This is a genomic window from Nocardia tenerifensis NBRC 101015 (assembly GCF_000308715.1).
Classification (GTDB): Bacteria; Actinomycetota; Actinomycetes; order Mycobacteriales; family Mycobacteriaceae; genus Nocardia; species Nocardia tenerifensis.
Genome location: NZ_BAGH01000192.1, coordinates 1 through 57,671, shown reverse-complemented (window position 1 = coordinate 57,671; position 57,671 = coordinate 1). Strand labels below are relative to the sequence as shown.

53 protein-coding genes (1 of these 53 running past the window's edge) are annotated in these 57,671 nt (G+C 67.9%); 27 read left to right on the top strand and 26 right to left on the bottom strand.

All coding sequences use genetic code 11. The features are described from left to right. A protein-coding gene (locus tag ON39_RS16270; protein WP_051186699.1) for a citrate/2-methylcitrate synthase crosses the window boundary here: on the bottom strand, positions 1–754 show its 5' portion. Its footprint begins 422 nt before the window's first position; only the first 754 of its 1,176 coding nucleotides appear in the window; its start codon is at positions 752–754; the stop codon falls past the left edge of the window. 66 nt (positions 755–820) lie between these two features. Between ON39_RS16270 and ON39_RS16265 the strand changes: the two genes are divergently transcribed. The 3 genes from ON39_RS16265 to ON39_RS16255 all read left to right on the top strand — a co-directional run bounded on the left by ON39_RS16265 (position 821) and on the right by ON39_RS16255 (position 4,738). Next, positions 821–2,017: a citrate synthase gene (locus ON39_RS16265; protein WP_246002625.1), complete on the top strand. Its 1,197-nt coding sequence runs from the start codon at positions 821–823 to the stop codon at positions 2,015–2,017. A gap of 143 nt (positions 2,018–2,160) precedes the next feature. Beyond that, the gene (locus ON39_RS16260; protein ID WP_040734975.1) at positions 2,161–3,216 is read left to right on the top strand and encodes an alpha/beta hydrolase; all 1,056 of its coding nucleotides are present in this window, start codon (positions 2,161–2,163) and stop codon (positions 3,214–3,216) included. A gap of 316 nt (positions 3,217–3,532) precedes the next feature. Then, a complete protein-coding gene (locus tag ON39_RS16255; RefSeq protein WP_246002623.1) occupies positions 3,533–4,738 on the top strand; it encodes a site-specific integrase in 1,206 nt (401 codons plus the stop codon). A 6-nt stretch (positions 4,739–4,744) separates the two neighbouring features. On the opposite strand, the gene ON39_RS16250 is transcribed toward ON39_RS16255, so the two are convergent. Next, entirely contained in the window at positions 4,745–6,109 is a 1,365-nt protein-coding gene (locus tag ON39_RS16250; RefSeq protein WP_040734973.1) for a hypothetical protein, read from the bottom strand. 155 nt (positions 6,110–6,264) lie between these two features. Here ON39_RS16250 and ON39_RS16245 point away from each other — a divergent pair, with 155 nt between their 5' ends. The 5 genes from ON39_RS16245 (at position 6,265) to ON39_RS16225 (ending at position 10,707) form a co-directional block, all read left to right on the top strand. Then, positions 6,265–6,570, top strand: coding sequence for a hypothetical protein (locus ON39_RS16245; RefSeq protein WP_040734971.1), 306 nt, complete (start codon positions 6,265–6,267; stop codon positions 6,568–6,570). A 118-nt stretch (positions 6,571–6,688) separates the two neighbouring features. Then, on the top strand, positions 6,689–7,930 hold the full coding sequence (locus tag ON39_RS16240) for an MFS transporter (RefSeq protein WP_211336220.1): 1,242 nt from the start codon (positions 6,689–6,691) through the stop codon (positions 7,928–7,930). 63 nt (positions 7,931–7,993) lie between these two features. After that, positions 7,994–8,941: a non-homologous end-joining DNA ligase gene (gene ligD / locus ON39_RS16235; protein WP_040734970.1), complete on the top strand. Its 948-nt coding sequence runs from the start codon at positions 7,994–7,996 to the stop codon at positions 8,939–8,941. A 397-nt stretch (positions 8,942–9,338) separates the two neighbouring features. Then, a complete protein-coding gene (locus ON39_RS16230; protein WP_040734968.1) occupies positions 9,339–10,331 on the top strand; it encodes an aldo/keto reductase in 993 nt (330 codons plus the stop codon). 118 nt (positions 10,332–10,449) lie between these two features. Beyond that, positions 10,450–10,707: a hypothetical protein gene (locus ON39_RS16225; RefSeq protein ID WP_040734966.1), complete on the top strand. Its 258-nt coding sequence runs from the start codon at positions 10,450–10,452 to the stop codon at positions 10,705–10,707. A 40-nt stretch (positions 10,708–10,747) separates the two neighbouring features. On the opposite strand, the gene ON39_RS16220 is transcribed toward ON39_RS16225, so the two are convergent. The 3 genes from ON39_RS16220 to ON39_RS16210 form a co-directional block, all read right to left on the bottom strand. Beyond that, the gene (locus ON39_RS16220) at positions 10,748–11,440 is read right to left on the bottom strand and encodes a cation efflux transmembrane domain-containing protein (protein ID WP_040734997.1); all 693 of its coding nucleotides are present in this window, start codon (positions 11,438–11,440) and stop codon (positions 10,748–10,750) included. Beyond that, the gene (locus ON39_RS16215; RefSeq protein ID WP_040734964.1) at positions 11,437–11,766 is read right to left on the bottom strand and encodes an ArsR/SmtB family transcription factor; all 330 of its coding nucleotides are present in this window, start codon (positions 11,764–11,766) and stop codon (positions 11,437–11,439) included. The genes ON39_RS16220 and ON39_RS16215 overlap by 4 nt, the downstream gene beginning before the upstream one ends. 109 nt (positions 11,767–11,875) lie before the next feature. After that, positions 11,876–12,442 carry a TetR/AcrR family transcriptional regulator gene (locus ON39_RS16210; RefSeq protein WP_040734963.1) on the bottom strand — a complete coding sequence of 189 codons (567 nt, stop codon included), beginning with the start codon at positions 12,440–12,442 and terminating at the stop codon, positions 11,876–11,878. 372 nt (positions 12,443–12,814) lie between these two features. Between ON39_RS16210 and ON39_RS16205 the strand changes: the two genes are divergently transcribed. Next, the gene (locus tag ON39_RS16205) at positions 12,815–13,222 is read left to right on the top strand and encodes a nitroreductase family deazaflavin-dependent oxidoreductase (protein WP_246002621.1); all 408 of its coding nucleotides are present in this window, start codon (positions 12,815–12,817) and stop codon (positions 13,220–13,222) included. 132 nt (positions 13,223–13,354) lie between these two features. On the opposite strand, the gene ON39_RS16200 is transcribed toward ON39_RS16205, so the two are convergent. Beyond that, positions 13,355–14,329, bottom strand: coding sequence for a helix-turn-helix transcriptional regulator (locus tag ON39_RS16200; protein ID WP_040734961.1), 975 nt, complete (start codon positions 14,327–14,329; stop codon positions 13,355–13,357). Positions 14,330–14,391: 62 nt separating this feature from the next. Between ON39_RS16200 and ON39_RS16195 the strand changes: the two genes are divergently transcribed. Beyond that, a complete protein-coding gene (locus ON39_RS16195; RefSeq protein WP_211336218.1) occupies positions 14,392–14,745 on the top strand; it encodes a YybH family protein in 354 nt (117 codons plus the stop codon). 175 nt (positions 14,746–14,920) lie between these two features. On the opposite strand, the gene ON39_RS16190 is transcribed toward ON39_RS16195, so the two are convergent. Beyond that, a complete protein-coding gene (locus ON39_RS16190) occupies positions 14,921–16,435 on the bottom strand; it encodes a DHA2 family efflux MFS transporter permease subunit (RefSeq protein WP_063713355.1) in 1,515 nt (504 codons plus the stop codon). Here ON39_RS16190 and ON39_RS16185 point away from each other — a divergent pair. Next, complete coding sequence (locus tag ON39_RS16185; RefSeq protein WP_083894487.1) at positions 16,414–17,250, top strand: TetR/AcrR family transcriptional regulator; 837 nt, start codon at positions 16,414–16,416, stop codon at positions 17,248–17,250. The two genes, ON39_RS16190 and ON39_RS16185, sit on opposite strands and share 22 nt — an antisense overlap. A 489-nt stretch (positions 17,251–17,739) precedes the next feature. On the opposite strand, the gene ON39_RS16180 is transcribed toward ON39_RS16185, so the two are convergent. Further along, positions 17,740–18,762, bottom strand: a complete 1,023-nt coding sequence (locus ON39_RS16180; protein WP_040734957.1) for a fused (3R)-hydroxyacyl-ACP dehydratase subunits HadA/HadB — start codon at positions 18,760–18,762, stop codon at positions 17,740–17,742. A gap of 396 nt (positions 18,763–19,158) precedes the next feature. Here ON39_RS16180 and ON39_RS16175 point away from each other — a divergent pair, with 396 nt between their 5' ends. Then, positions 19,159–20,013 (top strand): helix-turn-helix domain-containing protein, encoded by an 855-nt coding sequence (locus tag ON39_RS16175; protein ID WP_246002619.1) that lies wholly within the window; start codon positions 19,159–19,161, stop codon positions 20,011–20,013. Here the strand turns inward: ON39_RS16175 and ON39_RS16170 are convergent. Beyond that, positions 19,984–20,817 (bottom strand): acyl-CoA thioesterase, encoded by an 834-nt coding sequence (locus tag ON39_RS16170; protein WP_040734955.1) that lies wholly within the window; start codon positions 20,815–20,817, stop codon positions 19,984–19,986. The genes ON39_RS16175 and ON39_RS16170 overlap by 30 nt on opposite strands. Before the next feature lie 304 nt (positions 20,818–21,121). Between ON39_RS16170 and ON39_RS16165 the strand changes: the two genes are divergently transcribed. Beyond that, positions 21,122–21,514, top strand: a complete 393-nt coding sequence (locus ON39_RS16165; protein ID WP_157195480.1) for a phage tail protein — start codon at positions 21,122–21,124, stop codon at positions 21,512–21,514. Between the two features lie 38 nt (positions 21,515–21,552). Here ON39_RS16165 and ON39_RS16160 read toward each other — a convergent pair whose 3' ends face one another. Next, positions 21,553–21,996 carry a MerR family transcriptional regulator gene (locus ON39_RS16160; protein ID WP_051186696.1) on the bottom strand — a complete coding sequence of 148 codons (444 nt, stop codon included), beginning with the start codon at positions 21,994–21,996 and terminating at the stop codon, positions 21,553–21,555. Between the two features lie 56 nt (positions 21,997–22,052). Here ON39_RS16160 and ON39_RS16155 point away from each other — a divergent pair, with 56 nt between their 5' ends. Further along, on the top strand, positions 22,053–22,754 hold the full coding sequence (locus ON39_RS16155; protein ID WP_040734952.1) for an SDR family oxidoreductase: 702 nt from the start codon (positions 22,053–22,055) through the stop codon (positions 22,752–22,754). A 13-nt stretch (positions 22,755–22,767) separates the two neighbouring features. Here the strand turns inward: ON39_RS16155 and ligA are convergent, their stop codons facing one another. Next, a complete protein-coding gene (gene ligA, locus ON39_RS16150) occupies positions 22,768–24,759 on the bottom strand; it encodes an NAD-dependent DNA ligase LigA (RefSeq protein WP_040734950.1) in 1,992 nt (663 codons plus the stop codon). Between the two features lie 159 nt (positions 24,760–24,918). Beyond that, the gene (locus ON39_RS16145) at positions 24,919–26,793 is read right to left on the bottom strand and encodes a S9 family peptidase (protein WP_040734949.1); all 1,875 of its coding nucleotides are present in this window, start codon (positions 26,791–26,793) and stop codon (positions 24,919–24,921) included. Between the two features lie 494 nt (positions 26,794–27,287). Here ON39_RS16145 and helR point away from each other — a divergent pair, with 494 nt between their 5' ends. After that, positions 27,288–29,483, top strand: coding sequence for an RNA polymerase recycling motor ATPase HelR (gene helR / locus ON39_RS16140; protein WP_051186695.1), 2,196 nt, complete (start codon positions 27,288–27,290; stop codon positions 29,481–29,483). A gap of 277 nt (positions 29,484–29,760) precedes the next feature. Here helR and ON39_RS16135 read toward each other — a convergent pair whose 3' ends face one another. After that, entirely contained in the window at positions 29,761–30,192 is a 432-nt protein-coding gene (locus tag ON39_RS16135; RefSeq protein ID WP_040734948.1) for a MarR family winged helix-turn-helix transcriptional regulator, read from the bottom strand. Between the two features lie 92 nt (positions 30,193–30,284). Between ON39_RS16135 and ON39_RS16130 the strand changes: the two genes are divergently transcribed. Continuing rightward, positions 30,285–31,835 (top strand): MFS transporter, encoded by a 1,551-nt coding sequence (locus ON39_RS16130; RefSeq protein ID WP_051186703.1) that lies wholly within the window; start codon positions 30,285–30,287, stop codon positions 31,833–31,835. 365 nt (positions 31,836–32,200) lie between these two features. On the opposite strand, the gene ON39_RS16125 is transcribed toward ON39_RS16130, so the two are convergent. From ON39_RS16125 to ON39_RS16115, 3 genes are read right to left on the bottom strand one after another with little or no spacing between them, the layout of a single operon-like run. After that, positions 32,201–33,052: an NAD-dependent protein deacetylase gene (locus tag ON39_RS16125; RefSeq protein WP_040734947.1), complete on the bottom strand. Its 852-nt coding sequence runs from the start codon at positions 33,050–33,052 to the stop codon at positions 32,201–32,203. 34 nt (positions 33,053–33,086) lie between these two features. Then, on the bottom strand, positions 33,087–33,764 hold the full coding sequence (gene lexA, locus ON39_RS16120) for a transcriptional repressor LexA (protein WP_083894483.1): 678 nt from the start codon (positions 33,762–33,764) through the stop codon (positions 33,087–33,089). A gap of 19 nt (positions 33,765–33,783) precedes the next feature. Next, entirely contained in the window at positions 33,784–34,164 is a 381-nt protein-coding gene (locus ON39_RS16115; protein ID WP_040734944.1) for a VOC family protein, read from the bottom strand. A gap of 178 nt (positions 34,165–34,342) precedes the next feature. Here ON39_RS16115 and ON39_RS16110 point away from each other — a divergent pair, with 178 nt between their 5' ends. Further along, a complete protein-coding gene (locus tag ON39_RS16110; RefSeq protein WP_063713354.1) occupies positions 34,343–34,978 on the top strand; it encodes an ABC transporter ATP-binding protein in 636 nt (211 codons plus the stop codon). Positions 34,979–34,992: 14 nt separating this feature from the next. Then, entirely contained in the window at positions 34,993–35,751 is a 759-nt protein-coding gene (locus ON39_RS16105) for an ABC transporter permease (protein ID WP_255219270.1), read from the top strand. 414 nt (positions 35,752–36,165) lie between these two features. Here the strand turns inward: ON39_RS16105 and ON39_RS16100 are convergent, their stop codons facing one another. From ON39_RS16100 to ON39_RS16080, 5 genes are all read right to left on the bottom strand, one after another. After that, the gene (locus ON39_RS16100; protein ID WP_040734941.1) at positions 36,166–37,110 is read right to left on the bottom strand and encodes an NADP-dependent oxidoreductase; all 945 of its coding nucleotides are present in this window, start codon (positions 37,108–37,110) and stop codon (positions 36,166–36,168) included. Positions 37,111–37,171: 61 nt separating this feature from the next. Further along, positions 37,172–37,993: a hypothetical protein gene (locus tag ON39_RS45945; protein WP_211336217.1), complete on the bottom strand. Its 822-nt coding sequence runs from the start codon at positions 37,991–37,993 to the stop codon at positions 37,172–37,174. A 340-nt stretch (positions 37,994–38,333) separates the two neighbouring features. After that, the gene (locus tag ON39_RS16090; RefSeq protein ID WP_051186693.1) at positions 38,334–38,825 is read right to left on the bottom strand and encodes a GNAT family N-acetyltransferase; all 492 of its coding nucleotides are present in this window, start codon (positions 38,823–38,825) and stop codon (positions 38,334–38,336) included. Further along, complete coding sequence (locus ON39_RS16085; RefSeq protein WP_040734937.1) at positions 38,822–41,122, bottom strand: molybdopterin-dependent oxidoreductase; 2,301 nt, start codon at positions 41,120–41,122, stop codon at positions 38,822–38,824. Before ON39_RS16085 ends, ON39_RS16090 begins: the two co-directional genes overlap by 4 nt. Before the next feature lie 78 nt (positions 41,123–41,200). Next, positions 41,201–41,677: a nitroreductase family deazaflavin-dependent oxidoreductase gene (locus ON39_RS16080; protein ID WP_040734935.1), complete on the bottom strand. Its 477-nt coding sequence runs from the start codon at positions 41,675–41,677 to the stop codon at positions 41,201–41,203. 155 nt (positions 41,678–41,832) lie between these two features. On the opposite strand from ON39_RS16080, the gene ON39_RS16075 reads away from it, so the two are divergent. Beyond that, positions 41,833–42,411, top strand: coding sequence for a nitroreductase family deazaflavin-dependent oxidoreductase (locus tag ON39_RS16075; protein ID WP_083894491.1), 579 nt, complete (start codon positions 41,833–41,835; stop codon positions 42,409–42,411). Between the two features lie 43 nt (positions 42,412–42,454). Here ON39_RS16075 and ON39_RS16070 read toward each other — a convergent pair whose 3' ends face one another. Together ON39_RS16070 and ON39_RS16065 are read right to left on the bottom strand one after the other, a co-directional pair. Continuing rightward, on the bottom strand, positions 42,455–42,931 hold the full coding sequence (locus tag ON39_RS16070) for a hypothetical protein (RefSeq protein WP_040734933.1): 477 nt from the start codon (positions 42,929–42,931) through the stop codon (positions 42,455–42,457). 65 nt (positions 42,932–42,996) lie between these two features. Continuing rightward, on the bottom strand, positions 42,997–43,338 hold the full coding sequence (locus tag ON39_RS16065) for a rhodanese-like domain-containing protein (protein ID WP_040734931.1): 342 nt from the start codon (positions 43,336–43,338) through the stop codon (positions 42,997–42,999). Between the two features lie 86 nt (positions 43,339–43,424). On the opposite strand from ON39_RS16065, the gene ON39_RS16060 reads away from it, so the two are divergent. The 5 genes from ON39_RS16060 to ON39_RS16040 all read left to right on the top strand — a co-directional run bounded on the left by ON39_RS16060 (position 43,425) and on the right by ON39_RS16040 (position 49,228). Continuing rightward, complete coding sequence (locus ON39_RS16060; protein ID WP_040734929.1) at positions 43,425–43,877, top strand: MarR family winged helix-turn-helix transcriptional regulator; 453 nt, start codon at positions 43,425–43,427, stop codon at positions 43,875–43,877. Positions 43,878–44,030: 153 nt separating this feature from the next. After that, positions 44,031–46,274 (top strand): MMPL family transporter, encoded by a 2,244-nt coding sequence (locus ON39_RS16055; protein ID WP_040734928.1) that lies wholly within the window; start codon positions 44,031–44,033, stop codon positions 46,272–46,274. Between the two features lie 79 nt (positions 46,275–46,353). Beyond that, positions 46,354–47,292: a TIGR03621 family F420-dependent LLM class oxidoreductase gene (locus ON39_RS16050; RefSeq protein WP_040734926.1), complete on the top strand. Its 939-nt coding sequence runs from the start codon at positions 46,354–46,356 to the stop codon at positions 47,290–47,292. 410 nt (positions 47,293–47,702) lie between these two features. After that, positions 47,703–49,028: a family 1 glycosylhydrolase gene (locus ON39_RS16045; RefSeq protein WP_040734924.1), complete on the top strand. Its 1,326-nt coding sequence runs from the start codon at positions 47,703–47,705 to the stop codon at positions 49,026–49,028. After that, positions 49,025–49,228, top strand: coding sequence for a hypothetical protein (locus ON39_RS16040; RefSeq protein ID WP_040734923.1), 204 nt, complete (start codon positions 49,025–49,027; stop codon positions 49,226–49,228). The genes ON39_RS16045 and ON39_RS16040 overlap by 4 nt, the downstream gene beginning before the upstream one ends. A 29-nt stretch (positions 49,229–49,257) precedes the next feature. Here the strand turns inward: ON39_RS16040 and ON39_RS16035 are convergent, their stop codons facing one another. Next, positions 49,258–49,953 carry a TetR/AcrR family transcriptional regulator gene (locus ON39_RS16035; RefSeq protein ID WP_040734921.1) on the bottom strand — a complete coding sequence of 232 codons (696 nt, stop codon included), beginning with the start codon at positions 49,951–49,953 and terminating at the stop codon, positions 49,258–49,260. A gap of 196 nt (positions 49,954–50,149) precedes the next feature. Between ON39_RS16035 and ON39_RS16030 the strand changes: the two genes are divergently transcribed. Continuing rightward, positions 50,150–51,871: an FAD-dependent oxidoreductase gene (locus tag ON39_RS16030; RefSeq protein ID WP_040734920.1), complete on the top strand. Its 1,722-nt coding sequence runs from the start codon at positions 50,150–50,152 to the stop codon at positions 51,869–51,871. Between the two features lie 73 nt (positions 51,872–51,944). On the opposite strand, the gene ON39_RS16025 is transcribed toward ON39_RS16030, so the two are convergent. Next, positions 51,945–52,844, bottom strand: coding sequence for a helix-turn-helix transcriptional regulator (locus ON39_RS16025; RefSeq protein ID WP_040734918.1), 900 nt, complete (start codon positions 52,842–52,844; stop codon positions 51,945–51,947). Positions 52,845–53,059: 215 nt separating this feature from the next. On the opposite strand from ON39_RS16025, the gene ON39_RS16020 reads away from it, so the two are divergent. Beyond that, a complete protein-coding gene (locus ON39_RS16020; protein ID WP_083894490.1) occupies positions 53,060–54,226 on the top strand; it encodes a glycosyltransferase 87 family protein in 1,167 nt (388 codons plus the stop codon). Next, complete coding sequence (locus tag ON39_RS16015; RefSeq protein ID WP_040734916.1) at positions 54,223–54,966, top strand: nucleotidyltransferase domain-containing protein; 744 nt, start codon at positions 54,223–54,225, stop codon at positions 54,964–54,966. The genes ON39_RS16020 and ON39_RS16015 overlap by 4 nt, the downstream gene beginning before the upstream one ends. A gap of 5 nt (positions 54,967–54,971) precedes the next feature. Here the strand turns inward: ON39_RS16015 and car are convergent. Continuing rightward, a partial coding sequence (car, locus tag ON39_RS16010; RefSeq protein ID WP_051186691.1) for a carboxylic acid reductase occupies positions 54,972–57,671 on the bottom strand: 2,700 nt, incomplete at its 5' end.

Here is a 57,671-nt window from a genome sequence, read left to right as displayed (position 1 = left end):
TCCGGTCCGGACTGCCGATCTCGTCCAAGCCGTCCAGCGCACGGTCGGGGGCGCCACCGTGCAGCGGTCCGGAGAACGCGCCGATCGCCGCGACGACCGCCGAGGCGACGTCGGCGCCCGTGGAGGCCACGACCCGTGCGGCGAAGGTGGAGGCGTTGAACCCGTGATCGATCGTGGCGATCAGGTACTGCTCGATGGCCCGAATGGCATTGGGGCGCGGCGGTTCTCCGGTCAGCATGTACAGCCAGTTGCCGGCCGTCGAGAGATCCGCGCGCGGGGTGACCGGGTCCAGTCCGCGGTGCAGTCGGTGCAGCGCGGCGAGGATGGTCGGCGTCACCGCGCAGATCAGGAGCGCGTCGGACCGGCGCCTTGCGGGGGTGCTGTCCCACATCGGGGTCAGGTCGCGCAGCGCGGCGAGCATCGACAGCGCTGTCCGCACACCGGCCATCGGTCGGCCGGTCGCCGCGATCGCCGGCAGCACGGGCAGCAACTCCGGTGGTAAGGGCTGTGCTCGTGCAATCTCGTCTGTGAACGCGCCGAGTTCCGCGTGGTCGGGTAAGTGCCCCTCGTGGAGCAGAAACCAGACCTCTTCGAACGTGCGCGTGGACGCGAGGTCGATCGCCGAGTACTGGCGATAGTGGTAGAAGCCTTCGTGCCCGCGCACGTCACCCAGCCGGGTCTCGGCCGCCACCACATTGCGCAGGCCGGCGGGTACGTCGATCAGCTCATCGAGTTCGACACCGTTGATAGTCATCGTTCAGACCTCCTTGACTGAACTGTGCGATCGCTATCAACTAGAGTCAATATTGATCAAGTCAATATGAGCGCAGAAGGGCAGGTCATGAAGGGCGAAGGTGACGCACGCCACCTCACCACCGCCGAGGTGGCGAGGCGACTCGATATCAAGCCCGAGACCGTTTACGCCTACGTCAGCCGCGGGTTGCTGACCAAGCTGCCGGCATCCGGGCGTCGCGGCAGCCTGTTCCGCGAGGACGAAGTGGCCAAGTTGGCGCGGGGTCGACGGCATCGTGAGCGCAGCACGATGGACGACATCGCCACCACGATCTCCGCGATCGAGGACGATCAGCTCTACTATCGCGGCCGGAATGTGGCGGATCTGCTCGCGACGCATCCGGTCGAATCCGTGGCGGGGCTGCTGTGGACCGGCGAATTGGACTCGGCGCCAGCGGAATTCAACGCTCCCGCCGCTATCCTGCGGACCACCCGCGCCGCCGTGGGCGCGCTCGGCGAGAGTGCCCGGCTGACCGATCGGATGCGCGTCGCGGTGACCGTCGCTAGCGCGAGCGACCAGCTCCGGTTCGACCTGTCCCCGCAGGGTGTGCTGCGGACGGCCCGCATCATCCTCGCCGTCGAGGCCGACTGCCTCGGCCCGCACCACGACTCCGGAACCCTCGCCGAACGACTGGGCCCCGCGCTCACCGAGCACGTCTTACCCGCCGGACTCCTCGACTCGACCTTGACGCTGCTGGCCGACCACGGGCTGGCGATCTCCACCATGGCCGCGCGGGTCGCGGCCAGCGCGCGCGTCCATCCCTACGGTGTCGTGTCCGCCGGCCTCGGCGCGATGGACAGCCAGTATCACGGCGCGGCAAGCACTGTCGCATACCGTTTCCTCGCCGACGCCATGGCCGATCCGCTCGGCGCGGCATCCGAACGACTCCGCCTCGGCGGCGGCCTCCCCGGTTTCGGACACCTGATCTACCAGACCACCGACCCCCGGGCCGAACTGCTACTGACCATCCTGCGGTCCCTCCCCGACGCCGCCCCCGCCCTCGAGGCCATCGACACCATCACCGACCATCTCGGCGCACCCCACACCGCCGTCCCGAACATCGACCTCGCACTCGCCGTCCTCATGCACACCTATCGCATGCGACCCGACGCGGGCGAGGCGATTTTCGCTCTCGCCCGCACCATCGGGTGGATCGCGCACACGCTCGAGGAGTATGCGGAACGCCCCATGCGGTTCCGACCGAATCACGCGCCGGTGCCGTGAGCGCGGGCGGGTTGGCGGCGTGCGCGCAGAGCCGGAACAATCACTGCACGAAGCTATTCGAACCGTCCGTGGACAGCATGTCAGGGATCTGTCCAGGGATTTCCCCGATGCCAACGAGGCGCGCGGGTTCGTAGCGTCGGTATATGAGTGATTCGCGTCGCCGGTCCGGTCGAACCCATCCGATCCGCATCGCCGTGGTTCTCGTGCTCGTCTTGATTGCCGCGTGCGGACGGACAGACAGCGACACCCCGGGCCCAGCGCCTGCTCGGACACCGCCGGCGATCGTGGTCACCGAGGAACGCTCGGGGGAACGAATCGTCGATCTCACGGTGCGCTCGACCGCCCTCGGCGGCACAGCCCCGGTCCGGTTGGTCACGCCGACGGGATGGGACGCGCGCACGCCGGGCCGAACTTGGCCGGTGCTGTACCTGCTGCCCGGCGGCGACGGCGACCACGCGAGCTGGACCGCCGACAGCGATGTCGAGGAATTGCCGCAATTGCGCGACGTGCTGGTGGTGATCCCGAGTATGCCGATGTTCGGTTTCTACACGAATTGGCACAATGCCGGGCGAGAGGATCCTCGGCAGGTGGAGACCTTCCATCTCGACGAGGTGATCCCGCTACTCGAGCGAGATTACGGAGCGGGGCAGCGCCGCGTCGTCGCGGGCTTGTCGCAGGGCGGGTATGGCGCATTGAAGTACACGGCCCAGCACCCTGGCATGTTTCGGGCCGCCGCGAGCTACAGCGGCTGGCTGCATCCGCTGCGCCGCGCCGACGTGGTCTTGGCGGCAGCGAGGGTCGTCGGCGCCGACGGTGCGGCCTTGTGGGGTGATCCGCTGCGCGACCGCGCCGTGTGGGAAGCCAACGATGTTTATCATCTGTCGGACAAGCTGATCGGCGTCCCGATCTACTTGTCCGCCGGGACCGGGGCACCAGGGGAATTCGATCTGCCCGACCTGCCGCGCGAGGAACTGTTTCCCGAGCTCGACCGGCTCGCCGACGAGTTCCCCGGCGATGTGGTCGATGTGGTCGAGGCGGTGATGGATGAAAGCACCCGCGCAGTGGCCGAGCGGCTACGGCGGCTCGGGGGCGAGCCGATCACCAATTTCACTGCTGGAACACACAACCCGCCGTACTGGGAGCGCGAATTCCACCGTTCCTTGCCGATGCTGCTCGACGCGCTCGGCACGACTCGGTGATAAACGATCGGGACCGATCGCGGCAGAACCCGCCCGTCCTCGTCAAGCCTCGACCAGGCTCACCGCACGGCGTTCGGACAGGATGCCGGTTTCAGCGGATCGGGCGCTGAAGCGTAGAGCTACAACTGCCGCGGCTTTCTCGGGCCTGTCGTCGGCGGTGGGCTCCTTCGGCCGTCGGCTCGGCGGCTGCGCGCTGGTTTGGCGGGGTGAGTGGGTGTCGAGGCAAGTGCTGCCGACGCGCGCGGGGTGGCCGATGCGACGAAATCTTCTGCGGCAGCGGCACAATGGGGGCGGTCTAGGAGTAGGGAGCTGATCGGTGGAGGAGCGCGGGGCTGTCGTTGCGATGCCGGAGTCGGTGCGGACCGAGTTGCGGCGCGGGGTGCGCAGTGTGCTGGTGGACGCGGCGGCGCTGCGGTTGGTGCGAGAGCGGTTCGACGATGATCAGGCGGGGTCGCTGCGCCGGTATCTGGAAGCCTCGCAGTCGGCGAATACATTGCGCGCCTATCGAACCGACTGGATCGCGTGGTCGGCGTGGTGCCACGCCGAGGCGCGGCAGGCGATGCCCGCCGACCCGCTCGACGTGGCGGTCTACCTGGCCGCAGCGGCCGACGCGCGGCGCGAGACCGGTGAGTGGGCGTTCAGCGCGGCTACGCTGGAACGTAAATCCGCCGCGATCGCCGCGGTGCATGCCGCAAACGGATTGCCCTCGCCCACCCGTTCCGACGTCGTTCGGCTCACCTTGCGCGGCATCCGGCGCACCCGCCGCACCCAGCCGAAACGCAAACGCCCCGTCCTGCTGCACACCCTCGACCAGCTGCTGGCCGGGCTGCCCGAACCCGGCTGGCCTACCGAACCCGCCCGGCGCCGCGACGCTCTTGTCTTGCTGATCGGTTTCGCCGGTGCGCTGCGCCGCAGTGAGCTGGCGGGTCTGCGCATCGCCGATGTGGAGGTGCGACTCGATCACGCCACCGGCGAGCCGGTCCTGCTGGTGCGGCTGCCGTCGACCAAGACCGACCCGACCGGCGTCGCCGAACAGCGGGTCGCGCTGCCGCGCGGCCAACGCCCGCGCACCTGCCCCGTCTGCGCCTTCGCCGACTGGGTTCGACTACTCGAAATACAGACTGCCGCAGGCTCTTCCGGTCTGCGCGCCCACCTCGCCGAGACGACCCTCGATCCGGACATCCACCGCTGCCACGGCTTCACCGGAACGGCCCTCGCCGCGCAGCCCGACCTGCCGCTGTGCCCCACCATAAATCGTCACGGTACGGTCAGCGCGAAGCCCATGTCCGGTCGTGCCGTCGCCGAACTCGTCAAACGCTATGCCGCGCGTGCAGGACTGGACCCCGACCTTTTCTCCGGCCACTCGCTCCGCGCAGGCTTCGCCACCCAGGCCGCGCTCGGCGGCGCCAGCGACCGCGAGATCATGCGCCAGGGCCGCTGGTCCAACCCGCGTACCGTGCACGGCTACATCCGCACCGCAAACCCTTTGGAAGACAACGCGGTAACCAAACTCGGACTGTAAGCCGCGTCATCCGCGGCACCAATCCCATGGCATGCCTTGGTATCCGGGCTCCACGAGGCAGACCCTGGCGTTGCCGGTGGGAACGAGTGTGCAGGAGTTGCCGGAAGTGGTTGTGCCGCAACCGGTCCATGAGAGCGGGCCCTGGTAGGTGACGAATTCGCCGCGCTGGGCGGTGAGGGTTACGCGGGTGCCTTGGCGGTATCGGAGGTTGCAGTTCGTCGTCGCCACCGGACTGCATGTCACGCCGGGCGGGGTGGCGACGACCGTGTAGCCGGCGGGCACGAAGATCGACAGCGAGGTCGACGAGGTGGGCCAGTGCAGTTTGTGGAAGACGTCGGGGAAGAGTTTGGGTCCGATGGTGGCGACGAGAATGAGCACAAAAATGCCCTTGAGGCCGTCGAAGATCCAATCAACGACCGCACCGCCCTTACCGGGTTTCTGTGCGGCCGCGGCGCTGACCAACGCGACTCCGGCTGCGGCGGCGGTACCGTCGCGCTTGTCGGTACGGTCGCGCTCCTCTTCTTCGTCCAGCGTCCGGCGAATGATTTCCGGTAGCGATTCGTTCAACTCCGGCGCGAGGAGGATCGGGATCAGCACCGTGGAGTAGGGCAGCCTGAGCCGAGCTTGCCGCTCGTCGCAGGTGCCGCAGTTGTCGCATCTGCGGCACGTGCCGATGTGGTGGAGGATGCGCTGGCGCAGAATGCGGGTGAACTGCTGGTCGTTCTTGCCGGTCCAGCCGGCCCGGTCGAGGATGTGGGCGAGTTGCGCGCAGTAGGGACGGCCGTGTTTGGCGAGGAGCAGCGCGCCGAAGCCCGCTTCGACGCGAAGCTTGTTCTCGTAGGCGAGGTCATAGGCCTTCTTCGCGCTGGTGGACAGCGCCGTCGCCAACGCCTTCCCGTGCAATTCGCTCCGGATACTCAGTTGATAGATATCGCGTTGGTGGCGGGTGAATGTCGCGGCGACCAGGTCGAACATGGGGCGGAGCGCGTCCTCGCGGCGTAGCCGATCCTGTTCGTAGTCGTCGGCGGCCAGTGTTTCCACCGGCAGCGGATCCTCCTTGACGCGGCTGCGATGATCTTCGAGGCAGCGGTTGTAGACGATTCCGCACAGCCACGCGCGCAGCTTGTCGGGTTCGCGCGGGTTGTCTCCGCGGACCAGTTCTCGCGTGGCGACGGCGACAGAGGTCTGTACGACGTCTTTGACCCGGTCCTGATCATTGAGGTGGTACGCGCCGACGGTGGACATGATCTTTTGATAGCGCCGGACGATCTCGTCGAGCGCCGCCTCCCTCTCGGCCCGGTCGATCGGGTGCCGGACGCGCTCCACCAGCCCGGCATCCGGCAACCGGGTCCAGCGTTCCTTGTCGATCACGACGGAGCCCCCTTGGCTTTCCTGAGAATTGTCTAAGAAAAAGGCCGACCTTGGGGGAGATTTCGGGTTCCGCCATCCCGAGTCTCCACGACCGATAGCCCGAGGAGGCAGACCATGATCGACCAAACCCATCGAGAGCCGGGGCGGTGAGAGACGTGGGGAACTTGCGAATCTGCGGCAGTGTGCCGTTCGCCGGTTTGGCGGCGGCGGGAGGGCACACTGCCGGACTCGTCATCGGCGCGAGCGTTATTGTTCTCACCGCGTTGGTTCCCGTTGTCACGCAAGTGATCACGGAGCTTTTCTGGCTGAGAGCCCTGAACAAGCCCGAGAGAGAACTTCATTGGGCGCTCGATCACGCCGCCTCGGTCGGTGAAGCCGAGCGCTTGATGCGAATCCTGCGCTGCGGACACCGTGATGTATTGCGCGCTCGAATTGAGGCCAGCAAAGATTCGCACCGGTGAGCTACGAGCATCGGCCAGTTCTTGTCCCGGCGTGGGTCGCGCACCGGCGCATGAACCGTACGCGGCATCCGACTTACGGATGACGTTGGGACGCAGGACCATTGGTTACGGTGAGCTGGTGGGGGAAGCGGACAGGATCGATGACCGGCACCCGCTGCTGAGCACCCCGAGCTTCGTGCGGTTTTGGCTGGCCGACAGCGTATCGATATTCGGCACGTACATCACCGCGCAGGCGTTGCAGCTGCTGGCGGTGGCGACATTGAGCGCTTCACCGTTCGAGGTGGGGGTGCTGCGGGCCGCGCAGTGGACACCGTATCTGGCGTTCGGGTTGTTCGTGGGGGTGTGGATCGATAGGTATCGACGTAAGCCGGTGTTGGTGGCGGCCGACCTGATTCGGGCGGGAGTACTCGCGTCGATTCCGTTGGCCGCCGCTTTTCACGTACTGACCATGCCGATGCTGATCATGCTCGTACTGATTTTCGGGGCGGTGTCGTTGGCGTATGACGCCGCGCACCAGTCGTTCTTGCCCGGCCTGGTGCCCGCACGGGTGCTCACGCGGGCCAATGTGCGGCTGGAACAGTCGGCCGCGGTGGCGCAGGTGGCGGGACAGGGTATCGCCGGATGGTTGATCAAGATAGTCGGGCCGCCGTTGGCGATTCTGGTCGATGCGGTGTCGTATGTGATTTCCGGTTTCATCGTTGCCGGACTGCGAGTAGCGGAACGACCCCGCACGCCCGCCCGGAATTACCGCAATGAGTTCCGCGACGGCTTGCGCTGGGTATATGGCCACGCCGGACTCGCACCGCTCGTGATCTCAACGCATGTGTGGTTCTTCTTCACCTCGATGGTCGCCGCGCTCTACGCCTACTTCGTCGTCGTCGAGGTGGGTTTCGACGCGACGGCTCACGGGCTTACGCTCGCTGTGGGTGGCGGCGGGGCTGTTGCCGGGTCTTCGATCGCGGGGTGGGTGGAGCGGCGCGGTGGTATCGGTCCGGCGATCATCGGGTGCCGCTGGCTATCGGGCTTGGGTTATCTGCTTATTCCGTTGGCGCACAACGGAAAGAGCGGCTTCGCGATGCTGTGCGTGGCCCAGTTCCTGTTCTGGCTGTCGATCGGTGTGAGCAGTCCGCTCGAGATGAGCTATCGCCAATCGGTGACACCGGACCGCCTGCTGGGCCGGGTGAACGCGACCGCGCGATCGATGAATCGCGGCGCGGTGGTGCTCGGCGCGCCGATCGGTGGCGCGCTCGCGCAGTGGCTCGGCCTTCGCCCGACGTTGTGGATCGCGGTGGGCGGGGTCTTCTGCTCGGCGGCGATGGTGGGTGGATCGAGATTTCGCCACGCCCGGATGCATCGGTGACTCGGTACCGGACAATCCGTTAGCTGACGATATGCTGATCTTGTGCAATCCGTGCCGGCACCGATGCTGGCCGTCCCCGGGCGGCCACCGGTCGACACGAGTCTGTGGGCGATCGAGATGAAATGGGACGGCATCCGCGCGATCGCGCGCCAGTTCAACGGGCAGTGCCGGTTCTACAGTAGGAACAATCGCGACCTGAGCGGGTCGTTTCCCGAGCTGATCACCGCTTTCGCCGGACTGCTCGATGGTCGGGACGTGCTGATCGACGGGGAGATCGTCGCGCCGGAGCCGGGGACCGGCGTGCCGTCCTTCAGTCGGCTACAACGCCGGATGCACGTGGTGCGTCCGACCGCGGAACTATTGCGGGCGGTGCCGGTGCAGTACCTCGTCTTCGATTTGCTCGACGACAGCGGAAAGTCCCTGATGTCGCTCCCCTATGCCGAGCGACGCGCCCGGCTCGACAAATTGGAAATCGACCTGCCGCTTGCCCGTACGCCGCCCTATTACGTCAACGTGGACGCCAACACCATGCTCGGCGTGGCCCGCGACCACGGTTTGGAAGGCATCGTCTCCAAACGTTTGGACTCCACCTATCAACCCGGCCGCCGCTCCCCCGCCTGGATCAAGACTCCGCTGCGCCGAACCACCGAGGTCGTCGTCGCGGGCTGGCTGCCGGGCAACGGGCGCTACTCCGGGATCTTCGGCTCCATCGTGATGGGCGCCTACGACAACGCGGGCCGCCTCGTCCACATCGGCAATGTCGGAACCGGATGGACCATGCGCGACCGCAAGGCCTTACAGTTGCGTTTGAACGAAATCGCCCGCCACGACAGTCCTTTCGACATCCCACCGCCGCGTCCGGTCGCCACGATGGCCCGCTGGGTCGAGCCCGAACTCGTCGCGGACGTCGAGTTCCGCGAGGCCAGCGCGGAAGGGCTTCGGCACCCGAGTTGGCGTGGGCTGCGGCCCGACAGGTCGCCGCACGAGGCAAAATTGCCGCTATCGGATTAGGTCGCGGTGGGGCGCTGAGAACGACCATGCCGATCCGTTGTGTGCTTCGAGTTCGGTCATCGGGGTTGGTGGGTGGCTGTACATGACGCCAGGAGTCGGCGTGGGCGCGCTGGATTGGCGCGCGGGGTGCAACAGGTGGTCGCGCTCGCTGCGCCGAGCCCCGACTCGGACGTCGACCGCTGATAGAGCCTCGCGCCGAGCTTACGTGGGCGTCCCACCTAAACGATGGCGCGCTCTAACCGTTCTCAACAGTGGCGTGGCTATTAAAGGGGGTTCTCTCAGTACCTGTATCACAAGGGTCTCCCCGCCGGCAGCAACGCCTGCCTAACCTGTGGTCGGCTTCCTGCCGAACGCATGGAAAGCAATGGCCAGAATCTTTTCTGAAGGAGCTTCTTTAGTGCAAAAACGCAAACTCGGACAGCAACTCGAAGTTTCAGCTTTGGGACTCGGTTGCATGGGCATGAGCTTTTTCTACGGTGCGCCACCGGACCCCTCCGAGATGACGAAGCTGCTGCGGGCGGCGGTTGACCGGGGGGTGACTTTCTTCGACACCGCCGAGGTCTATGGACCTTTCACCAATGAAGTGCTGGTCGGTCGGGCGTTGGCGCCGGTGCGCGACCAGGTGGTGATTGCCACCAAGTTCGGTATCAGGCACGGCGAACACGGGCCGACCCCGATGTCGGGGGTCGATAGCCGACCCGAGCAGATCCGCCGGGCAACGGAGGCCTCCCTCACCCGTCTTGGAACAGACTGCATCGACCTGCTTTATCAACACCGGGTCGATCCTGACGTGCCCATCGAGGACGTGGCGGGCACAGTGCAGGAGCTGATTTCCGAAGGTAAAGTCAAACATTTCGGTTTGTCGGAGGCCGGCGCGACGACAATCATCCGCGCCCACGCTGTGCAACCCGTGGCCGCGGTGCAAAGTGAATACTCGCTCTGGATGCGAGAGCACGAGGCCGATGTTATTCCAACCTTGGAAAAGCTCGGCATTGGTCTGGTGCCTTATAGTCCGCTCGGGAAGGGTTATCTGACCGGCAAAATCGATGCCGGCACGTCGCTGGCCGACGATGATTTGCGCCGCGTCCTGCCGCGCTTCACCACCGAAGCGCGACAGGCGAATCAGGCACTGGTCGAATTGCTCCGGCAGATCGCCGACGGCAAGGGGGCGACGCCGGCTCAGATCGCCCTCGCGTGGGTGCTGGCGCAGAAACCGTGGTTCGTGCTGATTCCCGGCACCACCAAACTGCACCGTCTGGAAGAGAACCTGGGCGCCCTCGACGTCGAGCTGACGCCCGGTGACCTGCGGCTCATCGAGGAGACCGCGGCGCGAATTCCTATCCAGGGCGGGCGAGTTCCCGAGCAGTTGGAGGCACATTTCGGCCGCTGACCCACTCGAAGTCCACACCGGCCTCGGGATCAGGGGCGAACTGACATCGTCGCCGACCTCGGCAGTCACCGCCCGGCCCGGTGTGTTTCGTACCGGTCTGCGCGGGCAACCGGCCGTCATGGCTACCGACGAACAAGCACACGCGCCGCGCACCGCCGTTACCGTCGACATACTGCGTGATCTGCTCGGCTCGGACGTTGCCGAGGCGAACCTGGTGCTCGAAGGCGGCCGGGTCGGGATCTCGTCGGGTTCCGAGGGGCTGGTTCTGGTCAGCCGGGAAGAACTGCTGGAACGTATCGGCGCCGAACCTGACCCGACCGAACTGGCCGAACAAGCGGATCTGCTGAATACCGAGATTCGGCTTCAGGGCGCCTGAGCATCGTCTTCCACGCGTGAGTTCGCGCCGGCCGAGCCGATCAGTCGTGACAGCAAGAGCAGTCGGCGCCTGCCGCGCTCAAAGGGACCGGCGACGGACAGCAGGTGTCACCTTTCCACGCATTGAGCCCTTCCTTGACCGCGATCGCGGCAATGACCAGCGCGGCGATCGGGTCGGCCCACGACAAGCCGAACAGACTGTTGAGCAGCAACCCGACCAGCAGTACCGCCGAGAGATAGGTACACAGCAAGGTCTGCTTGGAATCGGCCACCGCGGAGGCGGATCCGAGTTCACGCCCGGCGCGGCGCTGGGCCCACGACAGCACCGGCATGACGGCCGAACTCGCTGCGGCCAGCGTGATTCCGATCGGGGAATGCCGGGCTTCCCCGACGCCGAGCAGGCCCCGGATCGAGTCGACGGTGACGTAGAGCGCCAGGGCGAAGAACGAGAACGCGATGATCAGCAGCGCGGTCTTCTCCCGCTTCTCCGGGTCCCGGCCGCTGAACTGCCAGGCGACCGCGGCCGCCGAGGACACCTCGATAACCGAGTCCAGGCCGAATCCGATCAGTGCGGTGGAGGAGGCGCGGGCGCCCTCGCTCAGGGCGATGATGGCCTCGATGACGTTGTAGGTGATCGTGGCGCCGACGAACCAGCAAATATGCTTGGCCAGCACAGCTTTTCGCGCTATGTCGGGTCCGCGTGCGATCAGCGGCATTCCCAGGTCCGACATCAGCAGCACCCGTCTCGGTCCGAAGCCGGGCAGCACGCCGGGTCCACCGCCAGGATCACGCCGAGCAAGTCGTCGAGAGCGCGCCCGATGCGCGGATCGGCCAGCTCGTAGCGACTGCGACGACCCTCGGGGACGGCGACCACCAAGCCGCAACCACGAAGGCAGGCAAGGTGATTCGACAGGATCTGACGCGAGACCCCGATCTTGTCGGCCAGCTCCGAGGGGTAGCCCGGCGCCGCGCGCAGACTCAGCAGAATCCGCGTGCGGGTCGAATCCGAGAGGGCGTAGCCGAAGCGGGCGAGCGCGTTGGTGTGCACCACCGTGTCCATACGGGGACAGTACATCAGATTCTGTATTCAGGAAATTATGGATTGTGTTGGAGCAGTTGCTCGGTGCGGGTGCAGGTTTTTGCGGCTGGGGCCGATGGCAACCGCCCGCTCACAGCAGCGGTCGGACGAGGGCGCGGACAAGGGCCTCGGCAGTGGCGAGCGGCGACTCGTCTCCTTGGGCGTAATAGCGGAGGAAAGCCTCGTGGAAACAGGCTCCGACCAGCAATAAGGCGACCGCGTCGGGATCGGCGGCGGCAGCGACCCGTCCAAGGGCTTGTTCGGCGCTCAGGTAGGCCGAGAACCTGATGACCACCTTGTCCGGGCCTGCGCCGTGGCGGTTCATCGCCACTCGGTGTGCCGCCATCCGCTGAGGATCGGCCAAGAGCGCGCCCAGCATCGGTATCGACTGCCGATAGAACGTGAGCGCCGCATCGGCGAGTTCGGTGAGGTTGCCCTCGACACTTCCAGCTCCGGGGCTGACATCGACCCGAGAAAGGCCGGGCACGCGTTCTTGCAGGACGGCCAGCAGTAACCGTTCCTTGTCGCCGAAATACTTGTAGAGGGTCGGCTCCGAAACGCCTGTGGCTTGCGCGATTTCCTTGGTGGTGGCATGCACGACCCCGCGACTCCGGAGCAGGTCCGCTGCCGCATCGAGTATGCGCTCCCGTGTACTCACGCCGGCCCTCCTCGACTCTTGACAGGTTAGTGAACACTAGCGCATTGTGTGGTTAGTGTTTACTAACGGCATTTCACCTGGAGGTTTTCATGAAGGTCGCCGTGTTCAGGGCTACCGGAGGGCAGCCGATGCGGCCAACTCGCCATGCCGCCACGACCCGCTGCACGAACGTCTGACCGGCCTGCTCGAGCAGTCCGCAGTGATCGCGCTGGAGCGGTTGTCACCGACCTCGCCCGGCGATGGCTGGAAACCACACCACTCTGACCGAAAGACGAACCGCCGCACGGCATCACGCTGTGCGGGCAACTCAGCAACAACTACCTTTGGAGGTGGCTCATGTCCAGCCAACGCAAGCGACGCTTGGTCAATGCCGTGAACGTCGCGATCATCGCCCTGCAGCGAGCCGGCATCGTGTTCGGACCCATGCAACTGCTGACCGTTCCCGGAAGGCGGACGGGGAAACCGCGCACGTTCGCGATTGCGGTCGTGCCCGTCGCAGACGAGCGCTACATCGTGCAGGCCTTTCCGAAAGCGGCCTGGGTCCTCAATGCCCGTGCGGCCGACCAGGTCACCCTGACCCGCGGCCGCCGTTCGACACGGGCGCGGCTGACAGAGCTGCCGGTCGAGGCCCGCCGCCCCGTACTGCGCCGACTGGTCGAGGAGAGCCCGCCCAGCGTCGGCAAACGCTACGCCGACAACGGGTTGTCGCCCAGCCCGACGCCCGACGATGTGGCCGCCAGCGCCGAACACATCGCGGTGTTCAGGGTCGACGCGATATGAGACCACATCGGGGGAAGGAGCGGCTCAACGGCCGCGCGCAGGAGCTGCCGATCGCGGTGGCGATGCTGCGCGAACTCAACGCGCCGGAAGGTCTTCGCACCGGGTTCGTGCCCACTGCTGGAACCCCAGGACTCAGGGCGACGCTCCGTAGCGGGTGGCGATTTGGGTGGCGCGGTCGCGTAGGGAGTCGCGTAACCATTGCGGCGCAAGGGCTTCGGCGTTGGTGGCGAGTTGCCACAGTGCCCATTCTGCATGTCTGGCATCTTGGAACGTCGCCTCGAGGCGCAGCCAGCCGTCCGCGTCGGTGTTGTCGGCGCGGACGGTCAGGGCCGTGGTCGCCAGTTCCTCGCGCTGCGCGGGGTTGATGCGCATCAGCACGGTGACCTGGTCGCCGCCGGTCCGAAATCGCGCGCTGCGTTCCTGCCAGGTTCGGTGCAGATCGACGCGGTCCGGGCGCTGGGCGGGTTCGGGGAGTTCCTCGGCGGCCAGGATCCGCGACAGCCGGTAGGTGCGGTCGGCGCCGGACCTCGTGGCCAGCAGGTAGACGTGGTCGCGCACGGTGACCAGTCCGATCGGGTCGACGGTTCGCCACTTCGGGTCCTGATGCACGGCGGCGTAGTGGATGCGCAGTTTATGTCCGGCGAACACCGCGCGCCGGACCGCGGTCACCATGTCGTCGGGGGCCGTCTCGGCGAGCAGTCTGCGTTCGAGAAGGTCGGTTTCGGGGTCGATGAGCAGTCGTTGAGCCGCGCCCGCGGCGGTGGTCCGGTGGTTCTCCGGTAGCGCGTCGACCACCTTGCGCATGCCCGAGGCGAGCGCCGAGCCGAGTCCGAAAGCCTGTGCGCCGCGCCGGGATCCGGCGACGAGCAGGGCGAGTGCCTCGTCGTGATTCAGGCCGGTGAGTTCGGTGTGGAAACCGGGCAGCAAGGCGAAACCGCCGTGCCTGCCGCGCTCGGCGTAGACGGGGATGCCCGCCGCGGACAGGGCCTCGATATCGCGCAGCACGGTGCGGGTGGAGACCTCGAGCTCGCGGGCCAGTGCGGTCGCGGACAGCCGGCCGTGTCGGCGCAGCAGCAGCACCAGGGAGACCAGGCGGTCGGCGCGCATGGGAAAACTATAAAAGCAATACACGACACAGGATGTCGTGATTCGCTGCGAGGCTGATCACCATGACAAATGAGAAAGTGGCCACCGAGCCCAACGATCTGGGCAAGTTCTTCATCGAGCACGCCAACGCGGGCGACGTCGACGGGCTGGTGGCGTTGTACGAGCCGAACGCCGTGCTCGAGTTCCCACCGGGCCACGTAGCGACCGGACACGCGGAGATCCGCAAGGTGTATGAGCAGTTCGTCGCGGCCGCACCGGTGCTCTCGCCGGGGCGGCAGCATCCGGCGCTGGTGAGCGGTGACCTGGCACTGACGGCGTCGACGCTGACCAGTGGTGAGGTGACCGTGGAGATCGCCCGGCGTCAGGGCGATGGTTCGTGGTTGTGGGTGGTGGACCAGCCGTCGGTGGTGTCGTAGGAGGGTTGTGGTGGGCCCGGTATGCGCCGGGCCCACTGCTTTTCGCGTTTCGCAGGGCAATCCGTGTTGGGTTGGTTGGTGCTTGGCTTGGCTGCCGTTGAGGTTGGTCGGTGTGCCGAAGGTCTGGTTCGCACCGATCAGAACAAGGCGCTGCTGGACTACTTCTCGGGCACGACTACGGAGCTGACCGTACACCGCTCGTCGACGGCGTCTTTTCGGTAGCTGTCGAGGTCGACGCTTGTGCAGACTTTCGCGGCAGCATCAGCGCGGGCAGAACCGCGACAGCACCGATAGCGAGTGCCCACCAATAGGTTTGGGTGAAGGCATGCGTCAACGAGTGCGTGATGTCCTCGGCCCGATCCGCTCGCGTGAACGCCTCCGAACCGGGGGTCCGGTATTCGGTATTGCGCTGGACCAACACCAGCAGGACTGCGACACCGAACGAACTGGCCGCGCGGAGGCTGACGTTGGTAGCGGTGGTGGCCGAAGCGATTTCGGAGTGCCGCAACGTTTGATAGCTGGCGCTCATGGCTGCGGGCATGATCATGCCGTGCCCGAGACCGATCACGAACAACGTTGCCACCACCAGCGCGTTGCTGGTGTCGGGGCCGATCTGGGTGAGGCCGCAGATGCCGAGCAACACCACCGGCAGTCCGGTGAGGAGCAGCAGTTTCGGGGAGTGCTTGTCGGTGAGTTTGCCGGTGATCAGCGTCGTCATCATCGCGCCCAGTCGTAGGGGCGCGACCATCGCTCCCGAGCGCAGCGGGCTGTCGGCGTTGACGGTCTGGAAATACAGCGGCAGCAGCGCGGTCAGCCCGGACAAGGTACCGATGTAGAAGAACACCAGTACATTGACCGCGGCGAAGTTCCGGCCCCGCAACAGCCGGACATCGACCAGGGCCGCATCGCCCTTACGGCGGGCGTGCAGGACGTAGCAGGCAATCAGCGCGACTCCGGTCAGCACGCTGGCGACGACACGGATATCGGTCGGGCTGGTCCCGCTGCCCGCCTGCGCGGTGCCGTATACCAGCGCACCCAAACCCGGTGACAGCAGCACCAATCCGAGGATGTCGAGCGTGACGTCGCGATCGCGATCGCGGTCTTGGTCGGACGGCAGCAATCGAATCGCGGCGATGACCGCGATCGCGCACAGGGGAACGTTGATGTAGAACATCCACCGCCACGTCAGGTGGCCCAAGATCAGACCACCGACGGTCGGGCCGAGGACCGGGGCGAGCATCGCCGGCACCGCGACCGCGCTCATGACACGCCCCATCCGGGCGGGCCCGGCGGCCCGGGCGAGCATGGTCTGCCCGATCGGCAGGATCATGCCGGCGCCGAAACCTTGCACCACTCGAAATGCGATGAGGCTGCTGATATTCCACGCCACACCGCACAGCACCGACCCAGCGATGAACAGCAGCAGCGAGCCGACCCACATCGTCTTCGGCCCGAACCGGACGATCGCCCATCCCGACAGCGGGATGCTCGCCGACAGTGCCAGGGTGTATCCGGTCAGCACCCATTGGATCGCCGACAGTGACGTATGGAACTGGGTGCCGAGGGTGCTCACGGCGACGCTGGTGATCGTGGTGTCCAGGATCGTCATGATCGCGCCGAGGACCACCACGATCACAAGTTTTCGCAGGGCCGGGTCGAAGTCGCTGGATGTCGGACGCGGTTGTGTCATTGCGGGGTCCCCCCAATCGTTATCAATACAGCGTATGGATAACGATACAGTGTTTTATCAAACGATACGGCGTCTCGGGTAGACTGCGGGGCGTGGAGCTGCATGATTCCGGCGAAGACACCGCTTCTTCCGGCACCCCGATCTGGGTGCGCGAGACTCCGCGGCGGCGACCCGCGGTGACCCGAGACGACATCGTCGCCGCCGCAATGGAACTCGCGAATTCCGAGGGCCTCGACGCGGTATCCATGCGCCGGGTCGCGTCACGGCTAGGGGTCGGCCCGATGGCGCTCTACACACACATCGACAGCAAAGACGACCTGTTCGACCTGCTCGCCGACGCCCTGGCAGGTGAGATCATCCTCGACGAGAACGACCTCACCGCCGACTGGCGCGCGTCGATCACCCGAGTGGCCCGCAGCGAGCGCGCGATGATCAAACGACATCCCTGGGCCACCGACCTCGTCGGCAAACGCACCACGATCGGACCGAACGCGCTGCTGCACATCGAGCAATCGCTCAAAGCGTTGGATGGACTCGGTATTTCACCGGCACGCGCGACACAGATCGTGCAAGCGGTCGACCAGTACACGACCGGTTTCGTCCTGCGCGAGACCCTGGCATCGTCACCCGAGTCGTTCGGGCTCGAATCGCCTACCGGCACCTACCTTCGCGACACGGCAACCCAGGCCGGCCACCAGCGGCTGATGAAACTCCTCGCGCACGATCCGGCTGCGCTTCCCGACCCGGACGAGAGCTTCGAGCAAGGACTGCGCTGGCTGCTGGAGGGCATCGCACGCGACATCGTCGGCTCGTGACCCTGGGAAGCGTCCCGGAAACGATCGTTGACGAGACGCCCTCGGCCGCAGCAGATTTCCGCAGGCCGGATTGCCGTGTACGCGCCAACGTCAACCTGTCGGGGGTCGCAATACACTCCGCGCCGCGCGAATCGGCTACGGGCGGGTGTCCACCCGCGACCAGCACCCCGAAGCCCCAGCACGACGCACTCACCGTGGCCGGATGCGAACAGATCTTCATCGACAAAGCCTCCGGCAAACTGGCCTTCCTCCCGCGGCTGACCAAGGCGGTGCTGGTGGCCAACCGGCCCGAAGACCAACTTGTGACCACCGAGCTCGACCGGCTCGGAATCGGAGACGCCGCCTCGCGGCAGGGAAGGGCGTGCCGACGCCGGCATGCGAAGCGTCGAGCGTGTGCGTCGATGAGCGCGCTCGGAGCTGATTCCGAGCGCGCTCCCCTGTCCCCCCTTGTCTACGCGAGGGAGAATGCCGGTGGTGGACGGGGCTTGTCTATGCGAGGCGGACGTCTGTGGTAGACAGGCCGAATATCTTGCGTCCGGCGGACTTCGCGACCAAAACGATGGTGGCGGTTCGGGATTCGGGGTCTATGGATTTGATTCGGCCGGTGAACTCTACGTCCCCGGCCGAGGCGGCTTCTACGACGGTGTAATTGGACAGCCGGGCTGCGTATCGGAGGATGGCGCCGGGGTCGCCGAGCCAGTCGGTGACGAAACCCGCGGCGAGGCCCATGGTGAGCATGCCGTGGGCGATCACGTCGGGCAGGCCGGCCACCGACGCGACCTCCTCGTGCCAGTGGATCGGGTTCACGTCACCGGCGACGCCGGCGTAGTTGACCAGGTCGCCGCGCGTCAGCCGGACGGTGCGGGAGGGGAGTTCGTCGCCGACGGCGATGTCCTCGAATCGGATTGCCGTGTGCGGCAAGCGCGTTCGCGACACCTGCGAGTGACGGGCGGCGGCCGGGGTTGGCTGGTCGGTGATGGTCTGTCCGGCGTGCGGCGCGGAGGCCGTGCCCGCGCCGCTCATGATCACGCCGTCGACGGCGGCACCGATGTCGGCCTCGACGTCGTCGCCGGTGATGCCGACGACCGTGGTGTGCATGGTTTGCACGATCCGGTCGGACCGGTCGGTGAAGGTATTGGTGATGGTGAGCAGGTCCTTGCCCGCGACGCGGCGCACCGAGGACAGTTCGACGTCGCTGAACAGCCGGTCACCGGCCAGGACGGGCTGGTGCATCTCGAAGACCTGGTCGGTGTGCACGAACATGTCGTAGCCGGTCAGGACGTTCTCGAGCAGGGTGCGATTGGCGCGCATGGCGACGATCGAGGCGAAGGTGGTCGGCGCGACCAGCCCGGCGTACCCGAGTTCCTCGGCGGCCGACTCGCTCCAGTGCGCGGGGTGGGAGTCCTGCACGGCGCGCGCGTATTCGCGGATCTTTTCCCGGCCGACCTCGTAGTAGTCATCGACGCGATAGCGATACCCCACCAACCCGGCTACGTCGAACGCTGTTTCCATCAAGACCCTTTCATCGTCGACCGATCTCAGATCCGGATCCGCGAGCCGAATTCGTGAGCGGGCACCACTCTGTCACAGGTCGCCGGGATCGGTCTTGACTATGCCGTTGCGGCACGGCCGAGACTTGATCTCGGCAGCGGGTGATCACCTCGGTGGTGACCACCGGGCTGGGGCGGCGGTCGGTGCGCAATCGGCAGACGATGGAGCAGACTCTGTCCGCGCTGGCGCGGTACGTGGAACGCTGATCTGGATTGGCGAGCGATGAGCGGCAAGGGAGTCGAGAGTGCTGGGGCGCGTGGCGGATTCGTCGTGGACTCCACTGTGCCGGGTGCGGGTGCGCGCGGGTTCGCTGTGTTTCGGCGGGGGTGGCAGACGCAGGTCGGCGATGAATTCCCGTTGCCTACCTTCAGTTCGGCGACCACCGGGGATTTCCGGGTGCGGAGCCGGGTGGCGAAGGTGCGTGACGCGGCGCTGACCGATCTGGCCAGTGCGTCCGTCGTTCGCACGGCGGGGACGCCGCACGGTTACGACGATCAGGTGCGGATGTATGTGGTGCGGCGCGGGGAGTGGTGGTTGCGGCGGTCGTCCGATCGCGTCGAATACACGGTGCCGGCCGGGGAGTTTCTGCTGCGGCACGGGCCGCCACTGCATTTCGGCGCGGCCGCGGACACGACGGTGCGGATCCTGACGCTGCCGTCGGCGACGCTCGCGCCGCGCCTGCGCAACCGCAGCATGACCGGGTCGGCGGACTCGGCGGAGATGCGCCTGCTCATGGCGCACACGAACATGGTCCATGCCACCGTGACGGACCTGGGTGCGAGCGGTGTGCACGCGGCCCATACGGCGCTGATCGAGCTGGCGAAGGCGGTCGTCGCGGGCCGATTCGATGACGCGGAGCCGAGTTTGGGCATTGCGCTCGCCCAGGCGGCCAGAGAGCTGGCGGATCGCCGGCTCGCCGATCCCGGCCTGTCCCCCGCGATGCTGGCGCGCGAACTCAATGTCTCTGTGCGCACCCTGCAGCGCGCTTTCACTGCGGCGGGAGAATCGGTGACCGCCTACATTCGTCACCGTCGCTTGGCACAGGCCAGGCTGGCTCTCGCCGACCCGGCCCGCCGACCGACCGTTTCCGAGATCGCGGCGCGCTGGCAGTTCGCCGACAGTAGCCATTTCATCCGCGAGTTCAAGAAGCGCTACGGACAGACGCCCGCCGATTACGCGCGCTCAACGCGGGCTCAAAACTTCGGCGGGTAGCTGACCGCGTGCTCCGAGGGCCTCGGCGATGCCCAGGCATGTGCCGCCCCGAAATATCCCGAGTTCGTAGTTCACGGTGTCGGCGTCGAAAGTGCGGACGTGGAGGGCGATTTCGTAGTCTCCGGGGTAGGTGACTTCGCCGAGGTAATCGACTCGATACGCCGAGGGTGGCTGGTCCGGCACTGCCTCGCTCGCATTGAGCGCTGCCGTGGTGAACGCGGCGACGGCCTCGTCGTACCAGCCGATCTGGGCGATGTAGTTGACGTGCTGATTGGCGTCGACGTCGCCTATCCGGGCTCGCAGCGGCGCGAAATACGAGTAGTAGTCCCGTGATCGGCGACTGGCTTCCGGACGGCTCGCGACCGTCCTGTTCGCCTCGGGCAGCGCCCACTCGGTGAGATCCGCGATCAACTCGTCGGGTAGTGCGAGCGGTCCTTGCGCACCGAGCAGCAGAACCGTCGCCGTGCCGGTGCCTACGCGTTCGGCGCCGGCGAATACCGCCTGTTCGTAGGTGAACGAGGACCGCCCGATCCGACGAATTCCGGTGTGCACCTGAATATGGTTGCCCGCCCGGCGAATACGTGCCAGCCGCTGCGCGCTCTGGCTGACGAATATTGTCTGGAACGGGCCGAACTCACCGGCTCGGACGAGTCTGTCGAACCGCGACATCCGCAACCGTATGCGAGCATCCTCCAGGCAGCGGAACAATCCGATCGTGCTGACGGAGTCGCTTCTGCCGAGATCGCCCTGCCTGATACGGATATCGGCTTGTACCGGAAATGCCGGGGCGTTGATGGAACTCATGAACGAGGACGGTAAAGCGAAACCACCGCCACGATCACCGGCAGCGCGCACCTGTGGCGTGGATGTTCCATCACTTGACGCGGTTGTTCCACGAGCACTGCGCATCGAAGCGAATTCCGACCGGTACGTCCAACTCGCGCCGCCTTGTCGATGGCGAGCGCCCCCGCGCCGATGAACCGGTGCCGCACGTTCCCGCGTCAAGGAAGCCAGGCAATTGCTGGTGCCCCGACCGGGCGGCGGATAGAGTTGATTGCGTTCGCATAGCGCGAGGTCTGCGGGGGTGCCGGTCGTGATCGTCGATGCGTTGAGCGGGAACCATTTCGGAGTCGAGCTGGGCCCCTTCCAAGTCGCGAGATTTCAGCACGCCTCCGGGCTCGAATTCAGCGTGGACGTGGCAGAGGTCGACCGTGCCGAGCGGCTGGTCCTCCGCGGGTCCGGAGAGGTCACGCTCTCACACCCACTCGACGTGGGCCCGGCATTCCTGAAGTGGGTCACGACGACCGCGGAACGACGTGACCTGAAAATCCCCGATGTCGGCGTCGCCGTCACTACTTTGGACAAACACTGGGGTGTCGTCCGACGGTTCGAACTCGCCAACCCTTGGGCCAGCCAATGGCATGGCCCGGCCCAGCCCGGCGCCGGCGAGGCTGCCATCGAGAGCGTGACCATCGTCTACCACACGATCTTCGTCGAGTAATCCCTCTCAAAACCGCGACGACACAACGAATTCCGCTTTCAGGACGGTGGAGAAGCTGGAGTCGTTCCAGGCCGAGACTCACTCGGCAGGAGCGGATCGTCGCCGCCGACGGCCAGTTGTTCCTCGTACAGGGCCACTTTGCGGGCGATCAATGCCGAGCAGGAGGAGAGCTCCTCGATCTGGCTGACTATCCGCTGCTGGTGGGTGTGCAGGAGGGCGAGCCGCGCGGGCAGCGTCGTCGGCCCCTCCTTGACGAGTGCCGCGTACTCACGGATCGCGGTGAGGGGCATGCCGGACGCGCGGAGCCTCGTGCACAGGTGCAGCCAGTCGAGGTCTTTCTCTCCGTAGACGCGGTTGCCGCGGATGCGGCGAACTTCCGTGGCGAAGAGTCCCTCTTTTTCGTAGAAGCGCAGGGTGTGCACGCTGAGACCGGTGCGCTGTGCCACCTGACCGATCGTGAAAGACGCGGAGGGTCGAGCCATGGCTCGAGCGTATTCGCTTGTGCTAGAGCGCCCTCTAGGATCTAGCGTCCGACTCTATGACCAGTTCCCCTGTCGCATTGATAACCGGCGGTTCCAGCGGACTCGGCGCGGCGACCGCGCGTTTGCTGCTGGAACAGGGCCACCGAGTAACCGTCACCGGACGCGATCGCGCGCGCCTGGACCGGTTCGCCGAAGATTGTGGAAGTCCCGATGGGTTGCTGAGTCTGGTCGCGGACGCCGCCGACCCCGAGGCGACGCAGTGTGCCGTGGACGCCACCCTGCAGCGGTACGGGCGGCTGGACGCGGTGGTCGCCAACGCGGGATTCGCGGTGTCGGACAGCATTGTCGACGGTGATCCCTTCCGGTGGCGGGAGATGGTGCTGACCAATGTCCTGGGACCGGCCGTGCTCGCGTGGGCCTCGATGGACGCGTTGAAGGAAAGCCATGGCCGAATCATCTTGGTAGGCAGCGTGGCCGGCTTAGTCCACGCACCCGGCAGCCTCTATGGCGCCACGAAGTGGGCGGTGACCGGCTTGGCGGAGAACATTCGACGCGCGGTCACGGGTCTCGGGGTGGGGGTCACCCTGGTGGCACCGGGGCGCATGCGAACGAACTTCTGGGACGGCTTGGGTGGAGCGCCCGAGGTGTCGATGTTGACCGGCGCGCAGGTTGCCGAGTCGATCGTCTGGGCGGTCCGCCAGCCGGCCGGAGTCGATGTGAACACGCTGGTGGTTCGTCCGATCGGCCAACCGGTCTGAGGCGCGAGTGCGGCTAAACGACGTTCGCGGCGATCAGGAGGTTCCAGATCTCGCCTTGGTCGACGACCTCGACGCCGAGTTTCTCCGCCTTGGCCAGTTTGCTGTCGCCGACGCCGGCTCCGGTGATGAGGAGGTCGGTGTTGGCGGAGACCGAGGAGGCGGTGGTGGCTCCGGCGCGTTCGCAGAGGCGTTGGAAGGTGGGGCGGGCGACTTTCTCGCCGGAGCGGGGGTCGCTGATGGCTCCGGTGATGACGACCGTTTTGCCTTCCAGGGGTGCGCCGGCCGCGACGACGGGTGGGAGGTCTTCGTCGCGGACGTCGAGGGAGACGCCGGCGTCGCGCAGGCGCTGTAGTTCGGGGCGCAGGCGGGTGAGGTGGGTGACGAGGGAGGCGGCGACCTTCGGGCCGATGTCCTCCACGGCGACCAGGCGTTCCTCGCCGGCGTCGGCGACTTCCTCGAGCGAGCCGAACCCGGACCGGGCCAGGCGGGCGGCGGTGCCGTCGGAGGCCATGGGAATGGCGAGGCCGATCAGGGCGCGGCGCAGGCCGACCTGGCGGCTGGTGTCGATCGACTCGATCATGCGCGCGGCCGAGACCTCGCCGATGCGCTCGAACTCGAGCAGGCGTTGCTTGGTGAGGGTGTAGAAGTCGGAGGGGTTCTCCAGGAGGCCGGCCTCGGCGAGGCGCTCGATCCACACCGGCCCGATGGCGTCGATGTCGGCCGCGGCGCGCGAGGCCCAGTGGATGAGCCTGCGGACGGTCTGGGCGGGGCAGGAAACGTTGGTGCAGAACAACTCTCGACTGTTGCCCTGTTCGGTCACCGGCTGTCCACAGGAGGGGCAGGCGGTGGGCGGCACGATCTCGCGCTCCTCGCCGGTGCGTGCGGCGGCGTCGAGCACGCCCGCGACGAACGGGATCACGTCGCCCGCGCGGCGCACGAGCACGGTGTCGCCGACTTTGATGTCGCGGGCCTTGATCACCTCTTGGTTGGCCAGCGTCGCCTTGGTGACGGTCGTGCCGCCCACGAACACCGGCTCGAGCCAGGCGACAGGAACGATCTTGCCGGTCTTACCGACGTCCCAGACCACCTCGACCAGCAGCGTCGTCTTCTCCTCTGCGGCGAACTTGAACGCGAGCGCGCCGCGCGGGGAGTTCGATCGGGTGCCTGCCGCGGCGTAGGCGTCGCGGTCGGCCAGGCGCAGCACCGCGCCGTCGAGGTCGTAGTCGAGGTCGTTGCGGCCCTGCTCGATGGCGGTGATCACCGCCTGGGCCTGCGCGGCGTCGGCGCAGTGCCGCATCTGCGCGCCCGCGATGCCCAACGCCCGCAACCCTTCCTCCAGGTCGGTCGCGGCGTCGGCTTCGTCGGTGTCCAGATCGAAGCCGAAGAATTGCAGTCGCCGCTCGGCGACGGTGGCCGGATCTTTGGCGCGCAGCGTGCCCGCGGCGGCGTTGCGCGGGTTGATCAGCGGCTTGTCGGGGTGGGCGGTGTTGTAGGCGAGGAATGTCGAACGCAGCATCACCGCCTCGCCGCGCACCTCCACCCGCCCTGGGACGTCGATGCGCTCGGGTACGCCGTCGACGAGCGCGCGGACCAGCGGGGTCACGTCGTCACCGGTGGTGCCGTCGCCTCGGGTGACGGCCCGCGCCAGCCGCCGGTCCTCGTAGACCAGGGCCAGGGACAGGCCGTCGAGCTTGGGCATCACGACCACCGACTGGCCGGGGAAGCGGTTGAAGAACGCCTCAACCTGCTCGGGTTTGGTGGCCTTCTCGAGGGAGAGCATCGGGCGCGAGTGCCGGGTGGGGGCGTGCAGCACCGCGGGCGCGCCGACCTGGTCCAGGGGGTTCGGGTCGGGCGCGAGGTCGGGGTGCTCGGCGATGAGGGCGCGCAGTTCGTCCTCGATCGCGTCGTAGTCGGCGTCCGCGACCAACGGCTCACCCTGGTAGTAGGCCTCGCGCAGCGCCACGATGCGGTCGGCGAGCTCTCGGATGCGTTCCCCTGTTTCCACGGACCAGACGCTACCGCTCCCCACCGACAATCTCCGCCGACACCCCGCCGCGTATCCGACCGGTCCGTACGCGTCCGGCCTCGGGTGCCGGTGCGCACGAGATCGGTCGCGACACCACCGATCTCGTACCGGCACAGTCGCGGAACACACTGTGCCCCTTCAGGATTCGCGACCTCCGAGATGCTTGGCCAGGAAGCGTTCGATCGTGTGGAACAACTCGATCTGGTTCTCCGGGTTCACGAAGCCGTGCCCTTCGTCGTCCTTGATCAGGTACTCCACCTCGACGCCGCGCCGGCGCAGGGCGGCGACGAGGTTGTCGGATTCGGCGCGGACCACCCGGACGTCATTGGCGCCCTGGACCACCAGCAGCGGGGCGCGCACGCGGTCGACGTGGGTGATGGGCGAGCGCGCGAGCATGTCGGCCTCTTGGCGCGGGTCGTCGGGGTCGCCGACGAACAGGTGCCAGTTGTTGGCGGTGTGCGGCTTGGCGAACTCGGGGATGGTGCGCAGGAAGTTCGCGAGGTCGGAGATGCCGACGACGTCGATGGCGGCCGCGAAGACCTTGGGGGTGAAGGTGAGGCCGACGAGCGCGGCGTAGCCGCCGTAGGAACCGCCGAAGATGGCGACGCGGTCGGGGTCGGCATAGCCCTGCCGCACGGCCCACTCGACGGCGTCGACGAGGTCGTCGTGCATCTTGCCGGCGAACTCGCCGATCGCGGCCTTGACGAACGATTTGCCGTACCCGGTCGAGCCGCGGTAGTTGACCTGCAGCACCGCGTAGCCGCGGTTCGCGAGCAGTTGCACGGTCGGGTCGAAGTCCCAGCTGTCGCGGAACCACGGACCGCCGTGGACCATCAGCACCATCGGCAGGCCGACCGGCTCGACGCCGACGGGCAGCGTCAAATACGAAGGGAGACAGAGGCCGTCGCGCGCGGGGATCGAGACGGGCCGCATCGGCGACAGCGACGCGGGATCCAGATGCGGATACGGGCGCAGCAGCAGCCTGCTCTCGCCGGTGGCGTGGTCGTAGAGGTAGGCCAGGCCGGGCTCGCGGTCGTGGGTGAAGGTGACGACCCAGCGTTGCCCGGCGTCGTCGGAGGTTATCGAGGCCGGGTCGCCGTCGGAGAGTTCGCTCAGCTTCGCCAGCACGTCGGCGAAGCGCGGGTCCAGGGCGTGGATGACCTGGCGTTCGCCGAGGTAGCGGGCGCCGAGCAGCTCGCCGGTGCGGCGCTCGAGGATCAGCGGTGACGGCAGGACGGGGGTGACCGCGCCGCGGGTGTCGAGGTCGAGGTCGGGGTGGCTGTCGACCTCGGTCTCCTCGCCGGTGGTCAAGTCCAGCCGGACCAGCCTGGTTCGGTCGGTGCCGCGGTTGGAGCCGAGCCACACGCCGGCGCCGTCGGGGGTCGGCTGGACCGGCAGCACGCCCATGGGATAGTCGGCGCCGTCGTAGACCGCGACCACCGTATCCGTGCTCCAGCGGCGGAATTCGATGTCGCCGGCGGCGGTCGGGGCGACGGCGAACACCTCGTCGCCGGGGCCACGCAGCCATCGGCCGACGTGGCCGGGGTTCTCGGCCAGGACGGTGATCTCGCCGGTGGCGATGTCGAGTTCACAGAAGTCGAAGGCGGCGGAGTTTCGGTTGTTGATGTGCAGCAGCGCTGTGCCGGGGCGTTGCGGAGGGAGGTCGAAGCGCACGACCGTCGCGCCGGGAAACGGGGTGAGGTCGACGGCGGGGGTCTGCGGATCGTCCAGGTCGACGCGGTACAGATGCCACTGCTCGTTGCCGTCGTCATCCCGGGTGTAGAGCAGCCAGCGGGGGTCGTCGGTCCAGCGGAAGTCATAGACGCCGCGGTTCTCGGCGGCGGTGACGCAGCGGGGTTGCTCGGTGGAGTCGAAGGTGTCGATCCATACGTTGAGCCGGTCGTTGCGCGGGGCCAGGTAGGCGATTCTGGTGCCGTCCGGGGATATCGACGGGGATTCGCCTGCGGGGGGTTGGAAAAAGTCTGCTACGGAAATCAATTCCGGGAGTGCCATGTCGATCCTTCCGGGTGTTGGGTCGAGGCCCAGGTAACCGTTGGCCGTCGGGGCACAGTCAATTTCGATGATTCGGGTCACATCGGCGCGGTCGCGCTCGGGACGCGCGTCGGTTCCGGGTGCTCGTGCCGGTGGGTCAGCGGCTATGACAGCTCGAAATGCGCTGGCGCACCGTATCTTTCGATGGCGCGCGGAGTCGGCGATCATGCGCGGTACGGTCTGCGGGAGGTTCGTCCGTCTGCTGCGGACAAGAAAAAGGAAAGGAAGTGCTGCTTCCTTTCCGTATCCAATATATATCGCACCCGGGGCCTTGCGGCAAGGCCCCGGTCGTACCGCATACTCGCTGGCCGAGGTTTTCAACGGGCGGAAAATGGGAGTCGCGAGGTGTGTGTGGAGTGGTCGACGTCGGGGTGGCGCGGGAACGACCGCGCGAAGGCATGAGTGTTCTCGAGAACCACGTGACATCGTCGGTCCAGCGGAAAGGTAACGGGCACATGCCAACTCAGGGATACGAAGAAGAACTGCGGTCCGAGCGCGACTATGTGGCCGGGCTCTACACGCGCCTCGACGCCGAGCGCGCGCGAGCGAAAGACCAGTACAGCGCGGCATTGCGCGGGCGTGACGGCACGGCGATGGAGCGTGAGGACCAGGTGCGCGCGCTGGGCAAGGCGGTCCAGCGCCTGGAGGTGGCCGACAACGGATTGTGCTTCGGCCGGCTCGACACCCTGTCCGGCGAGCGTTCCTATATCGGCCGGATCGGGCTCTACGACGAGCAGAACGAGTTCGAACCGCTGCTGCTGGACTGGCGGGCACCGGCGGCGCGCCCGTTCTACGTCGCCACCGCCGCGAACCCGGAGAACATGCGCAGGCGTCGCCAGTTCCATACGCGGGGGCGTCAGGTGCTCGACTTCACCGACGAGGTGCTCGGCCGGCCCGACGACGGCGAGCGCGGCGACGCGGCGCTGCTCGCGGCGGTCAACGCGCCGCGCGGCGAGGGCATGCGCGACATCGTGGCCACCATCCAGGCCGAACAGGACGAGATCATCCGGCTCGAGCACCCCGGCGTGCTGGTGATCGAGGGCGGTCCGGGCACCGGTAAGACGGTGGTGGCGCTGCACCGGGTGGCGTATCTGCTCTACACCCAGCGCGAACGGATGGAGCGTCAGGGTGTGCTCGTGGTCGGGCCGAATCCGGCGTTCCTGAACCACATCGCGCACGTGCTGCCGTCGCTGGGCGAGACGAATGTGGTGTTCACGACCGCGGGCGAGCTCGTGCCCGGACTGCGCGTCACCGCCGAGGACACCCCGCGGGCCGCGCGGCTCAAGGGTTCGCTGAAGATCCTCGAGGTGCTCGCGGCGGCGGTCGCCGATCTCCAGCGGCTGCCCGAGGAGCCGGTGCTGATCGAGCTGGCCGACGTCACGGTGCGCATCGACGCCGCGACCGCCGAGTGGGCCAGGGAGGAGGCGCGCGGCAGCGGACGGCCGCACAACGAGGCGCGCGAGGTGTTCCGCGAGATCATCACCTATGTGCTCACCGAGCGGGCCATCGCGCGGATCGGCAAGGACTGGCTGACCCGCGACGACCGCGAGGCGTGGGAGCAGTTGCGCGAGGATTTGGTCGACGAGCTCGCCGAGCACGCCGGGTTCGCCGCCGCGCTGGACGAACTGTGGCCGATCATGACGCCGGAAGAGTTTCTGGCGCAACTGTATTCGTCGCCGGAGCGGTTGCGGGCGGCGGGCGCGGACGAGGCGCTGGGGCGGGCCGACGGCGACGCGTGGACGGTGTCGGATGTGCCGCTGCTCGACGAGCTGATCGATCTGCTCGGGCGCGACAAGCCGGTCGACCAGAGCGCGGAGCGCGAACGCCGGGCCGAGGCCGAGTACGCGGCGGGCGTGCTGGATGTGATGGTCAGCCGCGAGGACATGATGGACGACGAGGACCATCTGTTCGCCCAAGACCTGCTCTACGCCGAGGATCTGGCGGAGCGTTTCCTCGAGCGCGACACCCGCGATCTCGCCGAACGCGCTGCGGCCGACCGGGATTGGACCTATCGGCACGTCGTGGTCGATGAGGCGCAGGAGCTTTCGGAGATGGACTGGCGGGTGCTGATGCGCCGCTGCCCCGGCAAGTCGTTCACGGTGGTCGGCGATCTGGCGCAACGCCGTTCGGTCGCGGGCGCGACCTCGTGGGAGACGATGATGGCGCCGTACGTGCCCGGACGGTGGGTGTACCGCTCGCTCACGGTGAACTACCGCACGCCCGCCGAGATCATGAGCGTCGCCGCCGGTGTGCTCGCCGAGTTCGCCCCCGACGTGGCGCCGCCGGAGTCGGTGCGCGCCTGCGGTGTCCAGCCCTGGTCTCGCCGGGTCACGGCCGGCGAATTGCCAGCGGCCATCGAGGAATTCGTTCGTGACGAGGCGGGGCGGGAAGGTACCAGCATCGTCATCGGGCCGCCCGGGGTGCCCGGTACCGTGCCCGCCTCGGCGACCAAGGGGTTGGAGTTCGACGCCGTGCTGGTCGTGGAGCCGCAGCAGATCCTCGCCGATGGTCCGCGGGGTGCGGCTGAGTTGTACGTGGCTCTTACTCGGGCCACCCAGCGTCTCGGGGTGCTGCATCAGGGGCCACTACCCCACTCCCTGACCGGCCTCACCGAGATCGGTGCACCTGTGTCAGCCGGTAATTCGTTGTAGGAGATGCTGTTTCGCTCGTCGTAATTGTGCGACACCGCGAACTTCCCGAGGCCTCCCCCGCCTGTCAGATCGCCTGGCGGGCAGGGAGGCCTGAAACCACCTACCGCGAGATTTCGGCGATCACGGTGAGGGCGGCGACGGCTACGCGATTCGCCCTGCAACGCACGGACATTGGACGGGGTGACGCCCGTCTGCGCGGCGGCGCTGCCTGGAGCCGTCGACAGCGTGTCGTCGATCTGTGCCGACAGCTCGCCGCGCGGGACAGGCAGGGGCGGCACTAATGGCAGGCGTTGGGGATCTGGTCGAGCCAGTCGCGGATGGCGGCTCGTTGGGCGGGGGTGAAGTCGGCCTCGAGTTCGGCTTCGCGGCGGCCGACGGCGATGCGGGCCTCGGCGAGGCGGGCGCGGCCGGCTTCGGTGACGGTGATCTGGTGGGTGCGGCGGTCGGTGGGGTGCGGGCGGCGTTCGATGAGGCCCTCTTGTTCGAGGCCGCCGAGCATTTCGTTGGCGGCCTGGCGGGAGCTGGCGACCTCACGGGCGATGTCGGCGACGGACATGCCGGGGTGCGCGGCGGTCATCATCAGGGTGGCGTACTGGGAGGTGGACAGCCCGAAGGCTTTCAGCTCCTCCCCGATGGCCGCGCGCATGTTCAGCCAGACCTTGCGGACCATGAAGGTCAGCGAGCCGACCTCGTCCCGGTAGGAACCCAACGAAAAGACCTCCTCGGTATTGACAGGTTCCTGACGATTATGCAGAGTTAGTCGTCAGGTTCTTGCCAATCCTAGCGAAGGTTTCCATGCTCATGTCTCCGACGCTGCCGAAATCCAGGCAGCGGTTGATCCTCGCCGTCCTCGTGTTGTCGTCGTTCCTGATCTGGATGGACAACACCATCCTCAGCCTGACCTTCCAGACCCTCGCCGACCCCGTCCGTGGTCTCGGCGCCACCCCGGCCCAATTGCAATGGGCCACAGGCTCTTACACGCTCGTCTTCGCCGCGCTGATGTTCACCGCGGGCGCGCTGGGCGACCGGTTCGGGCACCGGAGCGTGCTCGCGACGGGCATGGCGGTGTTCGGGGCGGCGTCGGTGTGGGCGGCGTATGCCGGTGACGCGGGCCAGTTGATCGCCGCGCGCGCCGCGATGGGTGTGGGCAGCGCGCTGATCATGCCCGCGACCATGGCCATCCTGACCTGGACGTTCACCGGGCCCGCGCGGGCGACGGCGATCGGCGTGTCCTCGGCCTCGGCGGGCGTCGGATTGGCGGCGGGGCCGCTGCTGGCGGGTGTGCTGCTCGACCATTTCTGGTGGGGCTCGGTGTTTCTCGTCAATGTCGCGCCCGTGCTGGTCGGGCTCGCCGGAATCTTTATGCTGGTCCCGGATTTCCGCAGTCCCACGCCGCGGCCGCTCGATCTGACCGGGTTGCTGCTGTCGATCACGGGTCTGGCCGCGTTGGCCTACGGGCTGATTCGGGCGGGGCAGGTGGCGTCGTGGAGCCCGGTGGATGTGTGGGCGCCCATCGTCGTGGGCGTTGTCCTGCTGGGCGGGTTCGTCGTCATCGAATTGCGCAGCGGCCAGCCCAGTTTCGATCCGCGACTGCTCGCGCAGCGGATCTTCGGTGGCGGCAACGCGGCGATCGGACTGCTGTTGTTCGCCATGACGGCCGCCGGTTTCTACGGCGCGTTCTATCTGCAAGGCGCGCGCGGGTTCTCGCCGCTGGAGGCGGGGATCGCCACGTCTCCGGCCGCGGTGGGCGCGATGGTCGGTGGACCGCTGGGCATTCGGCTGGTGCGTCGCTGGTCACTGCGCCCGGTGACCGGAACCGCGCTGACCGTGGCGGCGCTGGGGATGGGCAGCTTCGCCTTCTTCGGGCTGGACACGCCGATCGTGTGGAACGAGCTCGTATTGCTGACGCAGGGTTTGTCGATCGGCATCGTGATGGGCAGCGTGACCGCGGCGTTGATGAACACACTGCCGCTGGCGCAGGCCGGTGCGGGCTCGGCGGTGACCAACACCGTGCGGCAGACCGGCACGCTGCTCGGCATAGCAGTGGGCGGCACGATCATGTCGATCGCCTACCGGCGCGGTATCGACGCCTCGGTGTCCGATCTGCCCGGCGAGGTGCAGGACCGCGCGCGAGTCTCCGCGGAGCAGGCCAGGTATGTCGCGGCGGTGATCGAGCGTCCCGAGCTGGCGCACGCCGCTGATGATGCGTTCATTCATGCCATGCACGTCGGCGCAGTGTGGACGATGCTCATCGCTCTGGCCGGGGCGGGTGTGTTGGTAGTTGCGTTGCGGCCGAAGGGGGTCGAGGACGCCTCGGAGCAGGATGCTGTCGCGGAGCCGGCGGCTCTGTAGTGCGGTGTGCGCCCGGACTGGCGGCGGGCGCGGTCTAACTCCGCACTGGCACTAGGGATCCGCACCGCCTATAGGGCCCTACTGCGGGTGCGGGGCCTGAGAGAGGGTGCGGGGTCTGAGAGAGGGTGCGGCTCCGCTTGGTGGGTGGCCGGCAACGCCGGCGCGGTCCGGTGGGCAGGTTGAGCGCGGCTACGTCAGTGCGTAGCTTGACTGCTCGCTGCGGGGGCGCTTCCGGCTGACGTCAGTACGAAGAGTTCCGCCATCATCGGGCAACGTGGGCTGGGAAAGTCCGCCGCGAATCTTGCTATCGGCAGCGAATGCAGGAACGCGATCGATGCAATGGGGCTGCGTCGCAACGGAAACGACTACACCGAGACCTTTAAGTTCTCGAGCGCGTCGGCCAGTGCGACAAGGACGCTCGAACATCCGGCGTCGATCGTGAGCGAGGCCAGTTCGTCGCCGCGAGTTCGTCCGCGATTGACGATCACCACCGGCCGACCCTGTTTCGCCGCGTGCCGCACGAACCGCAGGCCCGACATGACGGTCAACGAGGATCCGGCCACGAGCAGCGCGTCGGCGTCGTCGACGAGGTGGAAGGCGGCGGCGACGCGCTCTTTCGGCACGTTCTCACCGAAGTACACGATGTCGGGTTTGAGCATGCCGCCGCAGTCCGCGCAGTCGACCATGCGGAAGCTGTCGGTGTCGGCGACAACAGCGTCGGCGTCGGGGGCGACCTCCACGCCGTTGGTGGTCGCCCCTTCGGCGAAGCCGGGGTTGGCCGATTCCAGTCGTTCGGCCAGCGTCATCCGGGAGATCAACGCGTCGCATCGCAGGCACCGGACTCGGGCGTAGGTGCCGTGCAGGTCGATCACGCGCCGATGTCCGGCCTTGGTGTGCAGCAGATCGACGTTCTGGGTGATCAGGCCGCTGACCACGCCCATTCGTTCCAGCCGGGCCAGTGCGCGGTGCCCGGGGTTGGGCCGGGAGGCGTCCATGCGCCGCCAGCCGATGTGATTGCGCGCCCAGTAGCGCTGCCGGAACACCGGGTCGCCGACGAACTGCTGATAGGTCATCGGATTACGCGGCGGCGAGGACGGGCCGCGATAGTCGGGGATGCCGCTGTCGGTCGACACGCCGGCGCCGGTGAGCGCCAGGACCCGGCGGCCCGCCAGCAATTCGACGAGCCGCGCGAGATCGGGCTCCGGGGCGTGCGACATCAGTTCAGGGTACGACGCCTGTGCGACACGCCGGTCAGACGCGGCGCATCACCGACACCACCTTGCCGAGCACCGTGGCCTCGTCGCCGTCGATGACCTCGTAGGCCGGGTTGCGCGGCTCGAGATACACGTGACCGTTGCGCCGCCGATACACCTTGACCGTCGCCTCCCCGTCGATCATCGCGGCGACGATCTCGCCCGAGTGCGCCTCGTTCTGCTGGCGCACCACCACGATGTCGCCGTCGCAGATCGCGGCGTCGATCATCGAGTCCCCGCGCACCCGCAGGCCGAACACGGTGCCGCGGCCGACGAGCTGACGCGACATGGTGAGCAGGTCGTCGGTCTGCTCCTCGGCGAGGATCGGGGTGCCGGCCGCGATGTCGCCGACCACCGGCACTGTCACCGAGTCCCCCTCGGACTCCCGCGGCGCGGCGCTCTGGAGAAACATGCGCACGTCGATCGGGCGCGACATCGTGTCGCTGCGCCGCAGAAAACCCTTCTCCTCCAGGCTGTTCAGATGCTTGGACACCGACGAGGAGGACCGCAGCCCCACCGCGTCCCCGAGCTGGCGGGAGCTCGGCGCGTACCCGTGGCGCAGCACCCAGTCGCGGATCGTGGCGAGGATGCGCTGCTGGCGCTCGGGCAGGCGGGAGGTGTCGAGATGCTCGAGGTCGTCGTAGGTCACCGAGGCATCGTAGAGGTCGGCGCCGATTCCGCGGCCGCACAGGTTGTCACGGAGTGTCGTGTCCGCGCTCGGATTCGCTTCGCTCGACGCAGAATTCGTTGCCCTCGGGGTCGCGCAGCGTGACCCAGCCGCGGCCCTCGGCGGTGCGATGGTCCTCGTACAGCGTCGCGCCGAGCGCGATCAAGTGCTCGACCTCCTGGTCGCGGGTGCGGTCGGTGGGCATCCAGTCGAAGTGGATCCGGTTCTTCACCGCTTTGCCCTCGGGGACCTTGATGAACAACAGACCGGGCACGGGTGGCGGGGCGATCAGCAGCGCGTAGTCGTCGTCCGGGTCCTCGTCCGACAGCGGCCAGCCGGTGACGGTGTGCCAGAACGACGCGAGCTGGTGCGGGTCAGCGCAGTCGATGGTCACGTGACGAATGATCATGTCGGCGAGCGTATCGGCGGCTCGCGCAGATCCTGGGCACGTGAGGCGGCCCGCGCGTCGTCTCGCTGGTGGCGCACGGTGGACGGACCACCGGTCGATGACGGCGCAGAGCATGCGGGCCGCGCGGCAAACCGTGTGCCGGTGCGCCGGATGCGTCCGCGCGTAGCAGGATTGGCTCGTGCACACCTTCGTTCTCGAGCGCGTCGGGGTGGTCGCCGGGTCGACGCAGTTGCTCGTCGATAGCGACGCCATCCTGCCTGGCGGGCGGTGCACCGCGGTGGTCGGGCCGAGCGGGACGGGCAAGACCACGCTGCTGCGACTGTTCAACCGGCTGGGCGAACCGAGCAGCGGGCGAATCCTGCTCGACGGCGACCCGATCACCGCACTGGACGTGCTCGCGTTGCGGCGCAGGGTCGGGCTGGTGCCGCAGCGTCCGATACTGCTCAGCGATATCGTCGGCGACGAGGTGCGGGTCGGCCGCGAGGACCTGCCCACTGAGCGAGTGCCCGCGTTGTTGAGCAGGGTCGGCTTGCCGGAGTCGTTCGCCGGGCGGCGCTGCGCGGAACTGTCCGGCGGTGAGGCGCAACGGGTCTGCCTGGCTCGTGCGCTCGCCGTCGAACCCGACGTGCTGCTGCTCGATGAACCTACCTCCGCGCTGGACCCCGAGGCGGCGGCCGTCATCGCCGAACTCGTCCGCGGGCATGTCGAGGCGGGCGGCTCGGCGATACTCGTCAGCCACGATGCCGGGTTCGTACAGACGGTGGCCGATGACGTCCTGCTACTCGACGGCAAACGCCTGCGGAAGTCGTTCTGATGCAGGGTCTTTCGGTGCCGGACTGGACGGGTGTCTCGGCCTCGCTGCTGCTGGTCGGTCTCGCGGCGTTCATCGCCTACCGGCAGCGACTGGAACTGACCCGTGAACTGGTGATCGCGGCGGTGCGGGCCGGGATTCAGCTGGTCGCGGTGGGTGCGATTCTGCTGGTCGTGTTCCGGCACACCGCGCTTCCCGGCGCGTTCGCGTGGGTGATCGTGATGGTGATCATCGCCGGGCAGGTGGCGGGGCGGCGGGGCGCGGAACTGCCGCGGGCGCGGCGCACCGCGACGATCGGCGTGGCCGTGGGCGCCACCGTCACCCTCGGTGCGCTGGTGCTGCTCGGGGTGATCTCGACCGAGCCGCGCGTCGTCGTTCCGGTCGGGGGGATGATCGTGTCCGGCGCGATGCAGGCGACCGGTATCGCGCTGCGGCGGATCGGCGAGGACGCCAGGCAGGCTCGGCCCGCGATCGAGGCGCGGTTGTGTCTGGGATTACCTGCGCGCCAAGCGTTTCTGCCGTACCGGCGGTCGGCTCTGCGCACCGCGCTGGTGCCGTCGGTCGACGCGACCAAGGTCGTCGGCCTGATCAGCCTGCCCGGGGCGATGACCGGGCTCATCCTCGCCGGGGTCGATCCGCTCACCGCGATCCGGTATCAGATCGTGGTCATGTACATGCTGCTCGCCGCCACCGCCCTGGCCGCGCTTACCGCGGCCCGCGTCGCCGAGCGCGCGCTGTTCGATGACGCCCATCGTCTCGTGCTGCTGTCCGACTGAAATCGTCATTGCCGACCGAGGATCTGGCTGACAGTCTGTTGGGCAACATCGAATTGAGCGCGGACAAATGACGCGCTGAGGCAGTAGCGCGGTATCGACCATGGTGGCGCTCGACGATTACCGCGTCCGGGCCGAGCGCCCGCCGACCATCGACGCTCGCCCACTCCACCAATGGCCACGAATCTGCTTCGAGCCCACGCCTTTCCGCGCCTTTACCGACATCGCGGCAACAGCGCAGCTCTCCGCATCGAGCACCGCAGACGGTCACTCACGCTCGACAGGCCACGTCGATCGGTCCCGACCGCGCCGCATCGGCGACTCGGAGCGACCAGGGCTTGGCCCCCGGCGCGGTCCATGCCCGCCGAACTCCGGGAAGCCCAGCGGCGCAGGCGCATTCGCGACATGGCCGTGACGTCAGGAGAAGTCGAGTACCAGGCGGCCGCGCAGGCCACCCGCTTCCAGTCTGCGGTGTGCCTCGGCGGCTTGTTCGGCGGGCAGTACGTCGGCGACGTGCAGGGACAGGGTGCCGTGTTCGACGCGGCGGCGCAGGTCATCGAGGGCGTCGGTGTCGGTCATGACATCGCGCACCATCACCGGCCGAACCTGGATGCCGCGTTCGGCGGGGCCGGGCCAGCCGCGTAGTTCGATGAGGGTGCCGCCGTCGGCGAGGGCGGGGATCACCTCGGTGGTCTGCATCGAGCCGTCGATGAGGCCGGCCACGCCCTCCGGGGCCAGGGCGCGGATATCGGTGGCGACGCCGCTGCCGCGTGGGACGACGTGGGCGGCGCCGAAGCGGCGGACTCGGTCGACGTCGGCGGGGGCGGCGTCGGCGATCACGGTGAGCCCGTCGGCCTTGGCCAGCTCGACCGCGTAGCCGCCGACCGCACCGGCCGCACCGGTGACCGCGAGGGTCGCGCCGGGCGGTAAGGCCAGGGTGTCCAGGGCGAGGCGGGCGGTCATGGCGTTCATCAGCAGGGTGGCGGCGGCGGGGAGGCCGACACCGGCGGGTGCGGGCACGACCGAGGCCGCGGGCACCACGATCTGTTCGGCGTAGGCGCCGCCGCGCGGGCCGGTGAACAGCACCATGGCGATCACCGGCTGGCCGAGCGTGAGACGGTCGTCGACGCCGGGGCCGAGCTGATCGATGACGCCCGCGGCGTCCATGCCGGGTACGAATGGTGGTGTGCGATCGGGCATTCGGACGGCGTGCCCGCCGCTGCGCAACATGACGTCGGTGGGATTCACCGCCGCCGCGTGCACCCGGATCCGCACCTCACCCGGACCGGCCTGGGGTTCAGGCAGATCGAGCACCTGCAATACGTCTGGTCCGCCGAATTCATACAGGCCAACAGCTTTCACACCGCGCTACAACCTCGCGCGGCCCGCGCCGATTCCCGCGGTCTTCGCCCTGCGGTCGACGCTATAGGAGGCGTGCGGTGTGCGGATGCGTCGGATCGGCGGAGCAGACGAACAACTGCTGGCTGTCGGCGTCGCCGAGGGTCAATCCGGTCGCCTCGAACGCTTCCGGGTCACCGCCGTCCTCGGTTCGGTCCTCCAGGGGAATCCAGCTGTAACTGCCCCCGCCCCATTCGCGGGAAGCGATCGTCAGCAGCGGGTCCATCGGCGCATCGCAGGCGGTGCAGCGCACTGCGACGGCGTCGGTCCGATCCCACGGTGTCCATCCCCCGACCTTGCAGCCGGGCGCGGTCGCAAGGTCCGACGTGTATCGGTACTGGTATCGCTCATCCAGCGCCTCGCGCAGCGTGGAATCGATCCCTTCCACCGGCTGTCGGGTGTATTCCTGCCGCGGGTACTCGGTGACATTCTCCGGGTGGAGCCGGCAGGCGTTGGGAACGAAGTACTCGCTCTGCACCAACGCTGGTTCCGGTGGGTCCGCGATCACGTCGGTGACCTCGCCGCTCGCACGCCAGAACAGTCGCGTGCGCAGCGCAGCCTCGTATCCGTGCGCGTAGGGGCACCAAAGTACTTGCAGCAGGTCCGTACCGACGGGCGGCCGCAGGCACGGCACGTCTCGGGCGTACAACTGGGCGACGGGCAGCATCGCGAGCGGCCCCGACGGCACCTCCCGGGTAGCCCTCCGCCTGCGATCGTATGGATCCCAGGGCGAGTCGGTAATGCCGCGGATCCGGCTCAGCGTCGCCCGCTCCTGGGAGGTCAGCTCGCGTCCTCTGGCATCGGCCCTGATCCGCCGGTCGAGCCGAACGTCGGCCGGAGACATCATGGGTCCGACCCAGTCTGATTCGTGCGGGCCGTCACAGTGCGGCCAAGGCTCGCTCGCCGGCCACAGCAATGGTCCACCGATCGAGCTGTCGTTCGGCGAGACCGGCCCCTGCCGTGGGTGCAGCCGGGTCGCCGTTCGGGCCAGCGGGGCGAGCTGAGGAAAGTCTGCGGCGACATCGGCTGGGCGGGCGGGAGTGGTACGAGTCATCCGAACGCCGGACATACGGTGGTAGTCATCTCGCGAGACTATTTCGTGCAGACCTTTCAGTATGCTTTCCAGTCGAGATGTGGCCGAATCCGTTGGCTGTCAGTCTATTTCGGCCCCCGCAGCCATCGATTGATCAGGGGCCGAGGTAGTAGTGCAGCAGCGCCGCCTGACCATCGGACCGCGACCACTGCGCCCGCGTGCTGTGCATCCGCTTCCAGCCCGCCCGCTCATACAGCGATATCGCCGCGACGGCGCGGCTTTCGACGTCGAGCACCGCCCGGCACCCGCGTTGCTCGACCATCTCGACCGCCGCGTCGAGCAGCCGGCGACCCACGCCGCAGCCACGGTCCGCCGGAGTGACGAACAGACGGATCACCGACATCAGGGCGGTTTCGGGCACCGCGTCGCGGACCGGGCGCGGCAGCGCACTCGCACCGATGCCGACCTGGCCTACGACGACCCCACCCACCTCGGCCACCCGCGCATCGACCAGTTTCGCCGGGGTCAACCAGCGCGCCGGATCCTGCGGCCAGACCACGGGATAGCCGTCGACCGCGTGCACCTGACGCAGAGCCGCTACGCAGGCCGGCAGGTCCTCGAGCGTTCGCGGTCGAACGGTGATCACGACACTTGTTGCGGCACTTCGGGTTCGGTGACCGGCGGCTTATCGACCGTCAACGGGGGCAGTGTGCCGACATAGCGCTCGATCTCCACGAGCGAGAGCTGCCCTGTGCACCCCTGACTCAGCGTGGAGGACGGGCGGTCGGGGGTGAGGACGTTGGGGTTGCCGTGGCGGCAGAAGGCGGGGTTGGCGGGGTCGGGGTCGTACCAGGCACCGGTGGAGAGCTGGGCTACGCCGGGGCGGACGGCGTCGTCGACGATGAGGCCGGCCAGGCAGCTGCCGCGTTTGCTGTGGATGCGCACGAGGTCGCCGTCGTGGAGGTCGCGGGCGGCGGCGTCGCGGGGGTGTAGCCGGACCGGTTCGCGGCCGCGGACCTTGGTGGATTGGCTGAACGCACCGACGTCGAGTTGGCTGTGCAGTTTCGAGCGCGGCTGATTGGCGACCAACTGCAGTGGGAACTCCGCGGCGGCCGGTCCGCCCAACCATTCCTCGGGTTCGAGCCAGGTGGGGTGGCCGGGGCAGTCGGCGTAACCGAAGCCGTCGATCGTCTCGGAGAAGATCTCGATCTTGCCGCTGGGCGTGCCGAGCGGGTAGCGGTCGGGGTCGGCGCGGAACCGGGCGGCGAACACCTGATCGGGGTCGGGCACGGGCAGCTCGATCTGTTCACCGGCCCAGAAGGTGTCGAAGTCGGGCAGGTCGTGTCCGCTGTGGCGCTGCCGCCAGTCCTCGTAGAGGTGGCGCAGCCACTCCATGGCGGTGCGGCCCTCGGTGAATTCCTTGCCGATGCCGAGGCGTTCGGCCAGCTCGCCGAAGATGGCGTAGTCGTCCCGCGCGGCGGCGTGCGGCTGGGTGATCGCCTTCATCCGGAACAGGACGCGGTCGTTCTCCCCCGCGCCGTAGTCGTCGCGTTCGATCGTCATGGTCGACGGGAGCACGATGTCGGCGTGCCGCGCGGTCGACGACCAGAACGGATCGTGCACCACCACGGTCTCCGGCCGGCTGAACGCCGCGCGCAGCCGGGCCAGGTCCTGGTGATGGTGGAAGGGGTTGCCCCCGGCCCAGTAGACCAGCCGGATATCGGGGTAGACCAGGCGCTGCCCGTTGTAGTCGAAGGGCCGGCCGGGATTCAGCAGCATGTCGGCGATGCGCGCCACCGGAATGAACGCGTCGACCCCGTTGTGGCCCTGCGGGAATCGCGGCGGCGAGAACTCCCGCGCCGGCTCGCCCACCGTCGCCGAGGAGCCGTACCCGTGCCCGAAACCGCCGCCGGGTAGCCCGATCTGGCCGAGCATGGCCGCGAGCACCACGCCCATCCACAGCGGCTGCTCGCCGTACTGCGCCCGCTGCAACGACCAGCCGACGGTCACGAAGGTCCGCGCGCCCGCCATCTCTCGCGCGAGCGACCGAATCCGCTCGGCGGGCAGGCCGGTGAGCGCCGCGGCCCACTCCGGTGACTTGACGATCCCGTCCGTCTCGCCGCGTAGATAGCCGGCGAAACGCTCGTAACCGACCGTGTACCGGTCCAGAAACCCCTTGTCCGCCAACCCTTCCGCGTCGAGGACCTGCGCCAGCGCCAGCATGAGCGCGGTGTCGCTGCCCGGCAGCGGGGCGAGCCATTCGGCCTTCGCCTCGGCCGGAGTGTCGTCACGCAGCGGCGAGATCGACACGAACCGGCAGCCACGCGCCCGCGCGTCACCGATCCAGCCCCGCGTGTTGTGCCGGGACACACCGCCCGGCGAGACCACCGAGTTCTTCGGCGAGATCCCGCCGAATGCCACCACCAACTCCGTGTGCCGCACCAGCATCGTCTTCGACATCGCCTCCTGCAGCACGAAGCCGAGGTGGCCGAACACGTGCGGCAGCAGCACCTCCGACACCCCGAGGCTGTAGCTGTTGACGTGCCGGACGAATCCGCCCAGGCAGTTCAGAAACCTGTGCACCTGACTCTGCGCGTGATGGAACCGTCCCGCGCTCGCCCACCCGTAGGACCCGCCGTACACGGCCTCGGCCCCGTGCTCGCGATACACCCGTCCGAGCTCACCGGCGAGCAGGTCCAGTGCGGTCTCCCACGACACCGGCACGAACGGCTCGGTCCCCCGCCCGGGCGCGCCCGGCCCGTGCGTCAGCCAGCCCTTCCGGACATAGGGTTGATCGATCCTGGTCGGATGGTGCTGTGCGGACGCGACGTTCTCGATCAGCCGTGTCGGTTCCGGATCGTCGCGCCACGGCCGCACGGCCGTCAGCCGATCACCATCGCTGTCTGCCTCGAAGGCGCCCCAGTGCGTCAGATGCGTGGTCACCGTCCCACCGTAACCGGGACCGCCGACAAAGTGGGGGCTACGTCCGCGGGGCCGATTCCCGGCCGCCGCGAACACATTTCAGATCCGGCGCAGGACGAACATCCGGAACCGGCGACCCCCGGACAGCTCGTACTCCATCTCGTAGCCGGGCCAGAACTCGACGGCCAGATCCCAGGCCGGTTTCCGCTCGACGCCGGTGAGCTCGGTGACCGCGACGGTGAACTGCTCGCCCCGGTGCCGCACGGTCGCGGTCCGCGCGGCCCGCAGATTCGCCGACCACACCGGATGTTTCGGACTGCCCCAGTTCGAGCCGAGCACGAGGAAGTCCTCGCCGCGCGGCACATAGAGCAGCGACGTCGTGCGCGGCAGGCCGGTCTTGCGGCCGGCGACGGTGACCTCGATCGAGGGCAGCCCGACCAGATCGAGCACGCCCCGACGGCCGTCGGTCCAGCGCCGAACCGCGCGTTCCGCCGGAATCACGACGGGCGCGGTGCGCATCACCCAGCGCTGCTGGGCCAGCCTGCGTGCGATCGACGGCAGCGGATTCGACACCATGCCAGAATCCTGACATGTCCGCGCGCGCCGACGGCACCGCCGGGCCGGGACCGAGGGGCATGTCACACCGCGACCACGCAAAGACGTTGACAGACAACGCTCCACGATCGACGAAACCGGTCCGGGCCGCCCGCGCGCGGCGGACCATGGACGCTATGGCGGACCCAGCGACCGGCGACACCACACCCGCGAGCCACCAACGGCTGGCGGACATCCGGATCGCCGCGACGGCCGAAGCCGGGAAACACACGCACCTGGTGCGCACCGCCCGCGCCGGACGCCTGCTCAGCGCCGCCATGCTGCCGTGGTTCCTGCTCCGCCCGCCACGGGGCTATGGAGTGATCACCACGACAGGCCGTAAGACCGGGAGAAAGCGGCGCAAGTGTGTCCGCGTGATCCGCCGGGACGACCGCGCCTACCTCGTGCAACTGGTCCCGCCGCACCTCGCGATGACCGCGCCGGCCGCCGCGAGCGGATGGCTGCTCAACATCCGCGCCCACCCGCGCGTGCGAATCCGCCTGCCGGAGGGCACCTTCGAGGGCACGGCCCGCGAGATCACCGACCCGACCGAGTGCGCCATCGCGCGCACGATCCTGTGCGAAACCGTCGTTGCCGCCGACTACGGCGAGTGCGCCCTGCACCTGCGCGGGCGGCCGAGCCGCGCCAAAGCCCAACAGCTGCACCGCTATTGGTTCGACACCGGCCACCCGCTCGTGATCGAGTTCGGGCGCTGACCACACGGCGGTGCGGCCGATCCCGGATCGGCCGCACCGTCCCTCACGCCAGCGCGACCGCCGCGCTCAGCCCCGCGACCGCGATGAACTGCAGCGCGACGCGCGCGTTCACCACGCTGTCCCACTTGTCCTGCAGCGCACGGGCGTTCGGCGGGGTGATGCCCGCCTGCGCGGCGGCGGTCTGCTGCGTGTTCACCGGCTTGGCCACGCGCACATAGATGGCCAGCCAGCTCGCCAGCGCCGCCACCGCGATGCCCGCCGCCACCGCGGCGCCGACGTAGCCACCGACCGCGGCCAGCACGGCGGTCAGCACCGCCGTGACGACACCGCCCGCCCCGACGATCGGCATCCTGCGGTCGCCGTAGTAGTGACCCCACCCCGCCGAGGCAGTGACGGTGGCGTCGTCCAATCGCGCGTACACCGGTCGCGTGATGATGGCGTAGCCGGCGTCGGTGCCGTAGACGACGGCGTTGGCGAGAATCGCCACGATGCCGAGAATCTGGACGACTGTGCTGAACATGAGTGACTCCGTCTGTAGATCTAGCGTTGCTAATCAATCTAGCACAGCTAGACCACACCGCAAGTTCACACCGCTTCGGCGACCCCTTGCTCGATCGGCAGTCCCGCCTCCGACCAGTCCTGAATCCCCGCCCGATACGCGCGCACATTCGTATAGCCCAGCGCGCGCAACTTGACGGCGACGTTCTCACTGTTGCGGCACGCCTCGTTCGAGCAGTACGTGACGATGGCCGCGTCCCGATCCGGAAGCAATTGCCCCGCAACAGATTCCACATCAGACTCGACCAGCACCCGCGCCCCGGGCAGATGCGCCTTCTCGTAGTAGCCGGGCCCGAGCGTGTCGAGCACCGTCACCGAGCCGGCCTCGATCGCGGCGGCGAGCTCTTCGCGGGCGATGACATCGGTCATGTGATTTCCTTCCTCCGAACACAATTTATGTGCGTGTGCACGCTACTATATGCGTGCGGGCGCACACAAGTAGGTAAGCTCGCACCGTGGCACCCACCGACCCCCACCGCCGCGCGGCAGGCAAAGCCTGGTCCGCGCTGCTGCGCGTGCACGCCGAACTCGTGCCGCAACTCGACGCGGACCTGCGCAAGACCGCCGGACTCCCCCTCGCCTGGTACGACGTCCTGCTCGAACTCGACGGCGTCCCACCCCTGCGCATGACCGACCTCGGCGAACGCGTAGTCCTCAGCCGCACCCGAGTCAGCCGCCTGGTCACCGAACTCGAGCACGCCGGACTCGTCACCCGCGAGGCCAACCCCGACGACGGCCGATCCGCCTTCGTCACCATCACCGACGCCGGACGCACCCGCCTGCGCGAAGCCGCCCCGCGCTACCTCGCCGGCATCGAACAACGCTTCGCGGGCAGACTCGACCAGGCCGAACTGCACACCCTCACCGAAACATTGGGCAAAATCCTTGGCCCGACCGACATTTCCTAGGAAAACTCTCAGGGAGACCACTCCACGACGCCGGTAGGTTGGATAACGCGCACATCGGGCGCGACCACCGGAAGGATGCAGTCCCTTGATGATCCGTGCCCTCAGGCCGCTCCACCCCCGACCGACCTGTCCGCACACCCGAAGAGTCGCTTGATGTTCGCGCGCTGGGGAGACTTCGTACACCGCTTCCGCTTCGTCGTCATCGGCCTCGTCGGCGCCGCGCTGCTCGCCCTCGGCGCGTACGGCTCCGACCTGTCCCAGCACCTGAGCTCGAGCGGACTCGACGACCCGACCTCGGAATCGGCCGACGCCGCACGACTGGCCGACGCCGCCTTCGACCGCGACCACCGCTCCGACGTCCTCGTCCTCTACACCGCCCCCGACGGCATATCGCTGGACGATCCGAGCTTCAGCGACAAGATCGTCGACAACCTCAACAGCCTCATCCCCCGCCACCCCGACGAGATCCTCGCGATCAACGGCTCCTACTGGCGCACCGACACCGGCCAGCAGCAACGCAGCGTCTTCGGCAAACCCGAACTCCACCGCGCCTTCGCCTCCATCGCCATCAAGGGCGACACCGACACCGAGATCGTGAACAACTTCCGCAAGGTCGCCGACGCCTTCTATATCCCCGGCATAGACGTCCAGGTCGCCGGCCTACAACCCGTCGCAGTGACACTGACCGACTCACTCGACGAGGACATCCACCTCATGGAGGTCGTCGCCTTCCCCGTCGTGGCCGTGCTGCTGTTCTTCATCTTCGGCGGATTGGTCGCCGCCGCACTGCCGCTGGTCGTCGGCGGGCTCACCGTCCTCGGCGCCAACGGCATCATCCGCGCGTTCACCGAGTTCACCGACGTGAATTCCTTTGTCTCCGGCGTCGTCTCGATGATCGGCGTCGGCCTGGCCATCGACTACGGACTGTTCATCGTCAGCCGATTCCGCGAGGAACTCGCCGAGGGCTACGACACCCCGACCGCCGTGCGCCGCGCCGTGATGACCGCGGGCCGCACCGTGGTGTTCTCCGCGACCATGATCATCGTCAGCCTCGGCGGCCTGCTGCTGTTCCCGCAGGGCTTCCTCCGATCGATGGCCTACGGCTCCATCGCCACGGTCTCCCTCGCCGCACTCACCGCGCTCACGGTCCTGCCCGCGATGCTGAGCATTCTCGGCCCGCGCGTGGACATGCTCGGCATCCAGCGCTTCGGCAACACCAAGACCGCCGAGGAGATCGAGAACGGCTTCTGGGGCCGCTCCACCGGCTGGGTCATGCGCCACCCCACACGCGTCGCCGTGCCGATCTTCATCGGCCTGCTACTGCTCATCATTCCGGTCAAGAACATCGCCTTCGGCGGATTCAGCGAAACGTATCTGCCACCGGACAATCCAACGCGAGTCGCGCAGCAGGAATTCGACAAGACCTTCCCCATTCGCAAAGCCGACCCCGTCCAGCTCGTCTTCATCTCCGAGGACACCATCGCCATCGGCGACGTCCTGAAGCAGGCCAATCGAGCGCCGGGCCTGCTCACCCCGCCCGGCGGAAACGGCCCGTTCAACACGCCCGAATCCTCGTCCGAACGCCACGGCGTCTACCGCACCGAAGCGGCGCTCGCCGTAGAGAACGCCGACAAGACCATCGACTATCTGCGCGCCATCGACCTACCCGACGGCGTGACCATGCTCGTCGGCGGCCAGCCCGCGATCCAAAAGGACTCCATCGACGGCCTTCTGGGCCGCATCCCGTTCATGGTCGCGGTGGTGCTCCTGCTCACCACGGTGCTCATGTTCCTCACCTTCGGCTCCCTGATCCTGCCGATCAAAGCCGCGCTCATGAGCGCGCTGGGCCTCGGCTCCACCCTCGGCACCCTCACCTGGATCTTCGTCGACGGCAACGGGTCCGGCCTGCTCAACTTCACCCCGCAGCCGATCCAGGCCGCGGTCCTCGTGCTGATCATCGCCATCATCTACGGCCTGTCCACCGACTACGAGGTATTCCTGCTGTCGCGCATGGTCGAGGCCCGCGCCAAGGGCGCGAGCACCACCGAGGCCATCCGCACCGGCGCCGCGCACACCGGCCGCATCATCACCGCCGCCGCGCTCATCCTGCTCGTCGTCACCGGCGCGTTCGCCTTCTCCAAACTGGTGATGATGCAGTACATCGCCTACGGCATGATCGCCGCGCTCATCATCGACGCCACCATCCTGCGCATGCTCCTGGTGCCCGCCGTGATGAAACTGCTCGGCGACCGCTGCTGGTGGGCGCCGGCCTGGATGACGCGCCTGCACGAACGCGTCGGGCTCAGCGAACCGATGCTCGCCGACGAACACCGTCGCGACGCATCGGACCTCGTCGGAGCGGGCCGCCGTCCGGGCGGCACCGGTCGATTCCGCTGAGCCCGAATTCGCCCTCAGCGGAATCGCTGACGCCGCACCGACTCCCGAATTAGCGTCCAGCGCGGAAGGGAGGTCGAGCATGCACGCTCCGATCAAATTCTCGATGACCGCCGACGTGATCGAGGTGGGGTCCTGGCCGGACTTCGCCCGCGGCTGCGAGCAGGACGGGTTCGACGCGCTCATGGTGCCCGACCATCCCGGGTCGTTCGCCGCACCGTTCGTCGCGCTCGCCGCCGCCGCGACGGCCACCGAGACGATCCGGCTCGGCACCAATGTGATCAATGCCGGGATGTGGGAGCCGTTCCTGCTCGCGGGTGAGGTCGCCACGCTCGACCTCGTCTCCGGCGGGCGCGCGCTGTTCGGCATCGGCGCCGGGCACACCCCCGCGGAATGGACCATGCAGGGCCGCGCACACCCGTCGGCCGCCCACCGCGTCAGCCGGATGATCGAGGTCACCGACGCCACGCGCCGGTTGCTCGCGGGCGAGACCGTCACCTTCGACGGTGATCACGTCCGGCTTCGCGACGCGGTGCTCACGCGACCGCGGCCCGTACAGGAGCCGGTGCCGGTTCTGGTCGGCGGCAACGGGAATCGCGTGCTGCGCTACGCCGCCGAGACCGCGGACATCGTCGGGTTCTCCGGGCTCGGGCGGACCCTGGCCGACGGACACAATCACGAAACGCGCTGGCGTCTCGATCAGATCGACGCCCAGGTCGAGATCGCGCGGACGGCCGCCGAGAAGGCCGGCCGCGCACCCGCGTTCGAGGCGCTCGTCCAGCATGTGCAGATCACCGACGACGCCGAGGCCGTCTGTGCCCGCTTCGCTGCGGACGCCCCGACCACCAGCGCCGCCGAGTTGCTCACCGCGCCTTATGTATTGATCGGCACGGTCGATGAACTCGTCGCCGAGCTGCGCGGGCACCAGAAGCGTTGGGGCTTCGACCGGTTCGTCATGCGCGCCCCTGCTCGCGCCGCCGGGGCTCAACTGCTCGCTGCGCTGGGTTCATCCGAGAGTTAGTTTCGGGCCGTCGACCCTGCCCCTGCCCCTTCGTCTTGGCTGGTGAGGGGCAGGGTCGGTTTGATTGGGCGAAAGGTGATTCGTGGAAGGTTCTGAGTGGAAAGCTTTATATAGTTAGATGCGCATATCTACGTATCTATATGTTGTTTTCGTTAGGAACGTTCCTTGCCCGCCCTTCAGGCCGCCGGTCACCCGTGCTGCGCCCGCTCCTGAGAGGCAGTCCTCCAAGCAAATTCCCTCTTTTGGATGTTGCCGCACCCCCTACCCGCCGAGAAGCCTCGCCACTCAACCCCTCCCCTTCCCCGAATCCCCTGCCAACGCACCGCCGCGGATCCCACCGAGACGGACATACGACCAGTTACGCTGTCCCCCAGGTTTCATGCCCCGTCGCCCCGTTGAACAGGAGTCCGATGCGAGCACAGCGCCGCCGTCACGTCTTGGCCGTCCTCGCGGCCGCCACCGCGCTCGTCGTCGGGAGCACGGCTACCGGCGAGGCGCGCCCGGAACCGCCGGCCCAGGTCGCGCTGCTGGGCGCGGACTTCCTGTGGGGCGTGGCCGCATCCGGTTACCAGTCGGAAGGCCATGCGCCGGACAGCAACTGGTCTCGATACGTCGCGGAGGGCAAAACCGCTGACACCTACGGCGATTCGATCGACTTCTTCGCGCGGTACCGCTCGGACATCGAGCTCGCGGCGCGGCTCGGTGTGCACGTCTACCGGATCGGCGTCGAGTGGGCCCGCGTGCAGCCGCGGCCCGGCGAATGGGACGAGGACGGACTTCGCTTCTACGACAACGTCATCGCGGCGATCACCGCGGCGGGCATGCGGCCCATGCTCACCCTCGACCACTGGGTGTATCCCGGCTGGGAGGTCGATCGCGGCGGCTGGCGCAACCCGGGCATCGTCGAGGACTGGCTCGCGAACGCCAGGACCATCGTCGACCGCTACGCCGCGGCCGACCCGCTGTGGGTCACCTTCAACGAGCCCACCTTCTACGTCGTCAACGAGCTGCGCAAGGGCGGCATCTCGCCCGCCGACGTGCCTGCCATGCACGAGCGGATCGCCCAGGCGCACAACGCGATCTACGACCACATCCACGCCGTGCAGCCCGGCGCGCTGGTCACGAGCAACGTCGCCTACATCCCGACCGGCGAGGATGTCGTCAACAAACCGCTCATCGACAAGATCCGCGGCCGGCTGGACTACATCGGCATCGACTACTACTACGGCCTCTCCCCCGAGTCCCTGCTGGCGGGGCCGCCCGACTTCGAGAAGCTGTGGACCCAACCGCTCCAGCCGGAGGGCATCTACTACGCCCTCGAGCACTACGCCCGCCAGTTCCCCGGAAAGCCGCTCTACATCGTCGAGAACGGCATGCCCACCGAGAACGGCGCGCCCCGCGCCGACGGCTACACGCGCGCGGACAACCTCCGCGACACCGTCTACTGGCTGCAGCGCGCCAAGGCCGACGGCATGAACCTCATCGGCTACAACTACTGGAGTCTCACCGACAACTACGAGTGGGGTTCGTACACACCGCGTTTCGGCCTCTACACGGTCGACGTGCTGACCGACCCGACGCTCACTCGTAAACCCACCGACGCGGTGCCCGCCTACACCGCCATCACCCAGGCCGGCGGCGTCTCCCCCACCTACCGCCCCACCCGCGCCCCGCAGCCGTGTTCCTTCGTCGACGCCGCCGCCAGCTGCCTCGACCCGGTCACGGTGCCGCGATGACCGCCGAAACCCCGGATCCCACAGCGGTTCTCCGGCGCTGGGCGGACTCCGGCGCGATCTGGCGGGTGCTCTCCCGGCGAGCGGGGCGAGTGACCGTCGGCCTGTACGAGTGCACCGGCGGCCAGGAGGTCGACAGGTTCACCTCCGATGATCCAGCGCTGCTTCGGTTTCTGGGCGATCGGCTGAGTAGCGAAGACTGAGGGCGAAAGTCGCCGCGCCGCAGGGTAGTTCAGGGCCGATAGCCCAGCATGTCCAGTAGGGCGTCGAGTTGGTGGTCGAACAGTTCGTCGCGGTCGGCGAAGCTGTTCTGCCCGTACATGTCGAAGACGTCGGCGCTCACCGCGCCGAACAGGCTAGGCCAGAAGGTCGCCCCGCGCACGAGCAGCCAATCGGGCAGGTCGAGCTGGAACTCGTCGCGGATCCTCGCGAAACTCGTTGCGAGGGGCGCGGATACGCGCGGCTGCGCCGACGGAGCGCGGAGCAGGCCCAACTCGTGGGCGCGAGCGAAGAGGACGAGCATCGCGGTGATCACCCGGATGCCGGGGTCCATGGTCTGCTCGGGCGCGTGGTAGCCGGGGACGGGGGTACCGAAAAGCAGTCCGTAGCGGGCAGGTTCGGCCAGGGCCCAGTGGCGGACGGTGCGACCGAGGACGCGTAGCTGTTCGATGGGGTCTCCCGGGTTCTCGGCGAGCGCGGCGTCGACCGCGTCTCCGAGAGCGTTGTATCCGTCGACGACCAGCAGCGTGAGCAACTCGTCGCGGCTGCCGACGTAGCGGTAGACGGCCGAGGAGACGACGCCCAGATCCCGCGCGACCGCGCGGAGCGAGAGCGCCGCGGCGCCCTGCGTGGCGAGGTGCTCGCGGCCGATGCGCACGATGTCGTTCATGGTCTGAGCCCTTGCTCGGGCGCGCGGGGTGGTCGGCATGCCTCCACGGTGCAGCACAGAGAGAGCGATGTCAACAACAGTGAGCACTGCTCGCAGCAGGTGGACGGCGTCACGACCGCGGCGCGTCACCGGCCGGGGCGGGGCACAAACCGAGGCCACCCGCCCTGTTTCGGCGCACAAGCTACTCGGTAGTAGTGTTAGCCCAGTCACTGGTGACCAGATCGAGGAGCGTCCTATGGATCAGCGAGCAACGGATTTCGACGTGCTCATCGTCGGCTCTGGCTTCGGTGGCAGCGTCACCGCGCTCCGGCTGGTCGAGAAGGGCTACAAGGTCGGCGTCCTCGAGGCGGGCCGGCGATTCGCCGACGACGAGCTGCCGAAGACCAGCTGGGAGCTGAAGAAGTTCCTGTGGGCGCCGAAGCTCGGCTGCTACGGCATCCAGCGCATCCACCTGCTGCGCGACGTGCTGATCCTCGGCGGGGCGGGCGTCGGCGGCGGGTCGCTGAACTACGCGAACACGCTGTACGTGCCGCCGGAGCCGTTCTTCCAGGACGCGCAGTGGCGCGACATCACCGACTGGCACGCCGAACTCGCGCCGTACTACGAACGCGCGCAGAAGATGCTCGGCGTGGTGCGCAACCCGCACATGACCCCGGCCGACGAGGTGTTCAAGCAGGTCGCCGACGACCTCGGCGTCGGCGACACGTTCGTGCAGACCCCGGTGGGCGTGTTCTTCGGCGAACCGGGCAAAACCGTGGCCGACCCGTACTTCGGCGGCGTCGGGCCCGAGCGCACCGGCTGCGTCGAGTGCGGCGACTGCATGGTCGGCTGCAAGTTCGGCGCCAAGAACACGCTCGTGAAGAACTACCTCTACCTCGCGGAAAAGGCGGGGGCGCAAGTCATTCCGCTGACCACGGTCACCGATCTGCGCCCGCACCCGGACGGCACCTGGGACGTGTCGACCACGCGCACCGGCGCGTGGCTGCGCAAGCAGCCCAAGACCTACACCGCCGCGAACGTCGTGCTCGCCGCGGGCACGCGCGGCACCCAGCAGCTGCTGTTCGCCATGCGGGACAAGGGCGCGCTGCCCGAGCTCTCGCCGCGCCTCGGCCAGCTCACCCGCACCAACTCCGAGTCGATCGTCGGCGCGGCGACCAAGACCGTCACGCCCGGCGTCGATTTCACCAAGGGCGTCGCGATCACCTCGTCCATCCACCCCACGCCCGACACCCACATCGAGCCGGTCCGCTACGGCAAGGGCTCCAACGCCATGGGCCTGCTGCAGACGCTGATGGTCGACGGCGGCGGCCGGATCCCGCGCTGGCTGCGCTTCCTCGGCCTCGTGCTGCGCCACCCGATGGACCTGCTGAGCTTCCTGAGCACCAAGGACTGGAGCGAGCGCACCATCATCTCGCTGGTCATGCAGCATCTGGACAACTCGATCACCACCTACACCAAACGCGGGCTGTTCGGCCGCAAGCTGACCAGCAAACAGGGCCACGGCGAACCGAATCCGACCTGGATTCCGGTCGGCAACGACGTGACGCGGCGGGTGGCCACCAAGATCGGCGGCATCGCGGGCGGCAGCTGGGGCGAGATCTTCAATATCCCGCTGACCGCGCACTTCCTCGGCGGCGCGGTGATCGGCGCGGACGCCGAGCACGGCGTGATCGACGGCTACCACCGCGTGTACGGCTACCCCACCCTGAGCGTCGTCGACGGCGCGGCCGTGTCGGCCAACCTCGGCGTCAACCCGTCGCTCACCATCACCGCGCAGGCCGAACGCGCCGCCGCCTACTGGCCGAACAAGGGCGAGGCGGACAACCGTCCGCCGCTCGGCGCCGGATACCAGCAGATCGCCCCGATCGCGCCGGCCAAGCCCGTGGTGCCCGCGAACGCGCCCGCCGCGCTGGTGCTTCCGATCGTGGAGATCAAGAAGACGCAGGCCGCGGGCTGACCGTCTTCCCGCGCCTCGGCGAGACAGCCTGCGGCTCAGCGGGACTCGGGCGGTATGTCTGCCTGAGGCGATCTCAGCCCGCGGCGTGGTACAGCCTGCGGTGCTCGACCCACGGCTCGTGCTGCTCCTCCGTCGGCATCGCAAGCAGCTTTCGCAGCTGGGACCACTGGGTCTCGTCGGCCGGGGTGTAGATCTGCACCCACGCGCCCGCGACGGCGGGCAGAGACATGCTGGTGACGAACATCTCCAGCTCGCCGATCGCCAGGTTCCGGATCTGCTTGATGCGGTTGCTCGGCACCGCCACGTCGTTGCGGGCCCACAGGGTGGCGAATTCGGCGCTGGCCGTGCACATCTCCTGGATGAACTCCTGCCAGCTCGGGTCGTCGAGGTTCTTGGCGTACGCGCCGCGCAGGTAGGCGACCATGCGGCGCAGATCGTCCCAGCTGCTCTTGTAGGTGTTGCAGCATTGCGGCGTGAGGAACACCCGCCGCGCGACATTGCGCTCCCCCACCAGGAATCCGGGGCACAGCGCCTCGTAGGAGTCGTTGAACGCGAGCACGTCGTACCGGGCGCTCAAGACCGCGGCGGGCAGCGGCGAGAGATGGTCGAGGATGGTCTGCATCTCCTCGGGCAGCGCGGTGTTGGAGTGCGGGTTCGGCACGGTGGGTACGTCGGCGAGCCGGTAGAGGTGGCCGCGTTCGGCCTCGTCGAGGGCCAGCGTCCTGGCCACCGCGTCGAGCACCTGCACGCTGACATTGATCGGGCGGCCCTGCTCGAGCCAGGTGTACCAGGTGACGCCGATGCCGGACAGCTGCGCGACCTCTTCCCGCCGCAGCCCCGGCGTGCGGCGGCGCGGGCCGGGCGGCAGACCGACGTCGTCCGGGGAGATCTTGGCGCGGCGCGACTTCAGGAAGGTTCCCAGTTCCGCGCGGCGCGCCTTGCGCACCGCCCGAACATCAAGCACATCGGTCATCCCCTGATCGTGCCCGATCCCGATAGCGGTATCCAGGTGCTGGTAGTACCCGTTTTAGCGAAGCGCTCCGGCGTTCGAGCGCGACCCGAGCGTTCGGGGCGTGCTCTGAAACGAGTTATTCGGTAAGTTGATCACTTGTGCCCAAGTCCCGGATGCTGGAGTTTCCACGCACGGGCCCAACGCTTTTCATACTGGCCGCGAGTGCCGCTCTCTCGGTGATCCTGCTGTTCACCACGGTCGATCCGTGGCTGGACCGGGCGGGGATCCTGGACGGCGGGCTCGATGTGCACGTATATCGGGACGGTGCCTGGCGCATCCTGCACGGACTGCCGCTCTACACCGAGCCGACGATCGCTGGGCTCCTGTATACCTATACCCCGTTCTCCACGATCGCGTTCATCCCGATCGTGGCGATTCCCTGGCTGTACGTGGCCGACACCTGGCTGGTGCTGAACCTGCTCGCGCTCTTCGGCTGTGCCCTGCTGAGCTGGCGCATCCTCGGCTACCGGATCAACGGTCAGCTCGTCGCCGTCAGCGCCCTGCTCGCGCTCACCTGCGCGTTCATCGAGCCGGTCCGCACGACGCTGTTCTACGGGCAGATCAATCTGATGCTGATGCTGCTCGTGCTGTGGGACTTCTCGCGCGCGGACCGGAGCAGGCTGCGCGGCGTCGGGGTCGGGCTCGCGGCGGGCATCAAACTGGTCCCGGCGTATTTCGTCGTGCAGTTTCTCGCGCTGCGCCAGTGGCGCTCGGCGTGCACCGCGGTGGCGACCTTCCTCGCGTCGATCGTGCTGGCCTGGATCGTGCTGCCCGCCGACTCCCGGCAGTACTGGACTTCGACGTTCTTCCAGTCGAATCGGATCGCCGACGACATGCACCCGTCCAATCAGTCCATCCGCGGGGTCATCGCGCACCTGACGCACCGGCCCGCGCCGGTGTGGCTGTGGCTGCTCATCGCGGGTGCCGTCGCCTTGGTCAGTCTGGCGATCACTGTGGGTCTGTTCCGGCGCGGCGAGCGGCTGCTCGCGGTGAGCCTGGCGGGGCTCACCGCCTGCGCGGTGTCGCCGTTCTCCTGGGACCACCACTGGGTGTGGTTCGTTCCGCTGTTCGTGTACCTGGTGCATCGGGCGCAGTCGCGGTGGGGGTGGTGGCTGCTCATCGCGGCGCTCTACGCCTCGATCGGCGCGTGGACGTGGGAGTATGACCCGAAATTCGTGGTGGTCGGGCTGTTCCTGTTCCCGCCGTGGTGGCCGGGCGCGCAGATTCTGATCAACAGCTTCGTCATCGTGTACGCCGTCGTGCTCGCGGGTGCGGGACTGGTTCTGTATCGCCTGCGCCGGGCGGGCGTGGCGACCGTCGAAGACGCGCGGGCGGCGGTATGAGCCTGTCACCCGAGGCGGTGCTCGAGGAGTTCGCCGCGCGGGTCCGGCCGGTTGCCGAGGTCGTCGCGCTGCTGGTCGGCGGTTCGCTGGCCACGGGCGACTTCCAGCCGGGGGTAAGCGATTTCGACCTTGTGGCGTTGATCGAACGGCCGCTGACCAAAGAGCGGCGGCGACAGGTGGAGCGACTCCATCGGGAGTTCATCGCGCGCCGGTCCGAGGCCGCCAAGCTGCATTGCGTCTATGTGCCGGTGGACGATCTCGACGACGTCACGGTTCCGCACGTCACGTGGGCGGCACGGATGTTGTTCGAGCGCCCGCTCACCGGGATCGCGCGCGCGGAGTTGCAGCGCTTCGGGTTCAGCGTGTTCGGGCAGTCGCCGCAGGAGGCGCTGCCGCCGGTCACCGCGGCGGAGCTGCGCGAGGCGGTCCGCGACGACCTGCGCCGCTACTGGGTGCCCGCGCTGCGGCGTCCGATGATCTGGTTCCAAGATTTGTACGTCGACCTGAGCCTGTTCACCCTCGCCCGCGCCGAGGTCACGCTGACGAACGACGAGCTGATCACCAAGCGGGAGGCGCTGTCTCGGTTGGAACGTTTCCACGTGCCCGCCGACCTGATCGATGAGATACGACAGCGGCGGGAAGGGCAGACCGTGCCCGTCTCGCCACTGTCGCGGGTGCGCCGGGCGTGGACCGTGCACCGGCTCGTCTCGCGCGGACTTCGAGTTCTGTTGCGTCCCTGAGGAACTCAGAGCAGTTTCAGCAGTCGCAGGTCGCTGACGTACTTTTCGATCAACGCCGCCGACAGATGGGGAATGTCGTGCTCGCCACCGACATTCGCGGTCTGCACCGCCGCCTGGAACTTCTTCGCGGGCAGCGGCGAGCCGGGGATGGGCGGACGCTGGACGCGGTAGGCCCGCAGCAGCGGCAGGACCGAGGCCTGGCGCTGCGCCTCGGGCAGGGCGCGGATGGCGGTCTCGAATCGGTGGAACCAGTCGTCGTAGTCGGCGATGCGCTGGATGGGCACGCCGGACTCGATGAGCCAGTCCACGAAGACATCCAAGGAAACGCCGTCGTCGTGCGGGTTCAGCACATCGTAGGTGTGGAAGTCCCCGACGGCCTTGCCGCCGAGCGTGGTGATCGCCGCGGCGGTGAAATCGGCTGGTAGACCTTCGTAGTGGGCGCGCCTGCGCTTGCCCGCCGCATCGGTGACGTAGAACGAGTACGGCGCGACACCGGTAGCGACCAGGCTGAGCACCAGGCGGGTGAACATGTCCTGGACATTGAGCTGGCCCGCGTACTTACTGTGCGCGAGAATCATGTCCGAGCGGAACACCGCGACCGGCAGCCCGCACAGGTCGTGCGCCTCGCGCAGCAGGACCTCTCCGGCCCATTTGCTGTTTCCGTAGCCGTTGGCGTATCCCTCGTTCACGGCGCGGACCGCGCTCATCTCCCGAACATCGCTGTCCTCCTGGAACACCGACGGGTCGACCTGGTCCGCGACCGCGACGGTGGACAGGTAGGTGACCGGCTTGCGCCGCGCGGTGATCGCCAGCCGGATGATCTCGGCCGTGCCGACCACGTTGGGGCCGAACAGCTGTCCGTAGGGCAGCACGTGATTGACCAGGGCCGCGGCGTGCACGATCAGGTCGACGGTCTCGGCCAGCCGTCGCCAAGTGGGTTCGTCCACACCGAGGTTCGGGTCGCCGATATCGCCGGCGAGCACCTCTAGGCGCCGCTCGGCCAGGTCTCGGTAGTGCGCGAGCAGCTCGGGATCGCCGCTGTCGAACGCCGCGTCGAGCCGTCGGCGCGCGGCGGCCGCGTCGCTCCCGCGCACGACGCAGATCAGGGTGCCGCCCGTCTGCTCGAGGCGTTCGAGCCACTCCAGGCACAGGAAGCGGCCGAGGTATCCGTTCGCGCCGGTCAACAGGACCGTCCGCGCCGGTGCGGGCGCGGCGGGAATCGTGGTGGCGGCGGCCAGGGTTCGGGCGTCGATGAACTTGTCGAGGGTGAGCTCGGCGGCGCTGATCCGCGCGCCGCCGCCGTGCACCGAGGAATACGTCGGCCGTTTCGCGCCCGAATCACGCTCCGCCTCGATGTATTTCGCTATCTCGCCGAGGGTGTTGGCGGGGCTGATGATGACGCCGACCGGCACCTCGACGCCGAAGGCGTCGGTGAGCAGGTTCGAGAACGACAGCGCCGACAGGGAATCGCCGCCGAGATCGGTGAAGTGCGCGTCCGGCCGCAGGTCGGCGGCGGCGATGCCGAGCAACGCGCGCGCGGCGTCACCGACCGTGTCGAGCACCGGGCGTTCGGCGGCCGCGCGCCGCAGCGCCACCAGCTCGTCGCTCTGGCGGGCGGCGTGCTCGGCGTAGATCTGCTCGAGCCGAGCGCCGTAGCGCTGCTTCAGCTTGGGGCGCAACAGCTTCGAGATGCCCGACAGCAGGCCGTTGGCCACGGTGAACGGCTCGGGCTCGATCACGAAATCGCGTGGGATCTCATAGGATTGCAGATCCGCGGCTTTGGCCAGCTCCTGAATGGACTCGGCCAGCGCCGTTTTCAGCGTTTCCGGGTCGTGCTCGCGCAGCGCGGCCTCGGTGGGCACGATCACCGCGAGCAGATAGGCGCGCTCGCTGCTGCCGTAGACGAAGATCTGCCGGATCAGCGGGCTGGTGGCGTACACCGCCTCCAGGTTGGCGACCGTGACGAACTCGCCCTGCGACAGCTTGAGCACGTTGTTGCGGCGGTCGACGTACACGAGTTCGTCGGGGCCGAGCTCGGCGACGATATCGCCGGTCTTGTAGAAGCCGTCCTCGTCGAAGACCTCGGCGGTGATCTCTGGTCGCTTGAAGTACCCTGGGATCTGCGTCACCGCCTTCACCAGCAGCTCACCGCGCGGATGCGGCTGATCGGTGCGGAAGTAGCCGAGTTCGGGCACGTCGACGAGCTTGTAGTCGGTCACCGGCGGGCGCTGGATCCGGTTGTCCATCAGGATGCGCGCGCCCGCCTCGGTCGAGCCGTACCCGTCGTGCAGCCGCACATCGAGGACGGACTCCATGAACGCGCGCATCTCCGCGGACACCGGCGCGCTGCCGACGATCGCGCCGAGGAAGCGGCCGCCCAGAAATTGTTCCCGCAGTTCGGCTTTCACCTCCCGGTCGAGCGCGGCCGGGTCGGCGTCCGCGCCCGAGCGCCGGTCCATCTCGCTGCGGTAGCGCTGAAAGATCATGTCGCACACGCGCGGAACGAAGAAGATCTCGGTGGGACGCGCCAGCGCGATGTCCTCGAACAGCGTCGACATGTCGCTCTTGGCCGCGAAATACGCGGTGCCGCCGCGGGCCAGCACGCCGATGAACGACAACCGCCCCGCGATGTGACTCATCGGCATGTAGTTGAGGTTGATCCCGACGCCGGGCGGGGTGCCCTGCCACATGGCCCGCGCCAGGTG

Bases quoted from the DNA above. Each gene is read 5' to 3' on its own strand.
- ON39_RS16180 (WP_040734957.1), bottom strand. From the start codon at position 18,762: ATGGAAACAGCGTTCGACGTAGCCGGGTTGGTGGGGTATCGCTATCGC.
- ON39_RS16115 (WP_040734944.1), bottom strand. From the start codon at position 34,164: ATGATCATTCGTCACGTGACCATCGACTGCGCTGACCCGCACCAGCTC.
- ON39_RS16070 (WP_040734933.1), bottom strand. From the start codon at position 42,931: ATGTTCAGCACAGTCGTCCAGATTCTCGGCATCGTGGCGATTCTCGCC.
- ON39_RS16170 (WP_040734955.1), bottom strand. From the start codon at position 20,817: ATGAGTTCCATCAACGCCCCGGCATTTCCGGTACAAGCCGATATCCGT.
- ON39_RS16075 (WP_083894491.1), top strand. From the start codon at position 41,833: ATGGCGGACCCAGCGACCGGCGACACCACACCCGCGAGCCACCAACGG.
- ON39_RS16145 (WP_040734949.1), bottom strand. From the start codon at position 26,793: ATGGCACTCCCGGAATTGATTTCCGTAGCAGACTTTTTCCAACCCCCC.
- ON39_RS16130 (WP_051186703.1), top strand. From the start codon at position 30,285: ATGTCTCCGACGCTGCCGAAATCCAGGCAGCGGTTGATCCTCGCCGTC.
- ligD (WP_040734970.1), top strand. From the start codon at position 7,994: ATGCTGGCCGTCCCCGGGCGGCCACCGGTCGACACGAGTCTGTGGGCG.
- ON39_RS16195 (WP_211336218.1), top strand. From the start codon at position 14,392: ATGACAAATGAGAAAGTGGCCACCGAGCCCAACGATCTGGGCAAGTTC.
- ON39_RS16215 (WP_040734964.1), bottom strand. From the start codon at position 11,766: ATGGACACGGTGGTGCACACCAACGCGCTCGCCCGCTTCGGCTACGCC.
- ON39_RS16080 (WP_040734935.1), bottom strand. From the start codon at position 41,677: ATGGTGTCGAATCCGCTGCCGTCGATCGCACGCAGGCTGGCCCAGCAG.
- ON39_RS16025 (WP_040734918.1), bottom strand. From the start codon at position 52,844: ATGACCGATGTGCTTGATGTTCGGGCGGTGCGCAAGGCGCGCCGCGCG.
- ON39_RS16030 (WP_040734920.1), top strand. From the start codon at position 50,150: ATGGATCAGCGAGCAACGGATTTCGACGTGCTCATCGTCGGCTCTGGC.
- helR (WP_051186695.1), top strand. From the start codon at position 27,288: ATGCCAACTCAGGGATACGAAGAAGAACTGCGGTCCGAGCGCGACTAT.
- ON39_RS16045 (WP_040734924.1), top strand. From the start codon at position 47,703: ATGCGAGCACAGCGCCGCCGTCACGTCTTGGCCGTCCTCGCGGCCGCC.
- ON39_RS45945 (WP_211336217.1), bottom strand. From the start codon at position 37,993: ATGATGTCTCCGGCCGACGTTCGGCTCGACCGGCGGATCAGGGCCGAT.
- ON39_RS16015 (WP_040734916.1), top strand. From the start codon at position 54,223: ATGAGCCTGTCACCCGAGGCGGTGCTCGAGGAGTTCGCCGCGCGGGTC.
- ON39_RS16155 (WP_040734952.1), top strand. From the start codon at position 22,053: ATGACCAGTTCCCCTGTCGCATTGATAACCGGCGGTTCCAGCGGACTC.
- ON39_RS16050 (WP_040734926.1), top strand. From the start codon at position 46,354: ATGCACGCTCCGATCAAATTCTCGATGACCGCCGACGTGATCGAGGTG.
- ON39_RS16055 (WP_040734928.1), top strand. From the start codon at position 44,031: ATGTTCGCGCGCTGGGGAGACTTCGTACACCGCTTCCGCTTCGTCGTC.
- ON39_RS16035 (WP_040734921.1), bottom strand. From the start codon at position 49,953: ATGCCGACCACCCCGCGCGCCCGAGCAAGGGCTCAGACCATGAACGAC.
- ON39_RS16160 (WP_051186696.1), bottom strand. From the start codon at position 21,996: ATGGCTCGACCCTCCGCGTCTTTCACGATCGGTCAGGTGGCACAGCGC.
- ON39_RS16185 (WP_083894487.1), top strand. From the start codon at position 16,414: ATGTCGGACGCGGTTGTGTCATTGCGGGGTCCCCCCAATCGTTATCAA.
- ON39_RS16200 (WP_040734961.1), bottom strand. From the start codon at position 14,329: ATGCGCGCCGACCGCCTGGTCTCCCTGGTGCTGCTGCTGCGCCGACAC.
- ON39_RS16260 (WP_040734975.1), top strand. From the start codon at position 2,161: ATGAGTGATTCGCGTCGCCGGTCCGGTCGAACCCATCCGATCCGCATC.
- ON39_RS16125 (WP_040734947.1), bottom strand. From the start codon at position 33,052: ATGTCGCACGCCCCGGAGCCCGATCTCGCGCGGCTCGTCGAATTGCTG.
- ON39_RS16040 (WP_040734923.1), top strand. From the start codon at position 49,025: ATGACCGCCGAAACCCCGGATCCCACAGCGGTTCTCCGGCGCTGGGCG.
- ON39_RS16225 (WP_040734966.1), top strand. From the start codon at position 10,450: ATGGCTACCGACGAACAAGCACACGCGCCGCGCACCGCCGTTACCGTC.
- ON39_RS16190 (WP_063713355.1), bottom strand. From the start codon at position 16,435: ATGACACAACCGCGTCCGACATCCAGCGACTTCGACCCGGCCCTGCGA.
- ON39_RS16065 (WP_040734931.1), bottom strand. From the start codon at position 43,338: ATGACCGATGTCATCGCCCGCGAAGAGCTCGCCGCCGCGATCGAGGCC.
- ON39_RS16265 (WP_246002625.1), top strand. From the start codon at position 821: ATGAGCGCAGAAGGGCAGGTCATGAAGGGCGAAGGTGACGCACGCCAC.